Source organism: Roseovarius sp. MMSF_3281 (assembly GCF_030733685.1).
GTDB lineage: Bacteria > Pseudomonadota > Alphaproteobacteria > Rhodobacterales > Rhodobacteraceae > Roseovarius.
The window spans coordinates 56,496-108,808 of sequence record NZ_JASHIM010000015.1 but is presented as its reverse complement, the minus strand read 5'-3'; the positions used below and the strand labels follow the sequence as shown (position 1 = coordinate 108,808).

Below are 52,313 nucleotides of genomic sequence, written 5' to 3'. Positions count from 1 at the left end.
GCTTTCGCCCTGAATGACATCCCCCCGCCGCCATCAGGATGACGCAATCGCAATTCCTCGGAATGCAGCATCAGCCGCTCATACGCCAAATCCGCCCCCGCCGCATAAAGCGGATCGCCCAAAATCACATGCCCCATCGCCAGCATATGCACTCGCAATTGATGGCTCCGTCCGGTCTTGGGAAAAAGCCGCACCCGCGTTTCCCCCTCGCCATAGCGCTGCACCCGCCAATCGGTCTGCGCGGGCTTGCCGGTCTCGTGGCAGACCTTTTGCAAGGGGCGGTTCGGCCAATCCACGATCAGGGGCAGGTCCACCGTACCGGTCTTGGGTTCCAACCGGCCCGCAACCCGCGCCACGTAAATCTTCTTCACCTGTCGCTTCTCAAACTGAAGGCCCAGGTGCCGCTGCGCATGCGGGGTCTGGGCAAAGACCATCACGCCCGAGGTATCGCGATCCAACCGATGCACCAAAAGGGCGGTGGGAAAGACCTCCTGCACCCTTGAAATCAGGCAATCGGCCAGATGCGCGCCCTTGCCCGGCACCGACAACAGCCCCGAGGGCTTGTTGACGATCACGATCTCATGGTCCTCGTGAATCACATCAAGGGGCGTATCGGGGGGCGCATAGTCACTCATGCCCGCCGCTTACACCAAGCCACGGTCAAGGGCCACCTACCCGATGAACCGGGCCGCGACCTCGCCGCTCAGGTAACTGAACCGCCCCGCGCTCATGGTGGCGCAAACCCGCCGCGTTGCGGGCTCCATCACGATCAAATCCGCGCGCTTGCCGGGCTGCAAGGCACCCCGATCTTCAAGCCCCAGAATCTCCGCCGGGCCAGCAGAAATCAGCCCCCATGCCGCGGCCAAATCCAGAACCCCGCCGTCAGACAGCAAAAACGCCGCCCGCCGCATGGACGGATAGTGGTAATCCGAGGCTAGCGCGGTGCAATACCCCATGGCCACCATCTCAAGCGCGCTGACATTGCCCTTGTGCGACCCGCCCCGCACAAGGTTTGGCGCACCAAGGATAACCGGGTCACCGCCCGCATGGGCGGCCTCGCCCGCCTCCAAGGTCTCGGGGAATTCGGCAATCCGCGCGCCGCGCGCCCGCCACGCGGCCCGATCCGCTTGGGTCCGATCATCGTGGCTGCCCATGGCAACGCCCTTGTCCCGAAACGACCGCGCGAGCGCATCAACCGCCGCAGGCACCTGGTCCATCGCCGCGTGCCACGCCTGCAAATCGGCCAGATGCTTTTCCGGGTTCTTGCCGATGCGCAAAGCCTGCCCCGTCAGGCGCGGGGGCCGCTTGCCCTTGGCAAGCTCCTCATGCGGAAGGTGGTCGTTGAACACCACGTAATCCACCCCGTGCCGTGCCGCCAAAGCCTCGAAATCCCCGTAGGAATCCAGCATGCAGATCTCGAACCGAAGCTGCACCCGCAGGTCGGTCATCAAACTGTCGCGCACCTCGTCCAGCCCGGCCAGAACCCGGCCCGCGAACTCCGGCCCGCGCATGCCCCCTTCCCAGCTAAAGAACTGCGCCAGAACCGAGGTGCTGATCCCGTTGCCGGCAATCTCGGCCTCCGCCGCGACCAACCCTTGGTCCAGATCCTTCATCGCGCCACGGCGCGGGGCCAGGTGTTTTTCAAAGGCATCGCCGTGAATATCCACGATCCCCGGCAGCACCATGTAGCCGCGCAAATCCACCTCGCGCCCCACGGGCGTATCGGCGATCTGCCCGCCCGACAGGGCCAAAGGCACCTCGGCCAGGCCGTCGGGCAAAAGCACCTCGGCCCCCTGCAAGGTCAGGTCAATCGCTGTCATCCTGCCCACCCCAAATCAGGTCCCCAAGGTCCATGTCATGGTCAAACTTACCGGTCTCCAGAAACTCGATCACCTGCGCGATGACCAGCGGGTTGTTCATCAGGAAGGTATGTGTCACCGGCAATGTGATATGGTCGTTCATCCCCTCGATCCTGGTCGAGGCGACCGAGACCTTGCCATCATCCGGCCCCTCAATCAGCGATGAAAAATAGGGGTTGAGCGACCGGTTCCCGGCAATCACACCCAGTTCGAAATCCACCTTCGGCAACTGCTCGGGCAGCCCCTCCTGCCCGGTCTCCAACTGCATGCCCGCCGGGCCGTTCATCCATTCGAACAACTCCAGCCCGCCCAGTTCATCCACCAGTTCCGAGCCATGATTCGGCGGCGCCAGCATCACCACCCGGCCCATATCACCGGGCCGGTTGTCGCGCAGCCAATAGCGCAGCAAAATGCCACCCATCGAATGGGTCACGAAATGAACCCGGCTCTTGCCACAGACCCGCACCGCGTAAGGCAATGTATCATATGCCAACTGTTCGATATCCAATTCGGTCGAAGGGTAATCCGGTCGAAAGGTCGTATACCCTTCGAGCTGCAAGGCCTCTTCCATCACGATGAACGAGGCATCGGTACGTGCCAATCCATGCAACAAGACAACGCAATCGGCCAGGGCCGGCAAGGGCAGGATCAGGGCAAGACAGGTCAACAGGGTTTTCATGCGCTTGAGATAGGCCCATTCCGCCCGTTACAACAGGGGAAATCGCAAGGGACCACAGCTTATGCCCATCCGCCTTGCCGCCCGCGCGGTCATCCTGCACGAAAACCGCCTGCTTCTGGTCAATGCCTTTCCCGGGAATACCAGTGATCTTTGGTGCGCGCCCGGCGGCGGTGTGGACCGTGGACAATCCCTGCCCGACACCCTTCGCCGCGAGGTGCACGAGGAATGCGGGCTGACCGTCGCCGTGGAAGCCCCCTGTCTGGTCAACGAGTTTCACAACCCCGACAACGCCTTTCACCAGGTCGAGGTGTTCTTTCGCTGCACCATCACCGACGGCACGTTGTGCGATACATGGCAAGACCCCGAGGCCATCGTCACCCGCCGCCGCTTTGTCACCCGTGATCAAATGGCGGGCCTGCGGTTCAAACCCGATAGCCTGCCAGACGTGGCCTTTGGCAACGGCGGCGCAATCGGTTACGATCCCTTGGAAAGACTGGTGAAATAAGATGAACAAGGCCTTTACAAAGGAAGAGGACGGCAGCAGCCCACAGCGCCTGCCCGATCTGCCGATCAGTACCCACCCCAACCACGTCACGCCACGTGGCCTGCACCTTTTGCAAGAGCGTAAAGCAGCGCTTGAGGCCGAGGTGACCCGCCTGCGCGAAAACCGCGATTACCTGCCCGATCACTACCCTCTCGCCGTGGCCGAACGCGATCTGCGCTATGTCGAGACACGTCTGGCCTCGGCCATTCTGGTCGAGCCACCGCAAGCCCCGCCCGAGCACATCAGCTTTGGTGCAACGGTGTTGGTCGAAGATGAGGATGGCCAGACCGCCCGCTATACCATCGTGGGCGAGGACGAGGCGGAGCCGGGAAAGGGCCTCATTACCCATATCTCGCCGCTGGCCCGCGCCCTGTTGGAGGCCAAGCGCGGCGATATCGTCGAATGGCCAAAGCCCACCGGGATTGTCGAACTCGAAGTGCTGGAAATCAGCTTTGACGCCGCCTGACGCGCGGCAAAACCGCAATCGCCACGCCCCCCAGTACCAGTACCGTGGCCAGCGTGAACCGCCACGTCAGCGCCTCGCCCAAAAGGGCCATGCCACCGGCCATGGCGATCACCGGCACGGTCAGTTGCGCCACCGCAGCGCTTGACGCCATCAGCCGTGGCAAAACCGTGTACCACAGGGCATAGCCCATCCCCGAGGTGACGGCCCCCGCCAAGATGGCCAAGACAACGCCCCGCGTGTCCACCATCAATTCGCCCTGGCTGGCGGGCAGGATCAGGGCCAAGGCCCCAACCGGCACCGCCCAAACGAAATTCGCCGCCGTCGATTGCAGGGCGTCCGACGCGCCACGCCCCGAAAGGGAATAAACGCCCCAGGCAATCCCCGCCACGGCCATCAACCCGCCGTGCAACAGGCTTACCTGCGCCTCGCCCACCGGCCACAAAAGCCACGCCAGCCCCACCATGGCCATCGCCGCCCCGATCCAGCGGCGGGTGCTGACGCCTTCCTTGGCGCGCACCGCCCAAGCGAACATGGTAATCTGCACCATGCCAAACAGGATCAAGGCCCCAAGCCCGGAATCCAGCGCATTATAGGCCCCGGTAAACCCGTACATGTAAACCAGAAGCGCCAGCACCCCGGTCACACGCCCCGGCCCGCCAAGCCGCAGATGCCCGCGCGTCAGAAAACATAGAAAGGCCAACGCCACAGCCCCCGAAATCAGCCGTACCACCCCGAAACTCGCCGCGTCCATCCCGCCGCCGACAAGCCCCGCCCGCGTAAGAACAGAATTCGCCGCGAAGGCCAGCATTGTCAGGGATGTTAGCAGGAAAACGGGCATTATTGATCCCAAGAGTCTCAATTCAACTACCCTTTTGGCACATTCTCCATGCCGCGGCCACGAAAAAGGGCGCCACCCGGGCGCCCTTTCCATTACGATATCCGGACCCGCTTACAGCGCAAGGTTCGGGATGATCTGTTTCTTACGGCTCATGATGCCGGGCAAAACAACCGTGTCGCCCTCGACCGATGCGCCAAAGCTTTTCTCGGCCAAGGTTTTCACAACGTCATTCGGCACCAGAAGCGTGGCTTCCTCGTTCAGGATGTCCACGACGAACAACAAAACCTCGTCCACACCATCCTCGGAGGCCACATCTTTCATCGACGCCATCAGGCTTTCCTTGCGGTCCAGAACCATGCCCGGCGCGGTGGTTTCCAGAACGCTGACCCGGAACTTGGTGCCGCTGACTTCGTATTCCTTGCTGTCCATGCGGATCAGCTCGGCATCGGAAAAGGCGCTGACGTCGGATTTTGCGGCGAACATCTCGGCGGCGTAATCGCCCACGTTCACGCCCAGATCGGCGGCCAGCTTATTGGCGACCTCGCGGTCATGCTCGGTGGTGGTCGGGCTGCGGAACTCAAGCGTGTCCGACAGGATGCAGGTCAGGGCCGCGCCCTTCATGGCATCAGGCATCTTGGCGGCATCGTCGCCCATCAGGTCGACCATGATCGTCGCGGTGCAGGCCAAGGGGCGCACGGTGATGTCGATCGGGCCCTTGGTCTCAAGCCCACCAACCAGTTTGTGGTGGTCGATGATCGCCTGAACGTCGGCGTTATTGATGTTCTCGGGCAGTTCGGCGGGGTTGTTGGTGTCAACGATGACACAGGCCTGCCCCTCGTCCACGTCCGAAATGATGCGCGGCTTGGGCAGGTCCCACTTTTTCAACATAAAGGCCGCTTCGGTGTTGGGTTCGCCCAGCAAAACCGCCTCGGCATCGCCGCCCTTCACGTCGTTCATGTACCATGCCCAAAGGATGGGCGAGCCGGTGGAATCTGTGTCGGGGGATTTATGGCCGAAAACAAGGGTGCTCATTTGACTGTCCTGTGACTTGAATGGGGTTGATTTGCGCGCCTTATAGGCGGGACGGCACGGCTTGTCACCCGTCCCGGATGCGGCCATTTTGCCCAGATGGGAAAACTGGCGGAAACCGAGTTATACGCACCGATCAAGACTTGGCTTGAAGGTTTGGGCTATGATGTCAAATCCGAGGTCGGCCCCGCCGATGTGGTGGCCTGCCAAGAGGGGTGCGAGCCGGTGATCGTCGAACTCAAAACCGGGTTTTCCCTCACCCTGCTGCAACAGGCCGTCGCGCGACAGGCACTGTCCGAACACATCTATGTTGCCGTGCCGCGCTGGAAAGGCCGTGCTGGCTGGCGCGCTTTCAAAGGCAATCTTGGCCTCTGCCGCCGACTTGGCCTGGGGGTACTCAGCGTATCACCGGGGTCTGGCGCGGTCGAAGTCCACTGCGATCCCGGCCCCTTCCAGCCCCGCAAATCCGCCCCCCGCAAGGCGGCCCTCCTCAAGGAGTTCGCCACGCGCGAAGGTGACCCCAACGCCGGCGGCACCCGTGGCAAGGTGATGACGGCCTATAAACAAGACGCCCTAAGATGCGCCGCCTACCTGGCCGAACACGGCCCCTCGAAAGGCTCTGACATCGCCAAGGCAACGGGCGTATCCCGCGCCACAAGGATCATGGCCGATAATCACCACGGCTATTTCTTTCGCGCGGCACGCGGTATCTACGCCGTGACCAAGGCCGGTGAGGCTGCGATCACGGGTCCAGCGAAAGCCGGGTAATCTCGAACCCTTCGTCTTCCAAAAGCCGCAGAACCCCGATCTCACCGGGCAAATGCGCCGCGCCCACGGCGGCAAACACCTTCTGGCCCTGCGCCTCGTCCAACAGGCGCACCACCCAGGCGGCATTTCGATCAATCAGCATTTTTTGCTCGAACAGCGCGAAATCTTCCCTAGCGGCCTCCCCACCAAGGTCCAGCGTCATCTTCTCGGAAAACGCCCAGATCAAGGCGACCTCCTGCGCCAGATACCGCTGCCGCAGGGTATAGGCCATGTCGTCGGGGCTGCCGGACCATGCAAAGAACATGCGGATCATGTCCAACTGATCCTGCATCGGGAAAGAATCCAGCATGGTCAGCAACGCGCGATAATCCTCAAGCGAGTGCGAGGGGTTGCCGATCTCGGCGGCACGATCGCCCACCAGCTTATCAATCCCATCTCCCTCCAGCGCTCCGCTACGCGCTTCACATGGGCCGATCCCCAACATCATCGCCGCCCATGTCGGCTTGAACTTGGCCGCGAAAAACGGCGGAATGGCCCGCGCGCGCATCTCCTCGGCAAATTGCGTCCAATCGGCCTCGCCCAACAAATCCGGCAGGGTCGGCCCCTCGGTGATGAACATAAGCGACGGGTCCTCGGCCATTTCCCGCTCCAACTTGGCCGTGTCGGCATTCGAAACCTCAAGATAGACCCGGTCGGCGGCCTTGATATAGGGCGTGACCGCTTCTAGATGCGCTTGGGTCTGCTCGTGCGGAAAATGGTAGGTGCCGAAAAAACTGATCTCGGTCTCGCCACGTGTGGCCCGCCACAAAAGGCCCTCGGCAAAGGCCTCTTGCCCTGCCTTCGCCTCAAGCGCGGCGCGCTCGGCGGCTGGCATTTCGGCGATCAAATCGCGCCCCTCGCAACGGGCAAATGCCGCCTCGGACGAGAACACGAACAAAACAACAGCAAGATACCGCAACATTTCATACACCCTTCAAGAGATCGCTTTGCACAAGAAGCTAGAGCGCCCCCCGAGAAGGCGCAATTGCCCATACAATTTTTTACGTGGGATATGTTGACTCGGATAAGGCCGCTCCTTAGCTATGCGTCGTTAGCACTCGCTTCGACTGAGTGCTAATGGCCCCACCCGGGGTCATTAGGAGGAAACTTTGAGCCAAGGAGCCAAAGACAATGGCATTTAAACCGCTGCATGACCGTGTACTGGTCCGCCGCGTCGAAAGCGACGAGAAAACCGCTGGTGGTCTCATCATTCCCGAAAGCGCCAAGGAAAAGCCCCAAGAGGGCGAAGTTGTTTCCGTGGGCGACGGTGCCCGCAAAGACAACGGCGAGCTGATCGAGATGGCCGTAAACGCAGGTGACAAGGTTCTGTTCGGCAAATGGTCGGGCACCGAAATCACCCTCGACGGTGAGGAACTTCTGATCATGAAAGAAAGCGACATCCTGGGCGTCATCGCCTGATCGCTTTTTCGCACGCACACAACACCAACAGATAGTCAGGAGAGACAAGCATGTCTGCCAAGGACGTCAAGTTTGACACAGATGCCCGCAACCAAATGATGCGCGGCGTCAACACTCTGGCCAACGCCGTCAAAGTGACGCTCGGCCCCAAAGGCCGGAACGTCGTTCTCGACAAATCCTTCGGTTCGCCCCGCATCACCAAGGACGGTGTGTCGGTCGCCAAGGAAATCGAACTGGAAGACAAGTTCGAGAACATGGGCGCGCAAATGGTCAAAGAAGTGGCCAACCGCACCAACGACGAAGCCGGTGACGGCACCACCACCGCCACCGTGCTGGCACAGGCGATTGCCAAAGAGGGCATGAAATCGGTTGCCGCAGGCATGAACCCGATGGACCTCAAGCGCGGCATCGACCTTGCCACCACCAAGGTTGTCGAAGCCATCAAAAGCGCGGCTCGCCCCGTCGAAAACTCCGACGAGGTTGCCCAGGTCGGCACCATCTCGGCCAACGGCGAAGCGGAAATCGGTCAGCAAATCGCGGACGCGATGCAGAAAGTTGGCAACGACGGTGTGATCACCGTTGAAGAAAACAAAGGCACCGAGACCGAGACCGACGTCGTCGAAGGTATGCAGTTCGACCGCGGTTACCTGTCGCCTTACTTTGTCACCAACTCCGACAAGATGATCGCCGAGCTGGACGACTGCCTGATCCTGCTGCACGAGAAGAAACTCTCGTCGCTGCAGCCGATGGTCCCCCTGCTTGAGCAAGTGATCCAGTCGCAAAAGCCGCTTCTGATCATTGCCGAAGACGTCGAAGGCGAAGCACTGGCAACCCTCGTGGTCAACAAGCTGCGCGGCGGCCTGAAAATCGCGGCCGTCAAGGCACCGGGCTTCGGCGATCGCCGCAAGGCCATGCTGCAGGACATCGCGATCCTGACCGGCGGTCAGGTGATCAGCGAAGACCTCGGCATGAAGCTCGAGTCGGTCACCATGGACATGCTGGGTTCGGCCAAGAAAGTGTCGATCAGCAAGGATGAGACCACCATCGTCGAAGGCGCGGGTGAAAAAGCCGAGATCGAAGCCCGCGTTGGCCAGATTCGCAACCAGATCGAGGAAACCACCTCGGACTACGACCGCGAAAAGCTGCAAGAGCGTGTTGCGAAACTCGCCGGCGGTGTCGCTGTCATCCGCGTTGGCGGCATGACCGAAACCGAGGTGAAAGAGCGTAAAGACCGTGTCGATGACGCCCTGAACGCGACCCGCGCGGCCGTGCAAGAAGGTATCGTTGTCGGTGGTGGCGTTGCCCTGATCCAGGGTGCCAAGGCGCTTGACGGCCTGCAAGGCGTCAACAGCGACCAGAACAACGGCATCAACATCGTGCGCAAAGCTCTGGAAGCACCCCTGCGCCAGATCGCCGAGAACGCCGGTGTTGACGGGTCGGTCGTGGCTGGCAAGATCCGCGAAAGCGACGATCTGAAGTTCGGCTACAACGCGCAAACCGAAGAATATGGCGACATGTTCAAATTCGGTGTCATCGACCCCGCCAAAGTGGTCCGTACCGCGCTGGAAGACGCAGCCTCGATCGCTGGCCTGCTTATCACCACCGAAGCGATGGTGGCTGACAAGCCGCAGTCCGAAGGCGCTGGCGCCGGCGGCGGCGGCATGCCCGACATGGGCGGCATGGGCGGCATGATGTAAGGTTTTTCGCTTCCGCGAAAAACTGTCAGGCAGCAGGCGTTTGGCCAACACGGCCAAACGCCGACCGCCGAAAACATCACCAACCAGCAAATAAAAAAGGGGCGCCACACCGGCGCCCCTTTTTCTATTCCGCAGTGTCGGGAATCACACCGCCCGCTTGGGCCGCACCACGTGGAACGATCCGTGCATATAGGCCAAAGGCGCCTCGCCCGCGTTGGAAATACCCGTTACCGTGCCAATGCAAATATCATGTGTGCCATGACTCACCGTGCGATCCAGCGTACAGGTAAAGGCCGTGGCCCGCGACAGGATCGGCCCGAATTCGGTATCCGACACCTCGACCCCGGCAAAGCGGTCGGGTTCCTTGTCGTCATAGGCCCCGGCGAAACACTGCGCGATTTGCACCGCGTCCTCGGGCAGGACGTTGACGCAGAACACCCCGTTCCCGCGCACCGCCTTGGCAATGCGGCTGTCATCCTTCAGGCACACCAGAACCGAAGGCGGATCGGCGGACAGCGACGAAAAGGCGCTTACCGTCGCCCCTGAACGCCCCGCCGGGCCATCGGTCGTAACAACCGTCACGGTCGAGGCCACCTGCCGCATGGCATTGATAAAGGCATCTCGCGCCGCGCTCATGCCGCGCTCACTTTGTTCTGTCTCATCTGCTCACCGTCAACTTGGTCCGCCCTTGGCGTCACATCGGTCTCTGCCTTGTAGTAGATAGCGAACCACAGGAAAAAGGCCAATCTGGGGCGTTTCGCGCGCCCCCCGCGTCACAGCGTTTCATGGAACGCCGCGCATCGCTGCCTTACGCCCCTGCCTTGGGTATAATGACGAACGCAACAGGGCGCAAATTGGCAACTGGAAATCCCGGCGTCTGCCTGACATACCAAGGCAACATTTACCACAACCGGACAGTCCCGACATGACACAATTGATTTCCGCCCTCTCCGAGATTTCCGACCGCTACGAGGCGCTTTTCGTCGATCTCTGGGGCTGCGTCCATAACGGGGTCAAAGCCCTGCCCGAGGCCGTGACCGCCCTCCTGCAGTACCGCGAACAGGGCGGCGTGGTGATTCTTGTCACCAACTCGCCCCGCGCCCGCCACGGGGTGGAAAAACAGCTTATACCCTTCGGCGTCCCCGAAGAGGCATGGGATTCCATCGCCACCTCCGGCGACAGTGCACGTGCCGCCATGTTCCGGGGCGTGGTCGGCGAAAAGGTCTTTTTCATCGGGGAAGATCGCGACAGCAAGTTTTTCGAACCCCTGCGCCTGATCGAAGACCCCGCCAACATCCAATGCGTCCCGCTCGACGAGGCCGAGGGCATCGTCTGCACCGGCCCCTTCGATCCCACCGCCGACCCCGCCGAGATGCGCCCGCAGTTCCTGTATGCCAAGCAAAAGGGCCTGAAATTCCTCTGCGCCAATCCCGATATCGTCGTCGATCGTGGCGATCACCGCGAGTTTTGCGCCGGGGCCCTGGCGCGGCTTTACACCGAGATGGGCGGCGAAAGCCTTTACTTCGGCAAACCGCATCCGCCGATTTACGACCTTGCCCGCCGTCGCCTTGCCGCGCTTGGCCATGATGTGCCCAATGATGCGATTCTCGCCATCGGCGATGGCATCCATACCGATATCGCCGGGGCCATGGGCGAAGGCATTGATTCCCTTTTCATTTCCGGCGGCCTTGCAGCCAAGGAAACAAAAACGTCGCACCAACCCGATGAAACCGCGCTAAACAGCTATATCGAAAAGGAAAAATCCAACCCGACCTATACCATTGGCCATCTGCGCTAGCAAAAAAGCCCTTGCTTTTCTGCGCCTGCAAAGTAATAAAGTTCCAACATTGGGCACCTTGGTGTCGTAAAATTACCCAATCGATCAGTTCAGGAGGGTCGAATGTTGGATAACATGCCGCGCGGAACCATCACCATCGAAGAGATCGAGATGGGCATGACGCGCCACCTGCGCAAAGTGGTGACCGACGAAGATATCGAGATGTTCGCGCAGGTCTCGACCGACCGGAACCCGGTGCACCTCGATGACGATTACGCCCAGGACACGATCTTCGAGGGCCGTATCGCCCATGGTATGCTCACCGCTGGCCTGATCTCGGCTGTGATCGGCGAACAACTCCCCGGCCATGGCACCGTTTACATGGGCCAGACCTTGAAGTTCCTCGGCCCCGTGCGCCCCGGCGACATGGTCCATGCCGAGGTCGAGGTTGTCGGCATCGAACACGGCAAACGCCGCGTGCAACTCGATTGCCGCTGCCTTGTGAACGGTAAGAAAGTCCTGATCGGCGAAGCCACCGTCCTCGCCCCCTCGGGCAAGTTCGACTAAAGCGTTTCCAGTTATTATTGCATCCCCAATACCCTGCCAGGCCTACGGCCTTCTCGGGACATCGGTGATGCACTTTGTTTCAAGGTAAACTGGAAACGCTCTAACAAACCGGCCAAGGCCTTTCGAAAGGCCTTGGTTCACGCCGTTTCGAAACGGTGTCACAAGCGCCTTTTTCTATTTCCCGAACAGATCGCTCTGGCCCGCCGCTTTCGGCGGGGCCATCCCCAAATGCCGCCAGCCCCCTTGGGCCAGCATCCGGCCCCGTGGCGTGCGTTGGATCAAGCCCTGCTGCAACAGGAAGGGCTCGATCACCTCTTCCAAAGCATCGCGGCTTTCCGAAAGCGCGGCACTGATGGTTTCAATCCCAACCGGCCCGCCTTGATAAGCTTCGGCAATCAGGCGCAAGTACCGCCGGTCGGCCCCGTCCAGCCCAAGGTTATCCACCCCCAGCCGCGTCAGCGCCCCGTCGGCCAGCGCCTTGGTGATCGTGCCATCGCCCTCGACCACGGCGAAATCCACCACCCGGCGCAACAGCCGCCCGGCGATCCGGGGCGTCCCGCGTGAGCGCCGCGCGATCTCGCGCGCACCAGCACTGTCCGCGGGGGCGCCCATCCGAATGGCATTGCGCGTGACGATCTCGTGCAACTCGTCCTCGGCATAGAACTGCAAGCGCGTGGGTATCCCGAACCGATCGCGCAACGGCGTCGTCAAAAGCCCCAGCCGCGTTGTTGCCCCCACCAGCGTAAAGGGCTGCAATTCGATCCGCACCGTCCGCGCCGCCGGCCCCTCGCCGATGACAAGGTCCAGCTCGAAATCCTCCATCGCGGGGTACAGCACCTCTTCCACCGCCGGGTTCAGGCGGTGAATCTCGTCGATGAACAACACGTCGTTGCGTTCAAGGTTGGTCAGGATCGCCGCCAAATCCCCCGCCTTGGCCAGAACCGGCCCCGAGGTCATGCGAAACCCGACCCCCAATTCCTTTGACATGATCTGCGCCAGCGTCGTCTTACCCAAACCGGGCGGGCCGTGAAACAGCGTGTGGTCCATCGCCTCGCCCCGCTGCCGGGCCGATTGAATGAAAACCTTGAGGTTGGCGCGCGCCTCGGCCTGCCCGATGAATTCATCAAGGGCCTGCGGGCGCAGGCTCCGGTCGGCATCCTCTGGTAACGGATCGGGGCGCAGGGTGGGGTCGGGCTGATCCATGGCTTACCCCTTCGGTGCCAACAGCTTGAGCGCGGCACGGATCAATTCCGCCGTGCTGGCCTCGGGCGCGTCGCCTGCGGCCTGCGCCACGGCCCCCGCCGCCTCACCGGGCGCATAGCCCAGATTGCCCAGTGCCGACAGTGCCTCGGCCTGCGCTTGGCCCTTGGGGGCCGCCGCTGCGGGTGCCAGGGCCGCAACCGGTTCGATCACATCATCGGGCTCCGCCGCGGGTGCCTGCGCCGGGGCCGATCCCGCCGCGCCCATCGCCATAACCTCGGGCGCCTTGTCCTTCAATTCATTGACCACCCGCTGCGCCGTCTTGGGGCCAATGCCCTTGGCCGCCTTCACCGCGTTCCAATCGCCCAGCGCAATCGCCCGGCCCACGCCATCCGGCCCCAGAGTGCCCAGAATGGCAAGCGAGGCTTTCGCGCCCACCCCTTGCACGCTCATCAGCAACCTGTGCCATTCCTTCTCGGCCAGCGTCGTGAACCCGTATAACTGCAACAAGTCCTCACGCACCAAAAGGTCGGTATAAAGCGCCACGTGCTCCCCGACCCCCGGCAAGGCCTGCATGGTTCTGTCCGAGCAATAAACGAGATAGCCAACCCCCTTCACGTCGATTAAAACATGGTCCGCCGCGCGGGAATCAATCCGCCCTGCCAAACGCCCGATCATGCCCGCACCTCCTGAAGGGTCTGCGACCGCGCGTGATGCGCATGGCAAATGGCAATCGCCAAGGCATCCGCCGCATCCGGCCCGGCCAAATCGGCCCCGGGCAATTGCACCTTTACCATATGCGCCACCTGGTCCTTGGTGGCATGGCCCACGCCCACCACCGTTTTCTTGACCGTGTTCGGGGCATATTCGCCCACGGCCAAACCGCGCTGCGCCGGAACCAACAGGGCGATCCCCCGCGCCTGGCCCAATTTCAGGGTTCCGGCCCCGTCCTTGTTGACGAACGTCTGCTCCACCGCGGCGGCCTGTGGCGCATAGCTTGCGCAAATCTCGGTCAATTGACCGTAAAGCGACAGCAACCGCTCCGGCAACTCCGCCCCCGACGACCGGCATATGCCATTGGCCACATGGCTCAAACGGCTGCCATCCACGTCGATCACGCCCCAGCCGAGGTTTCGCAATCCGGGGTCAATGCCCAAAACCCGCATATCACTGCCCTGCCTTTTGGTTTTCCAAAGCACTAGCACGAAACAAGAACATAACCCAAGGCAAAAGCGCAGCGCGCCAATAATCGCCCAAGATTTAAGCCATGCAGGAACTGCATAAGGATTATGCAAAAAGACTAACTTGTGGGCAAAAGGCCTTCCCCCTAGATGCCACATCAATGACGGAGGTTACTCCGCCCCCCTTATAAATCACCGGATCAAAGAAGGAGCCACCCCATGGCCGATCTCAGCATTGCACGCCCGCACAACGGCTTCGCCGCCCGCCTTGTCACCCTCTTCGCTGCCGTTTCGGCATGGAACGACGCCCGCGCCACCCGCAAGGCGCTGTCGGCCCTGACCGACCGTGAACTGGAAGACATCGGCCTGAGCCGTGGCGATATCGACCGCGTGGCACGCTCCTGCTAAAGCGCGCCGCGAAACGGACACCCGGGGATATCCGCAGGGTCTCTGCGAAAAGCCTCAGTCGCTCGCATCGCGACACAAAGAAAAACCCTGCGCCGGGACCACCGCGCAGGGTTTTGTCTTGAGAGACGAGAGAGGAACAGATTACTTGTTAAACCTACTGTCAGGCGAAACCCTGATCACTTGAGAAGGGGGCGCAATTGCGTGGCAATCGCACGTGTCACGACATCGGGTTGCATGACGAACCCTCCGACACGCTCCACGATCGTTCCTTCCTGAAGGGTGGCGACACGCTGCGCATAGATCGTGCCGCCGATATGGGCCATGATCATGCCCTTAAGCAAAAAGAACCCGAAGATAAGGTAGAAAATACCGCGCAGGGAAATGCGCCCGCGTGTACGGCGATGGGGACGGAAGATAATAAGGCCGTCCTTCGTGACCTTGCTTTTATACCCGTTTTCAAGGCGCGTTCTGCGCTTCGCAATACCTTTAAGGCGCGCATCAAATGCCTTGTATGACTTGGCAGCGTCATCCATTTGATTATTGATCCCGTTTGAAACGGCCCCCACCGACTTCACGTTCAAATTAGGTTTGAATTGTGGCAGGAATGGGGCACGCCTCACGAAAAGACGTAATTTAACCTTGTTTTTATTCGGTTTTTCGAAGCGTTAGCGTCGTCCACTCACCAATTTCCTCGCGATACACGGTACTGTTTCCATTGCGCGAATAAACCTCGACAACCTCGTCGGCCTGCTCGTTCAGGATTCCCGACAGAATCAAGTACCCCCCCGACATCAGGTTGCCCGTCAGACCCGGAGACAGGTCAATCAGCGGGCCTTTGAGGATATTGGCAAAGATCAGGTCAAAGGGTGCCGCGCCCTGGATTTCCGCATTGTCCAGCCCCGCCGCCTCAAGGCATTTGACCCGGCCTTCAAGGCCATTGGCCACCACGTTGGCGCGGGCCACGTCCACGGCAACCTCGTCGATATCGCTGGCCAGCATCTCACCCGGCCAAATGCGCGCCGCGCCCATCGCCAGAACGGCAGTACCACAGCCCACGTCGATCACCGATTTGCCGGTAAAGCCTTCATTCGCCAAGCGGTCCAGCGCCCGCAGGCACCCCTGCGTCGTGCCATGGTGCCCGGTGCCAAAGGCCATGGCCGCCTCGATAAGCAAAGGCTCGCACCCCTCGGGCACCTTGTCGGCATCGTGGCTGCCATAGACAAAGAAGCGCCCCGCCTCCACTGGCACCAACTCGCGCCGCACCTTGGCCACCCAATCCACTTCGGGCAGCTCCGAGACGGCAAATTCTTTCGCCCCGTGCATCGTGGCCAAAAGGGCAAGCCCCGCCTCGTCCGGGGCCTCGTCGAAATAGCCGCCCACCTCCCACAGGCCCGATCCATCCTCGATCTCGAAAACCCCCACGCCGGTCGGTTCCGGGCTCAGACCTTCCATATCCGTGCCAAGCGCCTCGGCGGCCTCTTTCCCTTTCAGGGTGGTCAGGGCGGTGAATGTGGGCATCTCTGCTCCTTCTCGTTCGGCGTTACTCGGCAGGGGCCGGGGCGGGTGGGCTAAGGATGGTCTCATGCCCCGGCTCGGGGTGGCGCGGGATCAACAGCGCCAGCATCAGCGATGTCATGGCCATCGCCGCCGCCAACAGGAACACCGCGGCGGGCGAAATCAGCCACAAATAGCCAAGCAGCGCGGGCAGGAACACCGCCGCGATATGGTTGATGGTAAAGGCCACCGCCGCGGTCGGCGCAAAATCCCCCGGATCGGCGATCTTCTGGAAATAGGTCTTCAACGCCAGCGCCAGCGCGAACAGCATGTGATCGATCACATAGAGCACCGCCGCCAGCACGACACCCCAGCCGAACCAGTAAATTCCGCCATAGGCCAAGAACACCACCGCCAGACCGGCATATTCGAAAATCAGGGTAAGCCGCTCGCCATAGCGATGCACCGCATGCCCGAGGATCGGGGCAAACACCATGTTGGCGACAAGGTTAATAAGGAACAGCGCCGTGACCTCATGCACCTCGAATCCGAATTTCTCGACCATCATGAAGCCCGCGAAAACGACGAAAATCTGCCGCCGCGCGCCGGCCATGAACTGCAGCGCATAATACAGCCAATAGCGCCGCCGCAGCACCATGCGCTTGACTTGCGGATTGGGCGCCTCGAACTGCGGATAGGCAAACAGGCAAAATACCGCGACCACCGCCGTAAACCCACCGGCCAGCATGTAAACGGTGTTATAAGTCAGGCCCAAGGCATCCCAGGTCATCACGATCAGCACATAGGCCACCAAGGTCGCCGCCGATCCCGCTGCCAGCAACCAGCCCAGAACCTTCGGCGCGCGCAGCTTGTCGATCCACTGCAACTGAAGCGACTGGTTGACCGTCTCGTAATAGTGAAACCCGATCGAACTCAACAGCGTGATGCTCAGGATGCCGCCCAAGGACGGGAACTGCGCCGTCAGCGCGGTCGCCACCCCCAGCATCGCCAGCGACACCAGCCCAAGAACCTGCTCGCGGATAAAGATAATCAGGGCAATCACCCCGATGGCAAGAAACCCCGGAATCTCCCGCACCGTATGAAGCCAGCCGATGTCCGAGCCATCGAACTGTGCCGCCTCGATCACGAAGTTATTAAGCAGCGCCGACCACGTGGCAAAAGCCACCGGCATTGCCGCCGCCATCAGGAACAACAAGGTAACAGGCCGCCGCCAAAGGGGCAGCGTGCGGGCATCGTCAAGGGGCATGGTCTTGCTCATGTCTCCCCCTTTACGCCCATCCGCTCCGCTTGGCGAGAGGCAAGAGGCCCGCAAACTGATCTGGATCAATGACATTCAAATTCCGGCATGCAAAACCCCGCCCAATGATCGAAAGGTATACGTGATGGACCTTCTGACCCTCGTGGAAAGCATCGGCGAAGCCCCCGCCGCCGCCCTTCTGGGCCTGCTGACCGGCGTCATCTTCGGCGTCGCGGCGCAACGCTCGCGGTTCTGCCTGCGCGCGGCCACGGTGGAGTTCGCCCGCGGGCGGATGGGCGACAAGGTCGCCGTCTGGCTTCTGACCTTCTCGACGGCGGTGATCTGGGTGCAGGGCGCGCAGATGCTGGGCCTCTTTAGGGCCGAGGATTCGCGCATCATGGCCATCCCCGGCAGTTGGTCGGGCGCGGTCATCGGCGGGCTTCTCTTTGGCGTCGGCATGGTTCTGGCGCGCGGCTGTTCTGGCCGCCTTCTGGTGCTGGCGGCTACCGGCAACCTGCGCTCGGTGATCTCGGGCCTCGTTTTCGCCGTGGTGGCACAGATGACCCTCTCGGGCTGGCTCGCCCCCGCCCGCGACACGCTCGCCGCCCTCTCCATCACATCGGGCGGCCATAACATGGACCTGCTGGCCACCTTGGGCCTGCCGCAAATCAGCGGCCTGATTTTCGGCATCCTCGTGGCCCTCATCGCCTTTGCCGTGTCGATCCACAACAAGATCGGCCTGTCGCGCCTCGTCTTTGCCTCGGGCGTCGGCTTTGCCGTGGCGGTGGGTTGGGTCTCGACCTTCTCGCTGGCGCAAATCGCTTTTGACCCCGTGCCGATCGAAAGCGCCACGTTTACCGGCCCCTCGGCCAACACGCTGATGTTCTTCCTCAACAACACCGCCGTGCTGGAGTTCGACATCGGCCTCGTGCCGGGTGTCTTTCTCGGTTCCTTCCTCGCCTCGTGGCTGACCAAGGAATTCAAGTTCCAAGGCTTCGAGGACGAGGCCAACATGCGCCGCGCCATCACCGGCGCGGCCTTCATGGGCTTCGGCGGGATGCTGGCGGGCGGCTGCGCCATCGGCAACGGCGTCACCGGCAGCTCGGTCTTTGCCGGGACTGCATGGCTGGCCCTTCTGTGCATGTGGATCGGCGCGATGATCACCGATGTCCTCGTCGATCAACGCGGTGTCCGGCAACCCGCCTAACCTTAAGCCGCGCCACCGATCCGCCGAAATCCTGAACGGGGTGTCCGAATCCAAGCGGGTTCCGGTCCATCCCGGTGAACGCCTTCAGGACGGGGCATTTATTGCTTTACGGAATGCAGAGTGATGGGAAAGCGCCTGTTCGGGGCACGAAGCAGCCCCGCCGCACGGATGGGGCGCGGCGGGACATGATGAGCCGAAAAGCCTTTCCTGGGCCTTGTGCCTTAATCCTCAAGCCGTTCCACGACTTCCTCGGCGTAGGCTTCGGTCAGAACTTCGTAGAAGTCATCCTGTGACGGGGGGACAACGATCCAGTTGTCGGGAACGTCGATCTCGCCCGAGGTCGCACTGACCTTGAGGGCGTAACTGCCCGTGGCCGTCGGGGTATTTTCTGCTTCGGTATTGGCCGCTACGTTGGCGGGGAACATGGTGACCGTACCTTCAAGCTGGTTGAATTCACCCGATTCGGGCAAAGTGGTTTCACCATTGATCGCCACCTTGTTGATCGACACCACGACGCGCGGCTCCTCGGACTGGTTGTCGATCGTCAGTTTCGACGCAATGGCCTTGCTGATATCTCCGGGCAGGCTCGGCCAGAATTCAAGCGCATTACTGTTCTCGAAGGCACTCAGGTCAGTTTTGACCTCGACACCGGACAGTGTTTTTTCCTCGGCGGCAAGCGGGGCAGCAATGGTTGTCAGGGCCAGCCCTGCGCAGAATGTAGTACTCAAAAGACGTTTCATGACGGTCTCCTTCTGTATACCCTGCGGAAGCGCTGATTGGGCGCGATGCCCGGCCCTTCCGCCTATGAGGCAACAACGCCCCCTGCCACCTTTGGTTCCCGAAAGCGGCAGGAAAACAAATGGAGAGGCGATTTTCCTGTTTCTTATCAATATTTTATATTTGGCATGACCGCTCATCGGGTTTCCGGCACCCGTGACGATGGCTAAACAGTTAAATGCTTGTCAGAGACCTCTGCGAAAGAAACCGGTCTGAAACTCAATAAAACGTCTGCGGGTCAATATCCACGGCCAGCCGCAGGTTACCGGGCGCTTTCAACTGCCCCACCCATTGCGCCACCGCCCCTTGCAGGGCCACGCCCTTGGGCGCCTTGACCAGCAACCGCACCCGATGCCGCCCGCGTATTCGCGCAATCGGCGCGGGCGCTGGTCCGAAAACCTGCGCGCCAATCGCCCGCACCGGCCCATCCCGCCGTGCCAGTTCGGCGGCGAAATCGAACACCTCCTGCGCATCGGTCGAGGACAATATAATTCCTGCCATGCGCCCATAGGGCGGCACCCCGGCCTCCCGCCGTCCCGCCGCCTCGGCCTGCCAAAACCCGTCTTCATCGCCCGACAGGATGGCCCGGATCACCGGATGCTCCGGCTGGAACGTCTGCAACAGGGCCGTACCCCGCGCCTGCGCGCGCCCCGCGCGCCCCGCCACCTGCCGCATCAACTGAAACGTCCGTTCGGCGGCGCGCAGGTCCGAGCCTTGCAAGCCCAGATCGGCATCAATCACCCCCACCAGCGTTAGCCGTGGAAAGTTATGCCCCTTGGCCACCAGTTGCGTACCGATCACGATATCGGTGTCGCCCTCGGCAATCTCGGCGATCTGCGCCTTCAGCGCCCGGGCCGAGCCAAACATATCCGAACTCAGCGTCGCGATCTTCGCGTCGGGGAACAGCGCCTGCGCCTCCTCGCTCAACCGCTCCACCCCGGGGCCCACAGCCGCCAGCCGATCCTCGGCCCCGCACTCGGGGCACACGTCCGGCACCGGCTTGGTCTCGCCGCATTGATGGCAGACCAGCCGCTTTTGAAACCGATGCTCCACCATCCGCGCGTCACAATGGTCACAGCCGATCTGATGCCCACAGGCCCGGCAAATCGTCACCGGCGCATAGCCGCGCCTGTTGATGAACAAAAGCGCCTGTTCCCCCTTGGCAATCCGCGCATTCACTGCCGCCTGAAGGCTGGGCGATATCCACCGGTTCGAGGGCAGGCTTTCGGCTCGCATATCAATGGCCCGCATCTCGGGCATCACCGCCTCACCGAACCGCGCGGTCAAATCCAGCCGCCGGTATTTCCCGGCCTCCGCATTGGCCCATGTCTCAAGCGAGGGCGTCGCACTGGCAAGAATCACCTGCGCACTGCACAGACTCGCGCGCAGCACGGCCATATCCCGCGCATTATAAAGCACGCCGTCCTCTTGCTTGTACGACGTGTCGTGCTCCTCATCGACCACGATCAGCCCCAAGTCGCGATACGGCAAAAACAAAGCCGACCGCGCGCCCACCACCACCTCGCAGCCACCTTGGCCCACCATCTTCCAGATGCGCCGCCGCTCGGTCATCGTGGCGCCCGAATGCCATTCGGCGGGCTTGGCGCCAAACCGCGCCTCGACGCGTGTGATGAACTCGGCAGTCAGGGCAATCTCGGGCAACAGCACCAAGGCCTGCCGCCCCTGCCGCAGGCATTCGGCCACCGCCTCAAGGTAAACTTCGGTTTTGCCCGAGCCTGTCACCCCGCGCAAAAGCGTCGTGCCATAGCACCGGCTTTGAATGGCCTCGCGCAGCACACCCACCGCCGCCGCCTGACCTTCGGTCAGGGCCTTGCCGCCATGTGCAGGGTCCAGCGGCGCAAAAGGCACGTCGCGCGGCGCTTCCTCCTCGGCCACCGCGCCTTGGCCCACCAACCCCTTGACCACGCTGGTCGACACCCCGGCCAACTCGGCCAGCTCCTTGAGGGTGAAGGACAGCCCGCCATATTCCTCCAAGACATCCAGAACCCGCCGCCGCGCATCGGTCATCCGGTCCGGCGTGCCATGGCCCAACCGGTAAATCTTCTGCATCGACGGCGGATTGCTCAGCCCCGGCGCCCGGCTCGCCAACCGCAGCATCGCGGGCATCGGCGTCAGGGTATAATCCCCCGCGCGGCGCAAGAACTCCTGCATCTCGCCGCGCATCGGGGCCACGTCCAAAACCCGGATCACATGCCGAACCTTGGAAATATCGAAATCCCCGCGCCCTGCGCCCCAGACCACGCCCAACACCTTGCGCGGCCCAAGCGGCACCTCGACAAAGGCCCCGACATGACAGCCCCCCTCGGGCGCGCGATAATCCAACAGCCGGTCCAGCGGCTGGGTCGTCAACACGCCCACCAGTTCGCCTTCGACAAAGTAGGATTTACCGGGCGCGGACACGTACACTCTCCATGACAGGGGTTTCGGCAGGTCACTCTATGGGGTAAATGCGGGGATGAAAAACCCCAACCCGCGCAAAGGGACCTCCACAGATGAAATTTTTCGTTGATACCGCCGACGTCGACGCCATTGCCGAACTCAATGAACTAGGCATGGTCGACGGGGTCACCACCAACCCCTCGCTGATCATGAAATCCGGCCGCGACATCCTCGAAGTGACCAAGGAAATCGCCGGTATGGTCGATGGCCCCGTCAGCGCCGAGGTGATCGCAACCGACGCCGACGCCATGATCGCCGAAGGCCGCAAGCTGGCCAAGATCGCCGACAACATCGCCGTCAAGGTGCCGCTCACATGGGATGGCCTCAAGGCCTGCAAGGTCTTGTCGGGCGAGGGCAACATGGTCAACGTCACGCTGTGTTTCTCGGCCAATCAGGCCCTGCTGGCCGCCAAGGCCGGGGGCACCTTCATCTCGCCCTTCATCGGGCGTCTTGATGACATCAACCTCGACGGTATGGAGCTGATCGCCGACATCCGGCAGATCTACGACAACTACGGCTATGAAACCCAGATTCTCGCCGCCTCCATCCGCACCGTGAACCACGCCTTCCAATCCGCCCAGATCGGCGCCGACGTGATGACCGCCCCGCCCGCCGTGATCAAGGCGATGGCCAAGCACGTGCTCACCGACAAGGGGCTTGAGGCTTTCCTCAAGGATGCCGAAACCGCGGGTATCAAGATCGTCTGACCACCACAGGCCAGACCCGACCCCACCCCAAGAGCCACCTCAAAGGCCCGCCCCGCCGCAACAGGACGGACGAGCGGGCCTTGCTTTTCGGCATTTTGGGCTAAAAAATTTCTCCATCCATGTTATAACCCCGCAAAACAAGACCGAGGGATAAATGAGCAGCACCCCCCAAATCGACGATGCCCTGCGTGAGCGCATCATCGCGCAGCCCGACGTTATCCTTGAAGATCAAGACCTTATGCGCGCCCTCATCGCCGCGAACGAACGCGCCATGGGCGGCAATATCGTCGATCTGCGCGGCATCGCCATGGAACGGCTCGAGGCGCGTCTGGACCGGCTCGAAGACACCCACCGCTCGGTCATCGCCGCGGCCTATGAAAACCTTGCCGGCACCAACCAGGTGCATCGCGCCATCCTGCGCATGCTCGACCCGGTGGAATTCGAGGCCTTCATCAAGGATCTGGGCGGCGAAGTCGCCGATATCCTGCGCGTCGATAGCGTCAAACTGGTGCTGGAAACCGTGCAGGACGACAATGACCCGGCCATCAAACGTCTGGGCGATGTCCTCTCGGTCGCCGAACCGGGGTTCATCCAATCCTACCTGACCGGCAGCCGCAATGCCGAGCCCCGGCAAGTCACCCTGCGCCAGGTCCACGAAGGCGACGCCCGGATTTACGGTCGGGACGCCACTTTCGTACGGTCCGAGGCCTGCCTGCTGCTGGATTTCGGCGAAGGCCGCCTTCCGGGCATGCTTGCCATGGGGGCCGAAGACCCGCACCAGTTCACCCCGCAACAGGGCACCGATCTGCTGACCTTCTTCGGGGGTGTCTTCGAACGGGCCATGCGCCGCTGGCTGTCATGATCTCGCCCGCCGCCCGCGACGCCCTGCAAGGCTGGCTGGAGGCGCAAAAGGCCCTGCACGGGGCCTCGGAAAACACGCTCGATGCCTATGCCCGTGACCTCGCGGGCTTTCTGGCCTTCATGACCGAACACAAGGGCGCGGCCCAGGGCATCGGCCCGCTGACCAAACTCACCACCTCCGACATGCGCAGCTGGATGGCCTTCACCCGCGGGCAGGATGTCGGCCCGCGCAGCCTTGCGCGCAAGCTTTCGGCGGTCAAAAGCTTCTACCGCTGGCTTTCGGAACGCGAGGGGTTCGACCCCACCGCCGTCCTTTCGGCCCGATCGCCCAAATACCAGCGCAAGCTGCCCCGCCCCCTGGCCCCCGAGGCGGCCCAAGACGTGCTCGACACCATAGATCAACAATCGCTCACCCCATGGATCGCCGCCCGCGATCAGGCGGTCGTCACCCTGCTTTACGGCTGCGGATTGCGCATCTCCGAGGCACTGGGCCTCACCAACGATGTGCTGCCCATGGGCGAGGCGCTGCGCATCACCGGCAAGGGCGGCAAGGAACGGATGGTTCCCGTCATCGCGCCCGCGCGCGATGCCGTGGCCCGCTACACGCGCCTTTGCCCTTTCCCGCCCGATCCCGGCACGCCTCTTTTTCGCGGCGCGCGGGGCGGCGCGCTCAACCCGCGCATCGTGCAAAAGCTTCTGGAAAACGTGCGCAACCAACTGGGCCTGCCCGCCAGCGCCACACCGCATGCCATGCGCCACAGCTTTGCAACCCACCTTCTGAATGCCGGTGGTGACCTGCGCGCGATCCAGGAACTTCTGGGGCATGCCTCGCTCAGCACCACACAGGCCTACACGGCGGTCGATACCGCGCGCCTGATGGAGGTTTACAACAAGGCCCATCCCAAGGCATGAGTGCAGGTTCCATCCACAGGTGCGGAGACCCGAAATGACACTCCAATTCAAGGCACTGTTCGTGCACCTTCTGACGGCCACCGGGGCGGTCTTCGCCATGCTCGCCATGCTGGCCGCCGTGGATGAAAAATGGGACCTGATGTTTCTTTGGCTGGTCGTGGCCTTCGCCGTGGACGGCATCGACGGCCCGCTGGCCCGGCGCTATCTGGTCTGGCACAACGCACCGCGCTTTGACGGGGTGCTGCTGGACCTGATCATTGATTACCTGACCTATGTCTTCATCCCCGCCTTCGCGCTGTTCAAATCCGATCTTTTGCCGGGGTGGACGGGATGGATGGCGATCATCATCATCACCTACGCCAGCGCGCTGTACTTCGCCGACACCAACATGAAAACCGATGACAAATCCTTTTCGGGCTTTCCCGGCTGTTGGCAAATGGCGGTGATCGTGATGTTCGCGGTGGAACCGCCCATCTGGTTGATGCTTGTTCTGGTCACGGCACTCTCGGTCGCAATGTTCCTGCCGCTGCGCTTCATCCACCCGGTGCGCACCAAGCGTTGGCGCGCGATCTCGCTTCCCATGGCCTTTGCCTGGACTTTCTTTGCCGGTTGGGCGGCCTGGGTCGATTTCCACCCCGAAAGCTGGGCGCACTGGGGCCTTGTGATCACCAGCCTCTATTTGCTTTTCGCCGGGATCATACAGCAGGTCATGCCCGAACGCAGGGCCTGACCGCCGGGGCACGCATTTCAACGGGCCATGCCCTTATCTCGTGAACTGCATTCCAAGGGTAAAACTGTAACGCGATTGGCCCAAACCGTTCGGCGCGGCGGGGAAGCGCCCTGCCGCCTTCACCGCGCGCAACGCCGCCGCGTCCAGTGCCCGATGCCCCGAGGACCGGGCCACCGAAACACCCTGCAAACCACCCCCGCGACTGACCGTGATACGCAATGTCACCGTCCCCGCAGCCCCGCGCGCCGCCGAAGGATAGCGTTTGCGGCGCTCGATCTTGCGCCGGATTTTCGCACCCCATTGCGCCACAAGGCTTTGGATCTGTCCCTGGCTCAAGGTCGCGGCGCGCGGGGTGTCGGCATTGCCCGCATTGGCACCGCCACCCGCCCCACTGGCCCGCGTGGCCTTGCGCGCCGGGGCCTTGGGCTTCGGCGTGGCCGTCTTGCGCTCTGGCCGGGCCTTGGGGCGCGCCTTGGGCAGGCGAAGTTTCGGCTCGGCCTTGGGCGGTGGCGGCGGGGTCGCACTGATGCTGGCATCCGGCGCGGCATCCACCTGCGGCAAGGCCAGCCCCGCCCCCATGACAGGGCGCTCGGGCGCGGCCATGGTTTCTCGGGGGCGCTGCAGGGCCGTATCGGGCACCGGCGGGGCAACCTCGGGGGGCGCAACCTCTTCGACCGCCTCGGGGGGCCGCTCCCACTGCTCGACCATCTCGGCCAGTGCCGGGGTCGATGCCTTTACCGATGCGGTGGCCTGCCCCGCCTGCCCGGCGGCTTGCGATCCTTCAGGGGCGGGTAACTGCGCGAACCCGGCCAGATGCAAGCCCCCGGCCACGCCCAGAAACAGGATGAATTCCACCGCCCGCTTCATCGCGGCACCGTCACAAGCTGCACCTCGGCAAAGCCCAAAGCCCCAAGCTTGGGCAAAAGGGCGGCCAACCGCGCCCCCGGCACCGCCGCATCGGCGCGGAAGACCAGCGGCGGATCACAGGTTTCAACCGCGCAATACGCTGCCTTGGCCGCTTTCAACGCCGCCAAGACCGCCTCGTCACCAAGGGCCGCGCCCCGATAAGCCAAGCCACCCTCCGCCCCAAGGTAAAGCGTAAACACCCCCTCGGGCGGCGCGCCATCCGGCGCCGCCACCGGCGGGGCAACCTCGAAAGGCTCGGGCGGGGCGATCTGCGCTGTCGTCAGGAAAAACACCAGCAACAGGAAAACCACGTTGATCATCGGCACGATGCTTTCGGGCGGCTTGCGGCGGGGCGGATCGGTAAACTGCATCGGCTACTCCACCAGCGCAAGCGCCGTGAACCCAGAGGCCCGCAACCCCTGCATCACACCGACCACCCGCTGCAAGTCCGCCCCCTCCCGCGCGCGCAGAATGATCGTGTCACCGGGGCTGTCCATCAGCTCCGACAGGGCCGTGGCAAGCGCGGTTTGCGCCACCGCCTGCCCATTCAGGCGCAGGGCATCGGGGGCGATATCCACCAAGCGCGGCGGCCCCGAATAGGGCGCCTGCCCCGCCCCTCCGGCCACCTGCATCGGCAGATGCGCCTCGATACCGAACCGCGAGGCCAGCATGAAAAACACCAGCAGCAAAAAGACCACGTCGATCATCGGGGTCAGGCTGGGCCGCCGTCGCGGCCTTGGGGTGCCGAACGACAGCATTTACTCCGCCGCCCGCGCCCGCGTGTCTTCGGGCCCGGTACTGACAGGCCGCAGGAAAATCCGCGTCGCGGCATCCTCCATCTCAAGGCGCAAACGATCCGCCACGCTTTCAAACCACGTCAGCGCCATCGAGGCCGGGATTGCCACCGCCATCCCCGCCGCCGTGGTCAAAAGCGCCTCCCAGATCCCCCCGGCAAGGATGGCCGGATCGGCGCGGCTGCCCGCCTCCTGCAAGGCCTGAAAGGCCGCGATCATCCCCAGAACCGTGCCCAGCAGGCCCAGCAACGGCGCAATCGTCGCGATCAGCTCCAAGGGCCGCAGCCCGCCGCGCGCCTGCGCCAGAAGGTTGCGCGCCACGCGTTCGGTTTCGGCCTGCGCGCCCGCATCGTCCAGCGAAGGGTCGACCCGGGCCGCCATGGCCGCCCGGATCAACCGGGCACGGCAACTCCGCCGCCCGTCCAGCATGGCCATCGCCGGGGCCTCCCGCCCCTCGGCCCACAGATCGACAGCGGCGCGCGCCACGCGCCCGCCATTCCACGCGCCCAGCATCATCAACCGCCACGCCTTCCACAGGATCAGGGCCAAGGCCACCACCGAAAGCGCCGCAATCGCCCAGATCGCAGGCCCGCCCAGACGGACAAACTCAACCCCGCGTTCAAGGGCCGAAGGCGCCGCCATGGCGCTTGGCGCGGCGGTGGCCACTTCCGCCGCCGCCCCGCCGAACCCGGCCTCCTGCGCCATGACCCCGGTCAGCGGCAGCACCGCCAACCCAAGGCCAAGGCCCAAAACGGCCCTAGAACCGCGCATCAAGTGAGACATAGATCGTCCTCCCCGGTTCATTCACCTGCGCCAGCGCCGGATCAAACAGGTTGGTACGGCTCAAGTGGTTGGCATAGGTTTCATCGGTCACGTTGTTCACCCCCGCCCGTAGCGTGGCAAATTCGCTTACCTCATAGCTGCCGAACAAGTCCAGCGTGGCAAAACCCGACGTGGTGCCGGGGTCGCGGGCCGGATCAATCCGGTCCTGCTCACTCGCCCAGTTCACCCGCGCCCCCGCGCGCCACAAGTCCTGCCCATAGGCCAACGAGATCTGCCCCTGCAGCGGCGGAATCTGCGCCAGGGCCCGGTTGTCGGTGGTGTTTTCGCCATGGGTATAGGTGGCATCGCCCCAGATTTCCCAACCGTCACGCGCCCATCCGGCGGCAATCTCGACCCCGGCCAGTTGCGCGTTCACGTTGCGATAGGTGGTCGTACCAGCAACGGTGAACTGATCGCGCAGGATGTAATCATCCACCCAATCCACATAGGCATTGGCATTCAGATACCACGCCCCCCGGTCCATCTGCACCCCCACGTCTAGCTGGTGGTGCTTTTCGGGGTCGATGTCGGGGTTGCCGACCCACCCCATGCGCGCAATCGCCCGCTCGGTGGCATCCGCCGTGCGCACCGACCGCGACAGGCCCGCGAAAATCAGGGTATCGGCATCCAGTTCATGCTCAAGCCGCAGCAAGCCGCCAAGGTTGTGCTCTTCCCGCGCGGTATTGAAGGTCGTGCCGTATTGCGCGGTATAAAGCGCATTGGGCGCAGCGCCCAGCGCGGGTGTCACAGCGGCCTTATCCGCCTCGGCCCGCACATAGTCATAGCGCACCCCATACTTCAGGCGCGTGGCCTCACTCATCTCGGTCTCGGCCTCGAAATAAAGGCCGGTCTGGGCAATCGTCACATCCGGCCAGATCAGGAACCGCGCCCGCGCCGGATTTTCGGCCTCCAGCATCGGGATCATCCCCGGCATCCCGGCAAAAACCGTCGCATCGCGGGTATTGGCCTGATAATCCAATCCAAGTTTCGCCTCGGTCGCACCAAGGCTCAGATGCGCCTCAAGCTTGCCGCCCAGGGTGTCCGAGGTCGCGGGCGTGCGCATCACCATGGCCCCAACGGGCCGCAGGCTGTAGTTGTCCATCACGTGATCGACGGCGCTATGATACAGCACCCCTTCGATCCGCCTCAGCGCCCCGGCATCCATATCCACACCGCCGCGCAAACGGTAAGTGATCGTCTCGTCAAACGGGCTGTCCATGCCTGCGCCGGGATACAGCAAATCCTCGGCCAGGTCATATTCCGCGTCAAAGGCCAGATCCACACCGTTGCCCACATAGCCAAGGGTCACCCCGGCGCTTCTCTGGTCAAAGGAACTGCGCACCGTCTGCCCCGAACCGTCCTTGTAGTTCTCCGCCGTTTTCAACGCGCCAGCGGCTTGCATATAGAACCCGCGCCCCAGATCGACGGTCATGCGCCCACCCAGATCAAAATCGTCGCCATTGCTGGACAACCCGGTGTTGATCTCTCCGGAAAACGGCCCCTCGGCCTCAAGCTCGGGGGCCTTCCGTTCCAAGATCACCGTGCCGCCCGAACCGCCGGGCCCATGGGTCACACTGGCATAGCCCTTTTCAATGACAATCGAGTCGGCCCGGTTGAACGCGGCCATGGCCGTCGGCGGGTCCATCCGGTTTGGACAGGCCCCATAAGTGAAAGACCCCGCATCAATCACGTTAAGCTGGTTCTGCTGCTGGCCACGAATAACAAGTTCCAGCCCGTGGCCCCCCATACGCCCCGCCGTCACACCGGGCACATTGCGCAGGGCCTCGGCCCCGTCCTGCGCCGGGGCGGTGCCAAGGTCGGCGGGGTCATGGGCGGTGGACATCGGGCCATCGGCCACGATCACGGTCGCCCCTTCCACCAGGATCGGGTCAAGCGCGATAGTGATCGGCGCATCCTCCTGCGCCAAAGCGGCATGCGAGATCGAGGACAGCAACAAGGCACTCGTGCCAAGGCACGTCTGTTTACGAATAGTCATTATTGGATACCGTCTGATAAGTCTGATTGGATACGTGCAGCCACCCGCCAAAGGGCATCGTGCCCCTGGGCCGGACTGTCACAATGGATTGTGGAAATCAGACGGTTCGCGGCGGCGCGCGGATGGCATCGGCCCGCAGACGGGGCAGCCCCTTGACCTGCGGGGCGTTGACAGGGGCATAGCGCAGGATCGAAAACGCGCTTGCGGCCTCAAGCCCTTCAAAGGCGCAATTCGTCACATCTGCTGACACGATACACAGCGGGCAGTGCCCATTCATCGACGGCGGCGTCGGGCGCTCATCGGCTGTGCCATCCGCCGACAGGGTGATTGTCCGCGTGCCATCTGCTGAACACAGAACAAGCGTGAGGTCACCATTGTCGCCAACCGCCGCCATGCTGGCCGATGGCAAGAAGGCCACGGCCACCTGCACCGCAAGCAAGACAGACAGGCAAAGGGCCAGCACCCCTTCAAGACGGGCTTTTATGCGCGGTCGCGACAACATGGCGGGTGTTCTCTACACGAAATCGTGACTTGGCAAGTTGGTTTTTGGTCGCGGGGGCGAAACAGGGCCGCACCGGCCCTCTCGCTCACCCGGCGCTGTGGGATCACCCGCTATTTGGGATACAGGAAAAACTCCTCGCGCACGATCTTGCCATCCTCGACCGAATAGATCGCGATCTCGCGCAGGGTCATCTTCTTGCCGGTCTCTTTCTGCGTTACCTCGGCCTCGAAGCGCACCCCGAACTGGTGCGGCGGGTGAACATAGGGGCCATCCGCATCGAGACTGTGAATCTCATGCGTGGCGGCCCAGGATTCGCGTTTCGCCTTGATCGCATCCCGCCCCTTCGCAATACGCACATCCCGGCCCGGCGGCACCACCGCCTCGACCGACTGTGCATTTTCCGCGTAAAGGTCATCGACATGCCCGATGCCGCGCCCCTCTCGCATGGCCTCTACGAACTCTCGTCCCAAGGTGATCAACTCTTCCATGATCGCCTCCTTTCTCCTGTATCGGAGACTAGCAAACACCCCCTTTGCCCGAGTTGATCAGGATCAAGCTTTGGATCGGGGGCGAGGGCGCGCGAAGGGGCACAGGCGCGAAAGTGCCAAAACGTACAAAACTCGCGTACGTTCCGTACAAAACGTACAAAAATTTTGGGCCTAACTCATTTCAACCCGCTGCCCCAAAACCACCCCCTCCGGCGTGATCTTGGTGTCATAGGCCAGCACCTCCACCCCCGCGGTAACGGCCTCTGAAAAACCCGCTGCATAGGTCGGGTCAATATCCTCGGCCAACCTGAAAACCTGCGCATCGGTGCGTTGGATAAGGTAGAACATCACCGCGCGATGCCCTACTTTCGCCATCTCTGAAAGTTCCATCAAATGCTTGGCCCCGCGCGCCGTGACACTATCGGGAAACTCTGCCACGCCGGGGGCGCGCGACAGGGTCACCGATTTCACCTCGACATAGGCGTCGGGCAGGCCAAGTTCTTGAAGTAAAAAGTCAATTCTACTGTTCTGGCCGTATTTCACCTCGGCCCGAACGCCGCTGTAACTGGCAAATTCCGCCACCTCGCGCGCCTCGAAGGCAGCCCGCAGCGCCCGGTTGGGAAGCGATGTATCGACGCCCGTGAAATGGCCGTTTTCATGCTCGACCAGCCGCCAGCCGAACTTCAGTTTCTTCTTGGGGTCGTCATTGGGCTCCACCCAGATCCGCATCCCCGGCTCGGCCAACCCCATCATGGAACCGGGGTTGGCACAATGCGCCGTCACCTCGCGCCCGTCCTCCAGCCGTATATCGGCCAGGAAGCGTTTATAACGCCGGATCAACGTCGCAGACACAAGAGGGGTTTGAAAGCGCATGACAGCAGGCCTATACCCATGTCACGCGCCATTCAAGGAGGCCACAATGCCAAACCCAACCGCCGCCATGCTGGTCATCGGGGATGAAATTCTTTCGGGTCGCACCCGTGATGCCAACATGCACCACCTGGCCAATGAGTTGACCAATTTTGGCATTGATCTCAAGGAGGTACGCGTTGTCTCGGATGATGCTGAGGCCATTGCAGACGCGGTCAAATCGCTCAGCTTTGCCTACGATCACCTCTTTACCTCCGGCGGTATCGGCCCCACCCACGACGATATCACCGCCGATAATGTCGCCCGCGCCTTTGGCCGGTCCATCGACGTGCGCGACGATGCACGCGCCATCCTTCAGGCGCATTACGACCGCCAAGGGATCGAGTTGAACGAGGCCCGGCTGCGCATGGCCCGCATCCCCGACGGCGCCACCCTGATCGACAACCCGGTCAGCGCCGCCCCCGGCTTCACCCTTGAAAACGTCCATGTCATGGCCGGTGTGCCCAAGATATTCGAGACCATGCTCGCCTCCATCCTGCCCACCCTGACGGGCGGCGCGCCCGTACTCTCGCAAAGCTTGGTAATCATGCGCGGCGAAGGCGATATCGCCGGCCCCCTGCGCGACCTTTCGGAACGCTACGATGACCTCTCCTTCGGCTCCTATCCCTTTCAACGCAATGGGGTTTTCGGCGCCCAAGTGGTGATCCGCGGCAGCGACGGCACCCGCGTCGATGCCGCCATGTCCGAACTATCAAAGGCTTTCCCCGAATGACCCCCGATGCCCGAACCCTCTATGCCGTGACCGAGGCCACATGGCCCCCCGCCAAAGTCTGGCGCGAAGGCCCCTGGACCCTCCGCGACGGTGCAGGCGGCGGCAAACGGGTCTCGGCGGCCACTGCCGAAGCGCCCGTCACCGCAAGCGACCTTACTCAAGCCGAAGCCGCCATGCAGGCCATGGGCCAAACCCCGCTTTTCATGATCCGCGAGGGCGAGCAGGCGCTCGACTCCCTGCTGGCCGAAAACGGATACAGCATCATCGACGCGGTCAACCTCTACGTCGGCCCTCTGGCCCCGCTGACGCAAGATCCCCCGGCCCGCGCCACCGCCTATGCCATCTGGGAACCCCTTGAAATTCAAAAGGATATCTGGGCCGAAGGCGGCATCGGCCCGGCCCGCGTGGCGGTGATGCAGCGGGCGCAATGCCCCAAAACCGCGATCCTAACCCGCAACGGCCAACACCCTGCGGGCACTGCTTATACGGCCATTCATGACGGCATCGCCATGATGCACGCCCTTGAGGTCCGCGAAGTGGACCGCCTCACCGGCCAAGGCCGCAACGCCACAAAACAGGCCGCACTTTGGGCCGCCCAACACGGTGCAACCCACCTCGCCACCCTCTGCACCCAAGAGAACACGGGCGCCAACGCCCTCTACACTTCCCTTGGGATGGCCTGTGTGGGACAGTACCACTACCGCATTAAACAAGAAGGCCCGACGCATGAGCACCCCTGACCGCCCCACCGCCTTGAACCTGCCTATGGTCGACCCGCTACCGGAACCGACTCGGAAGTACTTTGATGTCTGTCAGGACAAGCTCGGCATAATCCCCAATGTCCTCAAGGCCTATGCCTTCGATATTGATAAGCTCAACGCATTTACCGCGATGTATAACGACCTGATGCTGGCCGATAGCGGGCTGAGCAAGCTTGAGCGCGAGATGATCGCCGTTGTCGTCAGCTCCATCAACCGCTGCTGGTATTGCCAAGTGGCCCACGGCGCAGCGGTGCGCGAATTGTCCGGCACCCCCGAACTGGGTGAGGCCATGGTGATGAACTGGCGCGCGGCCGATCTCGACAGCCGCCAAACCGCCATGCTGACCTTTGCCGAGAAGATCACCAAGTCCAGCGCCGAAACCACCGAGTCCGACCGCCAGGCCCTGCGCGACGCGGGCTTTTCCGACCGTGATATCTGGGACATCGCCAATGTCGTGGGTTTTTTCAACATGACCAATCGGGTGGCCAGCGCCACGGGCATGCAGCCCAACGCCGATTACCACGCACAAGCCCGCTGACCCCTTGCGCCTCGCGGCCCGGATAGCCCTTTTTGCCCTCGGCCTGCCTTGGGCCACCGGCCTTGTCGCGCTTGAGCTGGATATGCCCGGCGGCGCCACGATAACGCGCGAAAAAATCGAAGAGGCCGGCACTTACCGCCTGCCCCTCGGGCCTTACGACGATGGCCGCCTTCCGGTCCTCGAAGTCGAAGGCCGCATCACCCAACAGGCGTGGCGCCTCGAAGCACAGGGCATGACCACGCTGCAAGTCATGGCCCCATTGCGTTCCGCGCTCTCCCGGCAGGGCTATGAAATCCTGCTGGATTGCAGCGGCTCGGAATGTGGCGGATTTGATTTTCGCTTCAATACGCGTGTTTTGCCCGCGCCTGACATGTTCGTGGACCTCTTCGATTTCCGGTTTCTTTCGGCGCGCAAGGCTGAAACCACTTCCAAGCCCGATTACCTCAGCTTGATGGTCTCCCGCTCTGGCGCAAGTGGATACGTTCAGCTCCTGCATGTCCAACCCAACGGTGGCGCGGGGCTGGCCATCGGCACCGCCTCCAAAACATCGCGCAGCCAACCCAACACACCGCTGGCGCAATCCCTCGAGTCACAAGGCCATATCGCCCTGTCGGATCTTGATTTCACGACCGGCTCGTCCGAACTTGGGCCGGGTCCCTTCGCTTCGCTGGCCTCGCTTGCCACCTACCTCAAGGCGGATACCTCGCGCCAGGTGGTGCTGGTGGGCCATACCGATACCGTCGGCGGCCTTGAGCCCAATATCGCGCTGTCCAAACGCCGCGCGGCCTCTGTCTTGGAGCGGCTTGTCGCCCGACACGATGTCCCACGCACACAATTGGCCGCCGAGGGCATGGGCTACCTCGCGCCCATTGCCTCCAACCGTACGCCCGAAGGCCGCGAAGCCAACCGCCGGGTCGAGGCTGTGCTCCTCAACACCAACTAACCCCCTTCTTCTGGCCCGAAATATCCTGGGGGAGGTTGAAAATCCTCGATTTTCAGCCGGGGGCAACGCCCCCACCGGCGCGCAACGCGCGTTTATCCCGTGCGGCGTAGCCGCGCCTTTCGGTCAAACCACGGCCACCTCTGGCCACTTGCCCCGAAACCCATTACATAACCCTCGAAATGATCAGATTACCGAGGTTCAAAAAGCCCATGAGCGACCATAAAGGACGCATCACGCGCGACGGCATTCGCATCCACGACGCAGCCGATTTCGCCGGTATGCACAAAGCCGGTGCGCTGGCCGCGCAAATCCTCGATGACGTGGCTGAACATGTTTACCCGGGCCAGACCACCGGGGCCATTGACGCCTTTATTGAGGATCAGGTGAACAAGGCCGGTGCGAAATCCGCCACTATCGGCTACAAGGGTTACAAGCACGCCTCCTGCATCAGCGTCAATCACGTGGTCTGCCACGGCATCCCCGGCGACAAGAAGCTGAAAGATGGCGATATCCTGAATATCGACGTCACCGTGATCGTCGATGGCTGGTTCGGCGACACCAGCCGCATGTATGTGGCCGGAAAGCTTTCGCGCAAGACCGAACGCCTGATCCAGATCACCCATGACAGCCTGATGAAAGGCATCGAAGCGGTCAAACCCGGCAATACCTTCGGCGATATCGGCCATGCGATTCAGAGTTTCGTCGAAGGTCAGAGAATGAGCGTGGTGCGCGATTTCTGCGGCCACGGCCTTGGCACTGTTTTCCACGCACCGCCCAACGTACTGCACTATGGCCGCGCGGGTAGCGGCCCGATGCTGGAAGAGGGGATGTTCTTCACCATCGAACCCATGGTGAACCTCGGCCGCCCGGAAACCAAGATTCTCGCGGACGACTGGACAGCCGTGACTCGCGACAAATCCCTTTCGGCACAGTTCGAACACTCCATAGGCGTCACCGCGGATGGCTGCGAGATTTTCACGCTTTCGCCGGGCGGCAAGTTTCACCCGACTTATTGATCTGCGCAGGGGCCTATGGCCATTTACTTTGCGCGGAATCAAGGCGCGTAGCGCCGCCGCGCATCGTCATGCTGGAAGCATGCCTTTGGCATGACGCCGCCCCTACGGCACGGCGATTGGTTTGCTCTTTGCGCATAGATCAAAGGTTGCGCGCCAGTCCTGCGATAAAGTGCATCAACTCAACGGGTGGGTCGCCGCACCGCGGCCCGTCAATGCGCGGCTCAGTTCAGTAACGCTTTGACCGACAAACCCGATGCTGACGGCAATGGCCCTCCGCCCAGAACTTTTCGACCTGCCTTTGCCTCCTCACTTCAAACGCGGCGGCTTATCCGGATCGCGCCCCGGGGCCGATCCCGGCACCTGTGCCGGGGCCTCGGGCTTGGGCAAATCAAACCGCAGCCCCACCCGCGCCAGCCGTGCCGCCACCGGGTCTGAGCTATGGAAAAACCCCACGTCCAGCGCCGCCGCCTCCAGCCCGGAAAACCGCAGCACCTCGGACACGGACCGCGCCAGCGACCCTTCCGCCCCCGGCACCGCATCGACCACGCCCAACAAATGGCCCTTGGCCCCGCTGTCGTATGTGGTCTCCACCAGATAGGCCATGTCGGCCAGCCCGGCCGCCGCTGCCAGCCGCGCGTCCAAGGCGGTAAGCAACCCCTCGGGCAAACCACGCGGCGGCGCGAACTCCTGCGCCCGCGCCTCCACCTCTGCCGGGGCTTCGCCCACGGTTTCAACCAGCCACGCCATGGCCTCGGGCGGCAACAGGATGGACGAGGGCGCCACGTCAAGGTTCACGCCCATGCCAAGGCCCTGACCCGCCAGCATGCCGGCCACAACCCGGCCCGACAGCGCGGCATAGGGTGCGCTGCGCCCGACGAACTGCGCCAGCCGCTCCTCGCGATCAAAGACCAGAACGAACCCCGCGTCGCCCACCTCGAACAACTCCGGCGTGACATTGTCGCCCTCCGGTTGCGCCGCCAGAAGCAAGTAAAGCTCACTGGCCGCCAGAACCTCGTAAAACCGCAGGCGCGCGGCCTCGTCCTCGGGCGCGGCCTCCATCGCCGCATGGGCCTGGTCCAAAAGCGTCTGTTCAGTCATCCATAACCTCGCGCACCCGCGCCTTCAGAACCGGCAAAAGGTCCGCCTCGAACCACGGGTTTTTCTTCAGCCATGCGGTATTGCGCCACGACGGGTGCGGCAAGGGAAAACGCCGCGGCGCATGGGCGCGCCAATCCTTGACGGTCTCGGTCACACCGGTCGTCACCCCCATGTGGTATTTCTGCGAATAGCCGCCGACGATGATGGATAACTCAACGCTCTCAAGGTTTTCCATCACCCGGTCATGCCACGTCTGCCCGCATACCTTGGGTGGCGGCAGGTCACTGCCCTTGGCGTCATAGCCCGGAAAACAAAAGGCCATCGGCACAATCGCCACGCGGCTTGTATCGTAAAACTCCGCCTCGCTCAGGCCCAGCCAATCGCGCAACCGATCCCCCGACGGGTCATCAAATGGCTTGCCCGACTTATGCACCCGCATCCCCGGTGCCTGCCCCGCAATCAACAGCCGCGCGCCGGGTTTGAACCAAACCACCGGGCGCGGTTCATGGGCCGTATGTGTCGCGGCAAATCGCTCGGCGCATATCCGGCAGGCGGAAATTTCTTGCGGCAGATCGCCCATGGATCAGGCCAGCGTTACCCCGGCCTGCGCCATCCCCTCAAGCGAGGCAGCCAAGGAGCCCTCCAGATCAATCGCCCGGCACAGCGCCTGATCAACGGTCACGTCATAGCCCAGCTTCGCCGCATCCACGGCCGAGAAGTTCACGCAGAAATCCGTTGCCAGCCCCACCATGGTCAGCCGGTCAATCCCGCGCTCCTGCAACATCCCGTGCAGTCCCGTGGGTGTCTCGTGGTCATTCTCGAAAAACGCCGAATAACTGTCGATCGCCGGGTTATACCCCTTGCGAATGATCGCATCGGCGCGGGTGGTCTCAAGCTCCGCGTGAAAACCCGCCCCCTCACTGCCCTGCACACAATGGTCCGGCCACAGAACCTGCGTTCCATAGGGCATTTCCGTGGTCTCGAACGGCGCTTTACCATCATGGCTGCTGGCGAAAGAGGAATGCCCCGCCGGGTGCCAATCCTGCGTCAGGATCACCGCCGAAAAATCGGCCATCAAGGCGTTGATCCCCGGCACGATTTCATCGCCGCCCGCCACCGCCAAGGCCCCGCCGGGACAAAAATCATTCTGCACGTCGATCACGATCAGGGCATGGGTCATGGGGCGGTCTCCTAAAGCTTTGCCATCAAGGGGTAAGGCCCAGGCCCAGCCCCGTCAATGGCGCCACTTTGTCCCCTTGCCTAAAGCCGCATCTGGGCGTAATCCCCCGCCCCATGTATACCATCGCCGCCCTTTACCACTTCACCCGCTTCGACGATCCCGCCGCCATTCGCGGCCCGCTTTACGACCTGTGCTTGGCGCAGGGCATCTCGGGCTCGCTCCTTTTGGCAAACGAAGGGATCAACGGCACCATTGCCGGCCCCCGTGCGGGCATCGACGCGGTGCTGGCGCATATCCGCGCCCTGCCCGGCTGTGCCGACCTGGAGTGGAAGGAAAGCAGCAGCGCCGAACAACCCTTCCGCCGCCTCAAGGTGCGCCTCAAGCGCGAGATCGTCACCATGGGCCAGCCCGATGTCGACCCCAAGGCCCGCGTCGGCCACTACGTCGACCCCGCCGAATGGAACGATCTGATCCGCTCGCCCGACGTGGCGGTGATCGACACCCGCAACGATTACGAGGTCGCCATCGGCACGTTTGAAGGCGCCATCGACCCTGAAACCGACAGCTTCCGCGACTTCCCCGCATGGTGGGAAGAAAACAAAGACCGCTTCCACAACAAGCGCATCGCCATGTTCTGCACCGGCGGCATCCGCTGTGAGAAATCCACCAACTACCTGCTGGGCCAAGGGGTGGACGAGGTCTATCACCTCAAGGGCGGTATCCTGAAATACCTTGAAGAGGTGCCTGCCGAGGACAGTACTTGGCAAGGCGAGTGTTTCGTCTTCGACGGGCGGGTTTCGGTGGGCCATGGGCTCAAGGAAGGCCCGCATAAGCTGTGTTTTGCCTGTCGTCGTCCGATCCTGCCCGAGGACATGAACCGCCCCGAATACGAACACGGGGTCTCCTGCCACCAGTGCTTTGAAGAAACCGACGACGAGGCCAAAGACCGCTTCCGCGAACGCCAAAAGCAAATGGCCCTAGCCGAAGCGCGCGGCGAAAAGCACATCAAGGTGGTGCACGAGGAATAAGCGCGGCCAAGCGTAGGTGATGGGGCTATGCACCGGCGCGGCATCAAGGGCCGCAGGCCCGCCGCGCCAAAGCCGACGCGCGCGTCGCCATTGGCGCGGCTAACCGCGGATGTTGACGCACCTCACGCCGCCACCGCCGCCCTCCGCCGGGGCCGCGTCCGCAGCAGGATCACCACCATGATCCCGATGTTCAGGAAGTTCCAGACGATCCCGTTGACAAAGGCCATCTGGTAGCTGCCGGTCACGTCGAAAATATACCCCGACAGCCACCCACCAAGGGCCATCCCGCCAATCGTCGCCATCATCACGAAACCAACCCGCCGCCCGGCCTCGGCACTCGGCATGTATTCGCGCACCACCAAGGCATAAGAGGGCACGATCCCGCCCTGTGCGAGGCCGAAGACCAAACTCACCATGTAAAGCGAAACAAGCCCCCCGGCGGGCAAGTACAAGAACAGCGCCAAACACTGCAACACCGAGCCCAGCAAAAGCGTTTTCACGCCGCCCAGCTTATCGGCCAAAAGCCCCGACACCAGGCGCGAGCCGACACCCCCCAACAACATCAGCGATAGCATCTGGCCGCCCACGGCGGGGCCATAACCCATGTCCACGCAAAGGCTGACGATATGCACCTGCGGCATCGACATCGCCACGCAACAGCCGACCCCGGCAATCCCCAGCAACAGCATCAAGGCGCGCGGCGAAAACCCCGCCGCCTGCGCCCTTAGGTTCGAGACCCCGTCAGCATGGTCCCGCGCCGCCAAAGGCACCCGCCGCCGCAACATCAATGACAAGGGCACCATCACGACCAGGGTCACCACAGCCAGCACAAGGTACACCGCGCGCCAGCCCTCCTCGGCCAGGATACCGGCCAGAACCACGGGCCAGAACGCGCCCGAGATGTAGTTGCCGCTGGCCGTGATCGCCACGGCAATGCCGCGCCGTTTCAGGAACCAAAGCGAGACATCGGCGATCAATGGCCCGAAACTCGCCGCCGTGCCAAAGCCGATCACCACCTGCAAAATCGAAACGATGACCACCGAGGGGCTGATCGCCGCCAAACCCGTCGCCCCCGATATCATCACCGCCGCGCCAATAAGGGCGGTCGTCACGCCGAACCGGTCCACGATCCGCCCGATCCCGAAATTGCCCAAGGCAAAACCCACCATCGTCATGGTATAGGGCAATGACGCCTCGGCCCGGTCGATCCCGAATTCCGACTGCATCGTCGGCATCACCACGATGATCGACCACATGCCGACATTGCCCACCGTCGCAATCAGCAACGACACGGCAAGGCGCATCCACGCGTAACGGCTATCCAGAATTTCAGGCCCTGTCATACCCGCGACGTTAGCCGCAGCCCAAGGCAAGGACCAGCCCGATTTGCGGCAGGGCTTGGCGCGAAAGCGCGGGCGGGGTATGCCTTCGGGCAAATCCAATTCGAACCCCGAGTCTCATGCCCGACAAACCAAGCCCAAGCACCATCGCCCGCGACGTCCTTGAAACCGAAGGGCAGGCCCTGATCACCATGCGCGATGATCTGCCCCCCGCCTTCGATAAGGTGGTGAACGACCTGCTTGGCGTGCCGGGCCGGGTCATCGTATCGGGCATGGGCAAATCCGGCCATGTCGCGGCAAAAATCGCCGCCACCATGGCCAGCACGGGAACGCCCGCGCAATACGTCCATCCGGGCGAGGCCAGCCACGGCGATCTTGGCATGATCACCGGGCAGGATGCCGTGATCCTGATTTCCAATTCGGGCGAGACCCGCGAACTGGCCGATATCATCGCCCATACCCGCCGTTTCGCGATCCCGCTCATCGCCATTACCAAGAAGGCGCAAAGCACGCTGGCCACACAAGCCGACCACCTGCTGCAACTGCCCAACGCCCCCGAGGCCTGCGCGATTGGCATGGCGCCGACCACCTCGACCACCTGCACCATGGCACTGGGCGATGCGCTTGCCGTGGCGCTCATGCGCCTGCGCGGGTTCGAACGGGAAAACTTCCTCGCTTTTCACCCCGGCGGCACCTTGGGCGCGCAACTGCTCAAGGTCTCCTCGGTAATGCACACCGGCACCGACCTGCCCGTAGTGGCCGAGGACACCCCCATGGGTGACACGCTGCTGGAAATGACCGCCAAGGGCTTCGGCGTCGCCGCGCTCGTCACAGACGGCCGCCTGACGGGCGTCATCACCGATGGCGACTTGCGCCGCAACCTCGATGCGCTGATGTCCCGCACGGCAGGTGAGGTCGCCACCCGCGGCCCCCGCACCATCGTCCCCGAAGCACTGCTCTCAGAAGCCCTCGGCGTGATGAACGCCAATAAGATCAGCGCGCTTTTCGCGGTGGACGATGACGGCACCCTTCGCGGCCTCGTCCATATCCACGACGCCCTGCGCGCCGGGGTGGCCTGAAACGCCCCCTTCTTCATCTTTCCCAAAATACTCCCGCCGGAGGCATCCAACACCTGCCACCGGCGCAGCGGCCCGGTCAAATGCACCGCCCGCCGTCTACCTCCATGCAGACGCCGGTGATCATGCCTGCCTCATCGCTGCAAAGGTAGGCTGCGGCATTGCCCATATCCTCGGACGTCGAAAAGCGCCCCAAGGGGATGGTCGACAGGAACTTGGCGCGCATCTCGGGGGTATCCTCGCCCATGAAACTGGCCAGAAGCGGGGTCTCTCCCGCTACCGGGTTCAACGCGTTGACCCGAATGCCCTCGGGCGCCAGTTCCACCGCCATGGCCTTGGTCGCCGTGTTCACCCACCCCTTCGAGGCATTATACCAGTTAAGCTTCGGGCGCGGGCTCACCCCGGCCGTGGAGGCGACATTCAGGATCACGCCGCTGCCGCGCGCCTTCATCCCCGGCACCAAGGCACGTGCCACAAGGTAAATTGATTTGCAGTTCACCGTGAAAACCCGGTCGAAATCCTCTTCGGTGACATATTCCATCATCTGCGGCAGGTGCGTGACACCCGCATTATTCACCACGATATCGGGCAGGCCAAAAGCGCCCTGCGCGACGTCGGCCATGGCCTGAACACTGGCCCCGTCCGAGACATCGACGGTCGCGGCCACCGCGCCCAGTTCCTCGGCCAACGCCTGTGCCGCGTCGCCGTTGATATCGGCGATTATCACCTGCGCGCCTTCCGCCAGAAACTTGCGTACGATCCCTTCGCCAAAGCCGCTGGCACCGCCCGTCACGATGGCCGTCTTCCCTTTCAGCCGCATCTCTCTCCTCCTCGCATTTTATCGCGCTTCTTGAATGTCTCTCGCTGAATCTTGTTGGACCCGGGCACAAGGCCAATGGAATGCGCCCATGACTCCCGCAATTTCTAAACCGCGTTCTGCGCCGCTGTTTCGGCCAATCTGCCCAGCCTTACCTCACGCAGCCCCGCCAGGCGCGCAAATCTCTGCAATTCCCGGTGCAATTTCTCAACTCGCGTGTCGGGCCACTTTACGCCCGGTTCCGGCCAAAACCCGCTCACTCTTAGCCAGCCTTTGGTGCGATCGGCCTTCAATTCCACCCGCCCGACAAAGCGGTCCCCCTCAAGCAAAGGATAAACGTAATACCCCCACCGCCGCTTGGCCTGTGGTACGAACATCTCGTTGCGGTATTCAAAGCCAAACAGGCGCTCAAGGCGCATACGGTCACGTATGGCCGGGTCAAAAGGATTAAGCAACCTCAGGCGCTTCCCGGGCTGTGACAGGCGCGCCAACCGAGCCTCTATATCCCAAGCGCCCCATGCCTCGCGCCATGTGCCGTCTGCCGACTGCACGCGAACGGGGACCATGTTCGCCGCTGATACCCACTCTCGCACCTCGGCGGCTGAACTTGCATCCCAAAATCGCTGCACCTCGCCCGGTGTGGCAATCGCCAATCGGTCCACGGCGGATTCGTGCAATTTATCAAGGGCCTGCCCGTCCTCTTCCGCTGCATCGAACCGCGTGGGAAACACCCGCTCGCCCAGATCGTAAAACTTGACAAAGTTCTGGCGATGGCTGGTGGCCAATTCCCCGGCATACCACATCTGATCCAAAGCCTTCTTATGCGGTGGCCGCGCCCACATCTCCTTGCCCCGCGCGCCGCTCTCGAAAGCATGGGTCGAAAGCGGGCCTTCCAGCTCAATACGCTTGCGTATATTCTCAAGTTCCGCCCGGCCCAGTCCCGATTGCAACCACGCGCCCCGCGCTGCCTTTTCGCCCAAGCGCTGAAACTGCCGTCGCCAAAGCGGCAAGACATGCACGGGAATAAGCGAGGCGTCATGTGTGAAATGCTCGAATAACTGGCGGTTCTCCAACAGCACCCAAAGCATCCCCTCGCGGTAGTTTTGATTGCGCGACCACAGGATATGATTATGCGCGCGAGTGACGTTGCGCACTGTATCAATGTGCACGAATCCCAGATCGCGGATGATCTGCAAAACGTCCAACGGGCCGGTGGGCGGTTGCGAAAGGCCATTTGCACGTAACCACAACCAACGCGCCTGGCGGTTCGGTATCTCAAGCGATGCCACTACAATCTCCCAAGATACAAAAGCGCTTGGCGAAGGTCTTTACCCTCCATTTCAAGAATCACATCGGCAAAAAGCTTCCCGGCCGCACAGGCCGCTGCCGGTCTTGCACCCGCCAGATTATCCAAGGTGCGCGTCAATCCCCGTGAATTCTCCTGCGACTGCACGCGCTCTCGTAGGGCTTGGGCGATTCTGCGCTCCGTGCGGGCGTGATCCCTTGGGCTCAACTGTCTGGGCGCGCGCGTCACGCCCAGCCGCACCGCCTTGCGCTGAATGCGGTAATAGGTGCGCAGGGTCTTGAGGCTAAACCGTGTTTCCGCACGCCCCAAAGTATCCTCCATGCGCTGGGGCCGCATTTGCCCCTTGACGATAAGGCCGCAGTTTCGCTGGCTCATAGCGTCCAGCAAGGCCCGCTGCATTTGATGGAAAAACCGCATCTCGGGCAGGCTCAGATGAGTGACCCCGCTATCATAAAGCGGCGCAACAAGGCCCTCCGTGGCGACACCCGCGGACAAATCCCCGTCGTAAAGCGCGATCAGCCTGTCGGCGATATATCCCGCGACCACCCTGTCGTTCATCATCAGGCGGGTGTGTTCCTCGACCAGCGCAAGTTTTTCACCACGAAACCCCTGTTCGATCAGTTGATCGCGCAGCGGCGCGATATCGGGCAGACGGCCAAGAAGATCAATGATTTCCTCACGGCTTTCCCGGGCGGTTTGGGCCATACCCACGCCAGCCATGGTGACGAGCCCCAGGAAGACGGCGGCGATCAATGGCTTCAACGGCATGTGGTACGATCCTTCCGGCACAAGGCGATTGCTGGCGTCCAGCATCCCGCACCCCCCGCCCCGGCGCAACACAAAGCTGCGTGTTACGCGGTTTTCGGCAACCGTGGCGCCGCCTCGATCAACTGCCGGGTATAGGGGTGCCGAGGCGCGACAAAGACCGCCTCGGTCTCGCCTTCCTCCACGATCTTGCCCCCCTGCATGACCAAGACCCTGTCGGTCACATTGCGCACCACGCTCAGGTCATGACTGATAAAAAGATAGGTAAGCGACAGGCGGTCACTCAGATCCGCCAAAAGGTCCAGCATCCGGGCGCGCACCTGCACATCCAAGGCACTCACCGCCTCGTCCAGGATAATCAAATCGGGCCGGATAATGAGGGCGCGGGCCAGCGCGATGCGCTGCCGCTGACCGCCGGAAAACTCGTGGATATACTTCTGCCTGTCCTTGCCGGACAACCCGACATTTTCAAGCGCCTCTACCACCGCCGCCTCGCGCGCCGCGCCCTTGGGCGGGTCATCCAAAAGGTGGAAAGGTTCCGCCACCGACCGCCCGACGGTCCATCGCGGGTTGAAGCTGCCGTATGGGTCTTGGAACACCACTTGCATGCGCCGCCGCACCGCACGGTTGGCTTGGTGGCCGTCGAACACCGGCTGCCCATCCAAGGTGATCGCCCCTGCCTGCACTTCCTCCAAGCCCAGGATGGCGCGGGCCAAGGTGGATTTTCCGCAGCCGGATTCGCCCACCAGCCCAAGGTTTTCGCCGCGCTGAATGTCGAAACTGATATGATCCACCGCACGAAACAGGCCCGGCTTGCCAAGCCACCCTTGCCGCGGCGTGGGATAGTCGCGCACCACCTCGCGCACCGACAAAACCGGGGTCTCGCCGGCGTGCCCCGCGCGGTCGGGCTTGTGGTCCGAGGCCTCCATCAAGGCCAGCGAATAGGGGTCTCGCAGGTCACTGAACCGCCCGGTCTCAACAACCCGGCCATGCTGCATGATGGCGATCTTGTCGGCCATATCCGCCACCACGCCCAGATCGTGGCTGATCAGCAAAAGGCCCATGCCATCCTCGGCAACCAGACGCTTCAAAAGGCGCAACACCTCGGCCTGCGTGGTCACATCCAAGGCCGTCGTCGGCTCATCGGCAATAAGCAGCCTGGGCCGCAAGGCGATGGCCATGGCGATGCACACCCTTTGCCGCTGCCCGCCGGACAATTCATGCGGATAGCGTGACGGCGCCACGCGCCCGGGCGGCAGATCGACCCGGCGCAGGACCTCGTGCGCGCGCTCCATCGCCTCGGCGCGGCTTGCGTCCTCGTGGATCAGGATGGTCTCGGCCACCTGGTCGCCGATGGTTTGCAGCGGGTTCAAGGCCGTCATTGGCTCTTGGAACACCATGCCCACCTCTTGACCACGCAGGCCGCACATCTCGGCCTCGCGCATCGCAAGAACATCGTGACCATTCAAAGTGATACGCCCCGAACATCCCGCCCCGCGCGGCAATAGCTGCATGACCGACAGCGCTGTCATAGACTTGCCGCTGCCCGACTCGCCGATGACACCAAGGATTTCCCCTGCCGTCACCGCAAGGCTGACATCGTTCAGGATCTCGACCGCACCGATACCAAGCCTCAGGTTCTCGATTTCCAGAAGGCTCATCGCGCATCCCTCGCCAGTCGCGGGTCCAACCAATCGCGCAAGCCATCCCCCATCAGGTTCAGCCCCAGCACTGTCAGCAGGATCGCCAGCCCCGGAAACAGCGCCATATGCGGCGCGAACGAGATCATCGTCTGGCTATCGGCCAGCATCCGGCCCCAGCTTGGCACAGGCGGCTGCGCCCCAAGGCCGACATAGCTCAGCGCCGCCTCGGCCAGGATACCAAGGCTGAACTGAATGGTGCCCTGCACGATCAACAGGTTGGCCAGATTGGGCAGGATATGCTCGGCACTGATCCGCAGGCGCCCCTTGCCCGCCACCCGTGCCGCAAGCACGTAATCGCGTGTCCAGAGCGACAGGGCCGCACCGCGCGAAAGCCTTGCAAAGACCGGAATATTGAAAATACCGATGGCAATGATGGCATTCACCGCGCCTGCCCCGAAGACGGCGGTGATCATGATCGCAATCAGCAGGCTGGGAAAGGCAAAGATCAAATCATTGCCGCGCATGATCACCTCGTCCATCCAGCCCCCCTGCCGCGCGGCAGCGGCCAGCCCAAGTGGCACGCCAAAGCCCATCCCGATCACAACCGCGACAATCGCCACGGCAATCGAGGTGCGCGCGCCCACCATCAGCATCGAAAGGATATCGCGCCCGAAATGATCGGTGCCCAGAAGATGCGCGCCCGAGGGCGGCTTGATTTTATTGGCGATATCAAGCGCCTCGATATCATGCGGCACCCAAAGGAACGACAAAAGCGCCGCCCCGGTGACAAGCGCGGAAATCAAGGCCCCGATCCAAAGGCTTGCCTTCATCTGCGCCCCCTTAGCCGTGGATCGACCCAGGCATAGGCGATGTCGACCGCGAAATTCACCATGATGACGGCAAAGACCAGAAGCATCACGACCGACTCCACCACGATCAAGTCCCGCGCGCTGATCGCTTGGAACACCAAGCGGCCAAGACCGGGCAGGTAAAAGACATTCTCGATGATGATCGCGCCCGCCAGCAGGAAGGAAAACTGCAACCCGATGATCGTCAGCACCGGAATAAGCGCATTGCGCAGGGCATGACGGCGCAGGGCCTGTCCCTGTGTAAGGCCCTTGGCGCGGGCGGTGCGGATGTAATCCTCGCCCAAGGTATCCAACAGGGCCGAGCGCATGACCCGCGCCAAGATACTGGCCTGTGGCAAGGCAAGCGCAATGGCGGGCAGGGTCAGCGCCTTCAGGGCCGGGCCAATCCCCTCGCTCCATCCCGGAAAGCCCCCGGCGCTGAACCAGCGCAGGTTGATGGCAAAGACAAGCACCATCAACATCGCGAACCAGAAATTCGGAATCGCCACGCCCAATTGCGTGCCGCCCATGATCGCCACATCAACAACCGAACCCCGGTTGCGCGCGGCCAAAATACCCGCCGGAAAGGCAATCAGCGTCGACAGCGCCAAGGCAAAAAGCGCCAAGGGCAAGCTTACCCAAAGCCTGTCGGCAATCATCTCGGACACCGGTGTGCGATAGGTATAGGAGGTGCCGAAATCCCCCTGAAACATCCCGCCGATCCACGCAAGATAGCGCTCCATTGGGCTGCCATTCAGGCCCAGTTCCTCGCGCAGCGCCGCAAGCGTATCCTCCTGCGCATTGATCCCCAGCATATAGGCCGCCGGATCGCCCGGCACGATCTCCAGTGCAAGGAAGATCACAAGGCTTGCCACCCACAGCGACACCGCCAAAGAAAAAAGCCGCCGCCCGGCATAGCGCAGCATCAGCCTTGGCCTTTCAACATTGCGTCATCCACGCGCCCCGGTTCCATTGCCCCCTTTATGGCGCTGCATGAAGAACTTGTTAAGGGGGGCGCAGGCAAAAGGCCCCGCCACATGTCATGGCGGGGCCTTCAAAATGCGTCACGAAACGCTTGGATCACGCGGCTTTACGTGCCTCGGGCGCAACCTCCGGCGTTTCCCCCTCTTGGAAAAAAGCCCCGTGCAACGCGCTGATCGATTGCGACAAATCCTTGCGCGGCACGACGAATTGCACATCGACGGCGCGGGTTGTGTGATGCGCCGAAATGACATCCACATCCGCCTGCGCAAGCGCCTTCAAACCATTGGCCAGGGCCTTGAGGCCCGACAGATCCCGCCCGATGACCGATGCAATTGCCAGCGGCTGGATCGTCAATTCGGCGCTAGGATACACGGCATTCAGATCGCGTTCCACCTTGCGAATATCGCGCAAAGGCGCATCCACATAGTGCGTGATCGTGTTGGCGTTCGAGGTCTTCGAGACAATCCGCAAGCCATGCCGCGTGAGCAGTTCAAGGATCTTGGCATCATAGCCTTTGACGCCCACCATGTCCTGCTCAAAAAGTTCAAGCGCATGCACATCAAGGCCGGTCACGATCTCGGCGCTCGCTGTTTCGGCGGGCTGATCGTCGATCAAGGTGCCCGGGTCATGCGGCTCAAAGGCGTTGGTGACGCGCAGCGGCACGTCGGCCTGACGCAGGGTCTTGGCCGCCTTGGGGTGAATCGCCTCCATCCCCATGTTCGAAAGCTGATCGGCCACGTCGTAATTCGTATGGCCCAGCTTGTGCACCTCTCCTTCCACAAGGTTGGGATCCGCCGAAGACAGGTGGAACTCCTTGTGAATGATCGCCTCGCGCGCGGCTGTCAGGGCCGCGATCCGGCTAAAGGTCACCTCGGAATAACCCCGGTCGAATTCGGCCATCAGGCCCTCTTTGCACTGGGCATAACCGGTGACGATGGGCAATTCCCTGGCCGGGTCCACATCGGCGAAACCGTCGCGGATACGTTCATCCAGCGTCATCTCGCGCTCGTCGCGCCAGCCGCTGAGGTCAACAAACCGCGCATCGATTCCTTCACGGCGCAGGGCCAGCGTGGTCACGTAAGCCGAATGCGCCTCGCCCAGACCCGACAGCAATTCACGCGTCAGCATCATGTGCTCGCTCAGACGGAAATGACCGTAGGAACACAGGCGCTGCAGGTCGATCAGGCAACTGCGCGCGCCTTCAACCCGGTCGCGGACAAAATCATCGGCATCGCTGATATCCGCGGCATTCGACAGAACCGCGGCATGGGCTTGGCGCATTCCCGTTGCCACCTTGGACAGCGCATCAAGCCAGCCGTGATCGTCCTCGTCATTGGCAAAACAGGCGTAAACCCCCGCCTCGCCCGATTTCTTGTGCTCCAACAACAGGTTGGTGATGCCGCCAAAGGCCGACACCACGAAAACGCGGTTGTAAATCTTCGAGGGTTCATCGCGCTTGAACAAGGTGTCGACAAGCTCATTAAGCCGCGACATGGATGTACCACCGATCTTTTCGACGGTGTGATTCTCAAAAGTCATAAAAGTTCATTCCGGGGCTTGCGCCCCAGAAAGCCTCTGTGTGTTCAGGAAACCTCTTCCGGCGCGGCATAGGATCCATCTTCGCGATGAACCTCCTTGCCGGTCACGGGCGGGTTGAAAACGCAGGCCATGACAAGTTCCTCTTCGGCCCGCAGGACGTGGCGATCATGTTCATTCAGGGCATACATGGTGCCCGGCTTGATCTGGTGGGTTTCCCCGGTCGCCAGATCGGTGATCGAGCCTTTACCCTGAATGCAATAGACGCTTTCGAAGTGGTTCTTATACTCGAAAGTATGCTCGCTGCCTTCGTGCAGGAAAGTGATATGGAACGAAAACCCCATTCCATCGTCGGCAAGCAGCATCCGGACAGATGTCCAATCTGCGTCCGAGACCGAATTACCGGCTTTCACCACGTCGTCGAAATCTCTGACAATCATTGCGTTACTCCGCTGCAATCTTCGTGTTCACAGTCGCATCGCGGGTTGCATCCAGCAGGATGTTCAGACCCTTGCGCAGTGTCTCTTCCTCAATGGTCAGCGGTGCCAGGACCTTGACCACCTCGTCATGCGCCCCCGATGTCTCGATGATCAGACCCTTGTCGAAGGCACGACCACAGATATCACCGGCCAATTCGCCCGAGCCCACATCGACACCCTGCATCATGCCACGCCCCTTGAGGCGTGCCTCGGGCAAGACATCGGCGATCGCCTGCAACCCGGCGGTCAGAATGGCCGACTTGTGCTGCACTTCGTTCTGGAAGCTGTCGTCGCTCCAGAATTTCTCAAGCGCAACGCGGCCCGTCACGAAGGCATGGGTATTGCCCCGGAAGGTACCGTTGTGCTCGGCGGGCTTCCAGATATCGTGCTCGGGCTTGATCAACAGCGCGGCAAACGGCAGGCCGAAGCCCGACAGCGATTTTGCCTGCGTGATCATGTCGGGCTCAATCCCGGCCTCTTCGAAGCCGAAATAGGCGCCGGTCCGGCCACAGCCCGATTGGATATCGTCCACGATCAGCAGCGCACCCAGCTTCTTGGCCAGACGGGCCACGCCCTGCATCCATTCGTTCGATGCGGCATTCAGCCCGCCCTCGCCCTGCACGGGCTCAAAGATGAAGGCGGCGGGCGCGTCCACGCCGGACGAGGGATTATCGAACATCCACTCGATCTGCGAAAGTGTATCCACGCCCTCGCCAAGCGCGCCATCAAAGGGCAAATGCGTCACATCGGCCAGCGATCCGCCACCGGCCCCGGCGCGCTTCCCGGCGTTCCCGGTCAGCGACAGAGCCCCCATGGTCATGCCGTGGAACCCGTTGGTGAATGCCACCACGTTGCGGCGGCCGGTGACCTTCCGGGCCAGCTTCATCGCCGCCTCTACGGCGTTCGTGCCAGTCGGGCCGGTCATCATCACCTTGTAGTCCATGCCACGGGGCTTGAGGACGTTCTCCTCGTAGGCCTTCAGAAAGCTGGCCTTTTCGCTGGTATACATATCCAGGCCATGGGCAATGCCATCGCCAGCGATATGCTCGACAAGCGCCTGCTTCATATCCGTGTCGTTGTGCCCATAGTTGAGCGATGAACACCCGGCGAGAAAGTCGATATAGGTCCGGCCTTCGGCGTCGGTCAGTTCCGCGCCCTTGGCTTTCGTGAACACCGCCTCGAAGCTGCGGCAATAGCTGCGCGCCTCGGATTCCCGGCGGGTGAAAATAGAAGTTTCGGCTGACGTGTCAGTCGACATGATAGATCCTTTGGTTAGGAGAGTTGAGGGCTGGCGCAGGCGATTAGGCGGCGCGCTTCAGCTCCTCGGCGAATTCGATTGTAACCATGTGTTCCGTCGCGTGACGTCCGTCAAAATGGTCTTCACGGGTATAATGCGGCTCACTGCGCAGTTTGCCGTTCTGCGACTTCGAAAAGCGGCCGAACAGCGCCCAGGACGCATCGTTGTTCAGGGTGATCGTGGTTTGAAGGCGATTCACCTCCTTGCACTCTTCCCGATCAACAAGCTCGGTCAGCATGCGCGACCCAAGGCCCTTGCCACGCGCCTTCGAAGATACGGCCACCTGCCAGACAAACAGCGTCTCGGGGTCGCTCGGCATGATGTAGGCCGAGATCCAGCCAACCATGTCTCCGTCCATTTCCGCCACGATACAGGTATCGCCGAAATGATCACACTGGATCAGGTTGCAGTACATCGAGTTTTCATCAAGCGGATGGCAGGACGAGATCAAATCCCAAATCGCTGCCCCGTCCTCACGCAATGGTTTGCGAAAGGTCAGTTCCTTGTTCGGTTTCGATCCTTGAATACTATGCACGGCGCTAGATCCCTTTTTGTTAGATAGGCTAATAATACGTCTCGCACGCGAAATTTCAAGAGGCTAAGTAAATTAACTCATCAATGGCGTAATCGGCCGAAATTTGCACATTATAGCCTTAATACCTATATACTCCGCATGAGAAACTTAGTTAGTAAAACCAACGTACCAAATGGCCGGATTGCGGAAACGGGAAAATCGGGTAAGTTTACAAGGCCTTATCTGGAGCTTGACGTGGACCGCACAGACATCAGCCTCATCGCCCTGCGCCGCATCCTGCGCGCCACCGAAATGTATGCCAAGAACCTGGCGCGCGACGCCGGTTTGACGGCCGTACAGCTTCGGGTGTTGCAAATTGTCGCGGAAAAGGGCCACGCGACGCCAACCGAATTGTCCAACCGCATGGGCGTGACGATGGCGACGGTCTCATCGCTGATCAAGAAACTCGAAGCAAAAGACCTGCTCTCGCGCCACAGGTCCGAAACCGACCGCCGGCAAACCGATCTTGAAATCACCAAATTGGGGCTTTCCAAGGTCCAGACGGCACCCGACGCCCTGCAACAGAAATACGTAAAGCAATTCGAAGGCTTGGAAGAGTGGGAACAGGCGATGATCGTCGCCGTGCTTGAACGCGTGGCCAGCATGCTGGACGCCGAGGAAATCGACGCCTCGCCGGTCCTTGCCGTGGGCGACATCCACCACACCCACTAAAGCCGCTCCTCACGCTCCGAAGACAGCCGCACAGCTAGCCGCATATGCGCCCGCGGCTGGCCCCGATCGAAACCAAATGCATTTTTTCCGGCGGGGCATAAAAATGCCCAGATTTATTGGCATATTGCACGCCAATCCGGCATAATATGCAAAATCGGGCTAACCATCCCTTAACGGAGCCTCGGCAAGAGGTCAGGCAGAGCGGCATCGGAGCAACAGGATGCTCGAATTCAATAGTGTCAGCAAGTCCTTCTGGACGGGCAAGCAGCGCAAGGTAATCCTTGACCGCGTCAGTTTTCGTGTCGAACTGGGCCGCTCACTTGGTATTCTCGCCCCCAACGGCACCGGCAAAACCACATTGATCAACATGATGGCCGGACTGGAA

The 52,313-nt window shown here is 62.1% G+C and carries 59 protein-coding genes (1 of these 59 only partly in view); 22 read left to right on the top strand and 37 right to left on the bottom strand.

All coding sequences use genetic code 11. From position 1 onward, the window contains the following. From RBB32_RS14485 to RBB32_RS14475, 3 genes are all read right to left on the bottom strand, one after another. A partial coding sequence (locus RBB32_RS14485) for an RluA family pseudouridine synthase (RefSeq protein ID WP_306153699.1) occupies positions 1-635 on the bottom strand: 635 nt, incomplete at its 3' end. Positions 636-671: 36 nt separating this feature from the next. Then, positions 672-1,820, bottom strand: a complete 1,149-nt coding sequence (locus RBB32_RS14480) for an alpha-D-ribose 1-methylphosphonate 5-triphosphate diphosphatase (protein WP_306153697.1) — start codon at positions 1,818-1,820, stop codon at positions 672-674. After that, entirely contained in the window at positions 1,807-2,538 is a 732-nt protein-coding gene (locus tag RBB32_RS14475) for an alpha/beta fold hydrolase (RefSeq protein WP_306153695.1), read from the bottom strand. The genes RBB32_RS14480 and RBB32_RS14475 overlap by 14 nt, the downstream gene beginning before the upstream one ends. Before the next feature lie 61 nt (positions 2,539-2,599). Here RBB32_RS14475 and RBB32_RS14470 point away from each other — a divergent pair, with 61 nt between their 5' ends. Both RBB32_RS14470 and RBB32_RS14465 read left to right on the top strand, forming a co-directional pair. Then, positions 2,600-3,043, top strand: coding sequence for an NUDIX hydrolase (locus RBB32_RS14470; RefSeq protein WP_306153693.1), 444 nt, complete (start codon positions 2,600-2,602; stop codon positions 3,041-3,043). Between the two features lies 1 nt (position 3,044). Further along, the gene (locus RBB32_RS14465) at positions 3,045-3,548 is read left to right on the top strand and encodes a GreA/GreB family elongation factor (RefSeq protein ID WP_306153691.1); all 504 of its coding nucleotides are present in this window, start codon (positions 3,045-3,047) and stop codon (positions 3,546-3,548) included. Here the strand turns inward: RBB32_RS14465 and RBB32_RS14460 are convergent. Together RBB32_RS14460 and RBB32_RS14455 are read right to left on the bottom strand one after the other, a co-directional pair. Then, on the bottom strand, positions 3,529-4,386 hold the full coding sequence (locus tag RBB32_RS14460) for a DMT family transporter (protein WP_306153690.1): 858 nt from the start codon (positions 4,384-4,386) through the stop codon (positions 3,529-3,531). The genes RBB32_RS14465 and RBB32_RS14460 overlap by 20 nt on opposite strands. A 111-nt stretch (positions 4,387-4,497) precedes the next feature. Continuing rightward, complete coding sequence (locus RBB32_RS14455; protein WP_306153689.1) at positions 4,498-5,418, bottom strand: manganese-dependent inorganic pyrophosphatase; 921 nt, start codon at positions 5,416-5,418, stop codon at positions 4,498-4,500. A gap of 96 nt (positions 5,419-5,514) precedes the next feature. Between RBB32_RS14455 and RBB32_RS14450 the strand changes: the two genes are divergently transcribed. After that, positions 5,515-6,183: a DUF2161 domain-containing phosphodiesterase gene (locus RBB32_RS14450; protein ID WP_306153688.1), complete on the top strand. Its 669-nt coding sequence runs from the start codon at positions 5,515-5,517 to the stop codon at positions 6,181-6,183. Here RBB32_RS14450 and RBB32_RS14445 read toward each other — a convergent pair. Further along, entirely contained in the window at positions 6,158-7,144 is a 987-nt protein-coding gene (locus tag RBB32_RS14445) for a TraB/GumN family protein (protein WP_371931066.1), read from the bottom strand. The two genes, RBB32_RS14450 and RBB32_RS14445, sit on opposite strands and share 26 nt — an antisense overlap. A gap of 209 nt (positions 7,145-7,353) precedes the next feature. Here RBB32_RS14445 and groES point away from each other — a divergent pair, with 209 nt between their 5' ends. Next, positions 7,354-7,641 carry a co-chaperone GroES gene (groES, locus tag RBB32_RS14440; protein WP_306153684.1) on the top strand — a complete coding sequence of 96 codons (288 nt, stop codon included), beginning with the start codon at positions 7,354-7,356 and terminating at the stop codon, positions 7,639-7,641. A gap of 50 nt (positions 7,642-7,691) precedes the next feature. Continuing rightward, positions 7,692-9,338, top strand: coding sequence for a chaperonin GroEL (groL, locus tag RBB32_RS14435; protein ID WP_306153682.1), 1,647 nt, complete (start codon positions 7,692-7,694; stop codon positions 9,336-9,338). A 144-nt stretch (positions 9,339-9,482) separates the two neighbouring features. Here the strand turns inward: groL and RBB32_RS14430 are convergent, their stop codons facing one another. Then, a complete protein-coding gene (locus RBB32_RS14430; protein WP_306153680.1) occupies positions 9,483-9,974 on the bottom strand; it encodes a flavin reductase family protein in 492 nt (163 codons plus the stop codon). A 289-nt stretch (positions 9,975-10,263) separates the two neighbouring features. Between RBB32_RS14430 and RBB32_RS14425 the strand changes: the two genes are divergently transcribed. After that, entirely contained in the window at positions 10,264-11,136 is an 873-nt protein-coding gene (locus RBB32_RS14425) for a TIGR01459 family HAD-type hydrolase (protein ID WP_306153678.1), read from the top strand. A 102-nt stretch (positions 11,137-11,238) separates the two neighbouring features. Beyond that, positions 11,239-11,682 (top strand): MaoC family dehydratase, encoded by a 444-nt coding sequence (locus RBB32_RS14420; protein ID WP_306153676.1) that lies wholly within the window; start codon positions 11,239-11,241, stop codon positions 11,680-11,682. A 174-nt stretch (positions 11,683-11,856) separates the two neighbouring features. Here RBB32_RS14420 and ruvB read toward each other — a convergent pair whose 3' ends face one another. Genes ruvB through ruvC form a run of 3 tightly spaced genes read right to left on the bottom strand, consistent with a single transcriptional unit; the run spans position 11,857 to position 14,048 of the window. Next, positions 11,857-12,885, bottom strand: coding sequence for a Holliday junction branch migration DNA helicase RuvB (gene ruvB, locus RBB32_RS14415; protein WP_306153675.1), 1,029 nt, complete (start codon positions 12,883-12,885; stop codon positions 11,857-11,859). A gap of 3 nt (positions 12,886-12,888) precedes the next feature. Continuing rightward, the gene (gene ruvA, locus RBB32_RS14410; RefSeq protein WP_306153672.1) at positions 12,889-13,560 is read right to left on the bottom strand and encodes a Holliday junction branch migration protein RuvA; all 672 of its coding nucleotides are present in this window, start codon (positions 13,558-13,560) and stop codon (positions 12,889-12,891) included. Then, on the bottom strand, positions 13,557-14,048 hold the full coding sequence (gene ruvC / locus RBB32_RS14405; protein ID WP_306153670.1) for a crossover junction endodeoxyribonuclease RuvC: 492 nt from the start codon (positions 14,046-14,048) through the stop codon (positions 13,557-13,559). The genes ruvA and ruvC overlap by 4 nt, the downstream gene beginning before the upstream one ends. A gap of 234 nt (positions 14,049-14,282) precedes the next feature. Between ruvC and RBB32_RS14400 the strand changes: the two genes are divergently transcribed. Continuing rightward, positions 14,283-14,471 (top strand): DUF1127 domain-containing protein, encoded by a 189-nt coding sequence (locus RBB32_RS14400; protein ID WP_306153667.1) that lies wholly within the window; start codon positions 14,283-14,285, stop codon positions 14,469-14,471. Between the two features lie 176 nt (positions 14,472-14,647). Here RBB32_RS14400 and RBB32_RS14395 read toward each other — a convergent pair whose 3' ends face one another. The 3 genes from RBB32_RS14395 to RBB32_RS14385 all read right to left on the bottom strand — a co-directional run bounded on the left by RBB32_RS14395 (position 14,648) and on the right by RBB32_RS14385 (position 17,244). Beyond that, on the bottom strand, positions 14,648-14,794 hold the full coding sequence (locus RBB32_RS14395; RefSeq protein ID WP_306153665.1) for a hypothetical protein: 147 nt from the start codon (positions 14,792-14,794) through the stop codon (positions 14,648-14,650). A 322-nt stretch (positions 14,795-15,116) separates the two neighbouring features. Beyond that, positions 15,117-15,989 (bottom strand): 50S ribosomal protein L11 methyltransferase, encoded by an 873-nt coding sequence (locus tag RBB32_RS14390; RefSeq protein WP_306153663.1) that lies wholly within the window; start codon positions 15,987-15,989, stop codon positions 15,117-15,119. Between the two features lie 22 nt (positions 15,990-16,011). Then, on the bottom strand, positions 16,012-17,244 hold the full coding sequence (locus tag RBB32_RS14385; RefSeq protein WP_306153661.1) for an MFS transporter: 1,233 nt from the start codon (positions 17,242-17,244) through the stop codon (positions 16,012-16,014). Positions 17,245-17,368: 124 nt separating this feature from the next. On the opposite strand from RBB32_RS14385, the gene RBB32_RS14380 reads away from it, so the two are divergent. Next, a complete protein-coding gene (locus RBB32_RS14380; protein ID WP_306153659.1) occupies positions 17,369-18,430 on the top strand; it encodes a YeeE/YedE family protein in 1,062 nt (353 codons plus the stop codon). 221 nt (positions 18,431-18,651) lie between these two features. Here RBB32_RS14380 and RBB32_RS14375 read toward each other — a convergent pair whose 3' ends face one another. Continuing rightward, positions 18,652-19,170 carry a hypothetical protein gene (locus RBB32_RS14375; protein ID WP_306153657.1) on the bottom strand — a complete coding sequence of 173 codons (519 nt, stop codon included), beginning with the start codon at positions 19,168-19,170 and terminating at the stop codon, positions 18,652-18,654. A 256-nt stretch (positions 19,171-19,426) separates the two neighbouring features. Next, positions 19,427-21,628: a primosomal protein N' gene (locus RBB32_RS14370; RefSeq protein ID WP_306153655.1), complete on the bottom strand. Its 2,202-nt coding sequence runs from the start codon at positions 21,626-21,628 to the stop codon at positions 19,427-19,429. Positions 21,629-21,720: 92 nt separating this feature from the next. On the opposite strand from RBB32_RS14370, the gene fsa reads away from it, so the two are divergent. The 4 genes from fsa to RBB32_RS14350 all read left to right on the top strand — a co-directional run bounded on the left by fsa (position 21,721) and on the right by RBB32_RS14350 (position 24,877). Beyond that, positions 21,721-22,374, top strand: coding sequence for a fructose-6-phosphate aldolase (gene fsa, locus RBB32_RS14365; RefSeq protein ID WP_306153653.1), 654 nt, complete (start codon positions 21,721-21,723; stop codon positions 22,372-22,374). Between the two features lie 154 nt (positions 22,375-22,528). Further along, complete coding sequence (locus tag RBB32_RS14360) at positions 22,529-23,236, top strand: DUF484 family protein (protein WP_306153651.1); 708 nt, start codon at positions 22,529-22,531, stop codon at positions 23,234-23,236. After that, entirely contained in the window at positions 23,233-24,147 is a 915-nt protein-coding gene (locus RBB32_RS14355) for a tyrosine recombinase XerC (RefSeq protein ID WP_306153649.1), read from the top strand. The genes RBB32_RS14360 and RBB32_RS14355 overlap by 4 nt, the downstream gene beginning before the upstream one ends. A gap of 34 nt (positions 24,148-24,181) precedes the next feature. Continuing rightward, positions 24,182-24,877, top strand: coding sequence for a phosphatidylcholine/phosphatidylserine synthase (locus tag RBB32_RS14350; protein ID WP_306153647.1), 696 nt, complete (start codon positions 24,182-24,184; stop codon positions 24,875-24,877). Between the two features lie 33 nt (positions 24,878-24,910). On the opposite strand, the gene RBB32_RS14345 is transcribed toward RBB32_RS14350, so the two are convergent. The 8 genes from RBB32_RS14345 to sfsA all read right to left on the bottom strand — a co-directional run bounded on the left by RBB32_RS14345 (position 24,911) and on the right by sfsA (position 31,258). Further along, positions 24,911-25,744, bottom strand: a complete 834-nt coding sequence (locus RBB32_RS14345; protein ID WP_306153645.1) for an energy transducer TonB — start codon at positions 25,742-25,744, stop codon at positions 24,911-24,913. Beyond that, positions 25,741-26,154, bottom strand: coding sequence for a biopolymer transporter ExbD (locus RBB32_RS14340; RefSeq protein ID WP_306153643.1), 414 nt, complete (start codon positions 26,152-26,154; stop codon positions 25,741-25,743). Before RBB32_RS14340 ends, RBB32_RS14345 begins: the two co-directional genes overlap by 4 nt. Before the next feature lie 3 nt (positions 26,155-26,157). After that, positions 26,158-26,541, bottom strand: a complete 384-nt coding sequence (locus tag RBB32_RS14335) for a biopolymer transporter ExbD (RefSeq protein ID WP_306153641.1) — start codon at positions 26,539-26,541, stop codon at positions 26,158-26,160. Further along, entirely contained in the window at positions 26,542-27,360 is an 819-nt protein-coding gene (locus tag RBB32_RS14330; RefSeq protein ID WP_306153639.1) for a MotA/TolQ/ExbB proton channel family protein, read from the bottom strand. Beyond that, positions 27,335-29,395, bottom strand: a complete 2,061-nt coding sequence (locus tag RBB32_RS14325; protein ID WP_306153637.1) for a TonB-dependent receptor domain-containing protein — start codon at positions 29,393-29,395, stop codon at positions 27,335-27,337. Before RBB32_RS14325 ends, RBB32_RS14330 begins: the two co-directional genes overlap by 26 nt. Before the next feature lie 97 nt (positions 29,396-29,492). Continuing rightward, entirely contained in the window at positions 29,493-29,897 is a 405-nt protein-coding gene (locus RBB32_RS14320; RefSeq protein WP_306153635.1) for a DUF2946 family protein, read from the bottom strand. Positions 29,898-30,007: 110 nt separating this feature from the next. Then, positions 30,008-30,385: a nuclear transport factor 2 family protein gene (locus tag RBB32_RS14315; protein ID WP_306153633.1), complete on the bottom strand. Its 378-nt coding sequence runs from the start codon at positions 30,383-30,385 to the stop codon at positions 30,008-30,010. 171 nt (positions 30,386-30,556) lie between these two features. Further along, entirely contained in the window at positions 30,557-31,258 is a 702-nt protein-coding gene (gene sfsA, locus RBB32_RS14310) for a DNA/RNA nuclease SfsA (protein ID WP_306153631.1), read from the bottom strand. 46 nt (positions 31,259-31,304) lie between these two features. Between sfsA and RBB32_RS14305 the strand changes: the two genes are divergently transcribed. The 5 genes from RBB32_RS14305 (at position 31,305) to map (ending at position 35,285) form a co-directional block, all read left to right on the top strand. Continuing rightward, positions 31,305-32,027 (top strand): molybdopterin-binding protein, encoded by a 723-nt coding sequence (locus RBB32_RS14305; RefSeq protein ID WP_306153629.1) that lies wholly within the window; start codon positions 31,305-31,307, stop codon positions 32,025-32,027. Continuing rightward, on the top strand, positions 32,024-32,767 hold the full coding sequence (locus tag RBB32_RS14300) for a GNAT family N-acetyltransferase (RefSeq protein ID WP_306153627.1): 744 nt from the start codon (positions 32,024-32,026) through the stop codon (positions 32,765-32,767). The genes RBB32_RS14305 and RBB32_RS14300 overlap by 4 nt, the downstream gene beginning before the upstream one ends. Further along, a complete protein-coding gene (locus RBB32_RS14295; RefSeq protein WP_306153625.1) occupies positions 32,754-33,326 on the top strand; it encodes a peroxidase-related enzyme in 573 nt (190 codons plus the stop codon). The genes RBB32_RS14300 and RBB32_RS14295 overlap by 14 nt, the downstream gene beginning before the upstream one ends. Before the next feature lie 4 nt (positions 33,327-33,330). Continuing rightward, positions 33,331-34,269 carry an OmpA family protein gene (locus RBB32_RS14290; protein WP_306153624.1) on the top strand — a complete coding sequence of 313 codons (939 nt, stop codon included), beginning with the start codon at positions 33,331-33,333 and terminating at the stop codon, positions 34,267-34,269. Positions 34,270-34,478: 209 nt separating this feature from the next. After that, positions 34,479-35,285, top strand: coding sequence for a type I methionyl aminopeptidase (gene map / locus RBB32_RS14285; protein WP_306153622.1), 807 nt, complete (start codon positions 34,479-34,481; stop codon positions 35,283-35,285). A gap of 306 nt (positions 35,286-35,591) precedes the next feature. Here the strand turns inward: map and RBB32_RS14280 are convergent, their stop codons facing one another. From RBB32_RS14280 to pncA, 3 genes are read right to left on the bottom strand one after another with little or no spacing between them, the layout of a single operon-like run. Beyond that, positions 35,592-36,383, bottom strand: coding sequence for an SseB family protein (locus RBB32_RS14280; RefSeq protein WP_306153620.1), 792 nt, complete (start codon positions 36,381-36,383; stop codon positions 35,592-35,594). After that, the gene (locus tag RBB32_RS14275) at positions 36,376-36,963 is read right to left on the bottom strand and encodes a uracil-DNA glycosylase family protein (RefSeq protein ID WP_306153618.1); all 588 of its coding nucleotides are present in this window, start codon (positions 36,961-36,963) and stop codon (positions 36,376-36,378) included. Before RBB32_RS14275 ends, RBB32_RS14280 begins: the two co-directional genes overlap by 8 nt. A 3-nt stretch (positions 36,964-36,966) precedes the next feature. Further along, positions 36,967-37,563, bottom strand: coding sequence for a bifunctional nicotinamidase/pyrazinamidase (gene pncA, locus RBB32_RS14270; RefSeq protein ID WP_306153616.1), 597 nt, complete (start codon positions 37,561-37,563; stop codon positions 36,967-36,969). Between the two features lie 113 nt (positions 37,564-37,676). Between pncA and RBB32_RS14265 the strand changes: the two genes are divergently transcribed. Further along, complete coding sequence (locus RBB32_RS14265) at positions 37,677-38,591, top strand: rhodanese-related sulfurtransferase (RefSeq protein ID WP_306153614.1); 915 nt, start codon at positions 37,677-37,679, stop codon at positions 38,589-38,591. Between the two features lie 122 nt (positions 38,592-38,713). Here the strand turns inward: RBB32_RS14265 and RBB32_RS14260 are convergent, their stop codons facing one another. Then, on the bottom strand, positions 38,714-39,934 hold the full coding sequence (locus tag RBB32_RS14260; protein WP_306153609.1) for a CynX/NimT family MFS transporter: 1,221 nt from the start codon (positions 39,932-39,934) through the stop codon (positions 38,714-38,716). Between the two features lie 116 nt (positions 39,935-40,050). Between RBB32_RS14260 and RBB32_RS14255 the strand changes: the two genes are divergently transcribed. Then, positions 40,051-41,010 (top strand): SIS domain-containing protein, encoded by a 960-nt coding sequence (locus RBB32_RS14255; protein WP_306153607.1) that lies wholly within the window; start codon positions 40,051-40,053, stop codon positions 41,008-41,010. 76 nt (positions 41,011-41,086) lie between these two features. On the opposite strand, the gene RBB32_RS14250 is transcribed toward RBB32_RS14255, so the two are convergent. The 10 genes from RBB32_RS14250 to ectA form a co-directional block, all read right to left on the bottom strand. Then, a complete protein-coding gene (locus RBB32_RS14250) occupies positions 41,087-41,827 on the bottom strand; it encodes an SDR family oxidoreductase (RefSeq protein WP_306153605.1) in 741 nt (246 codons plus the stop codon). A 104-nt stretch (positions 41,828-41,931) separates the two neighbouring features. Then, complete coding sequence (locus RBB32_RS14245) at positions 41,932-43,113, bottom strand: winged helix-turn-helix domain-containing protein (RefSeq protein ID WP_306153602.1); 1,182 nt, start codon at positions 43,111-43,113, stop codon at positions 41,932-41,934. Beyond that, positions 43,113-43,943: a hypothetical protein gene (locus RBB32_RS14240; RefSeq protein ID WP_306153600.1), complete on the bottom strand. Its 831-nt coding sequence runs from the start codon at positions 43,941-43,943 to the stop codon at positions 43,113-43,115. Before RBB32_RS14240 ends, RBB32_RS14245 begins: the two co-directional genes overlap by 1 nt. Before the next feature lie 38 nt (positions 43,944-43,981). Beyond that, positions 43,982-45,556, bottom strand: a complete 1,575-nt coding sequence (locus RBB32_RS14235) for an ABC transporter ATP-binding protein (protein WP_306153598.1) — start codon at positions 45,554-45,556, stop codon at positions 43,982-43,984. Then, positions 45,553-46,368, bottom strand: a complete 816-nt coding sequence (locus RBB32_RS14230; RefSeq protein WP_306153596.1) for an ABC transporter permease — start codon at positions 46,366-46,368, stop codon at positions 45,553-45,555. Before RBB32_RS14230 ends, RBB32_RS14235 begins: the two co-directional genes overlap by 4 nt. Continuing rightward, positions 46,365-47,312 (bottom strand): ABC transporter permease, encoded by a 948-nt coding sequence (locus RBB32_RS14225; RefSeq protein ID WP_306153594.1) that lies wholly within the window; start codon positions 47,310-47,312, stop codon positions 46,365-46,367. The genes RBB32_RS14230 and RBB32_RS14225 overlap by 4 nt, the downstream gene beginning before the upstream one ends. Positions 47,313-47,466: 154 nt before the next feature. Continuing rightward, on the bottom strand, positions 47,467-48,909 hold the full coding sequence (locus RBB32_RS14220; RefSeq protein WP_306153592.1) for an aspartate kinase: 1,443 nt from the start codon (positions 48,907-48,909) through the stop codon (positions 47,467-47,469). Between the two features lie 44 nt (positions 48,910-48,953). Next, positions 48,954-49,346: an ectoine synthase gene (locus tag RBB32_RS14215; RefSeq protein ID WP_306153590.1), complete on the bottom strand. Its 393-nt coding sequence runs from the start codon at positions 49,344-49,346 to the stop codon at positions 48,954-48,956. Positions 49,347-49,350: 4 nt separating this feature from the next. Beyond that, positions 49,351-50,643 (bottom strand): diaminobutyrate--2-oxoglutarate transaminase, encoded by a 1,293-nt coding sequence (gene ectB, locus RBB32_RS14210; RefSeq protein ID WP_306153588.1) that lies wholly within the window; start codon positions 50,641-50,643, stop codon positions 49,351-49,353. Positions 50,644-50,686: 43 nt separating this feature from the next. After that, entirely contained in the window at positions 50,687-51,217 is a 531-nt protein-coding gene (ectA, locus tag RBB32_RS14205; protein ID WP_306153586.1) for a diaminobutyrate acetyltransferase, read from the bottom strand. Positions 51,218-51,451: 234 nt separating this feature from the next. Between ectA and RBB32_RS14200 the strand changes: the two genes are divergently transcribed. Then, on the top strand, positions 51,452-51,928 hold the full coding sequence (locus RBB32_RS14200) for a MarR family winged helix-turn-helix transcriptional regulator (RefSeq protein WP_306153584.1): 477 nt from the start codon (positions 51,452-51,454) through the stop codon (positions 51,926-51,928). 220 nt (positions 51,929-52,148) lie between these two features. Then, positions 52,149-52,313: the start of an ABC transporter ATP-binding protein gene (locus RBB32_RS14195; protein WP_306153582.1), read on the top strand. The gene runs 495 nt beyond the window's last position; the window shows 165 of its 660 coding nt (coding positions 1-165); its start codon is at positions 52,149-52,151; the stop codon falls past the right edge of the window.

What these genes read in the sequence shown, in the direction of transcription:
- RBB32_RS14480 (WP_306153697.1), bottom strand. Translation starts at nt 1,820, where the DNA reads ATGACAGCGATTGACCTGACCTTGCAGGGGGCCGAGGTGCTTTTGCCC.
- RBB32_RS14475 (WP_306153695.1), bottom strand. Translation starts at nt 2,538, where the DNA reads ATGAAAACCCTGTTGACCTGTCTTGCCCTGATCCTGCCCTTGCCGGCC.
- RBB32_RS14470 (WP_306153693.1), top strand. Translation starts at nt 2,600, where the DNA reads ATGCCCATCCGCCTTGCCGCCCGCGCGGTCATCCTGCACGAAAACCGC.
- RBB32_RS14465 (WP_306153691.1), top strand. Translation starts at nt 3,045, where the DNA reads ATGAACAAGGCCTTTACAAAGGAAGAGGACGGCAGCAGCCCACAGCGC.
- RBB32_RS14460 (WP_306153690.1), bottom strand. Translation starts at nt 4,386, where the DNA reads ATGCCCGTTTTCCTGCTAACATCCCTGACAATGCTGGCCTTCGCGGCG.
- RBB32_RS14455 (WP_306153689.1), bottom strand. Translation starts at nt 5,418, where the DNA reads ATGAGCACCCTTGTTTTCGGCCATAAATCCCCCGACACAGATTCCACC.
- RBB32_RS14450 (WP_306153688.1), top strand. Translation starts at nt 5,515, where the DNA reads ATGGGAAAACTGGCGGAAACCGAGTTATACGCACCGATCAAGACTTGG.
- RBB32_RS14445 (WP_371931066.1), bottom strand. Translation starts at nt 7,144, where the DNA reads ATGTTGCGGTATCTTGCTGTTGTTTTGTTCGTGTTCTCGTCCGAGGCG.
- groES (WP_306153684.1), top strand. Translation starts at nt 7,354, where the DNA reads ATGGCATTTAAACCGCTGCATGACCGTGTACTGGTCCGCCGCGTCGAA.
- groL (WP_306153682.1), top strand. Translation starts at nt 7,692, where the DNA reads ATGTCTGCCAAGGACGTCAAGTTTGACACAGATGCCCGCAACCAAATG.
- RBB32_RS14430 (WP_306153680.1), bottom strand. Translation starts at nt 9,974, where the DNA reads ATGAGCGCGGCGCGAGATGCCTTTATCAATGCCATGCGGCAGGTGGCC.
- RBB32_RS14425 (WP_306153678.1), top strand. Translation starts at nt 10,264, where the DNA reads ATGACACAATTGATTTCCGCCCTCTCCGAGATTTCCGACCGCTACGAG.
- RBB32_RS14420 (WP_306153676.1), top strand. Translation starts at nt 11,239, where the DNA reads ATGTTGGATAACATGCCGCGCGGAACCATCACCATCGAAGAGATCGAG.
- ruvB (WP_306153675.1), bottom strand. Translation starts at nt 12,885, where the DNA reads ATGGATCAGCCCGACCCCACCCTGCGCCCCGATCCGTTACCAGAGGAT.
- ruvA (WP_306153672.1), bottom strand. Translation starts at nt 13,560, where the DNA reads ATGATCGGGCGTTTGGCAGGGCGGATTGATTCCCGCGCGGCGGACCAT.
- ruvC (WP_306153670.1), bottom strand. Translation starts at nt 14,048, where the DNA reads ATGCGGGTTTTGGGCATTGACCCCGGATTGCGAAACCTCGGCTGGGGC.
- RBB32_RS14400 (WP_306153667.1), top strand. Translation starts at nt 14,283, where the DNA reads ATGGCCGATCTCAGCATTGCACGCCCGCACAACGGCTTCGCCGCCCGC.
- RBB32_RS14395 (WP_306153665.1), bottom strand. Translation starts at nt 14,794, where the DNA reads ATGGCCCATATCGGCGGCACGATCTATGCGCAGCGTGTCGCCACCCTT.
- RBB32_RS14390 (WP_306153663.1), bottom strand. Translation starts at nt 15,989, where the DNA reads ATGCCCACATTCACCGCCCTGACCACCCTGAAAGGGAAAGAGGCCGCC.
- RBB32_RS14385 (WP_306153661.1), bottom strand. Translation starts at nt 17,244, where the DNA reads ATGAGCAAGACCATGCCCCTTGACGATGCCCGCACGCTGCCCCTTTGG.
- RBB32_RS14380 (WP_306153659.1), top strand. Translation starts at nt 17,369, where the DNA reads ATGGACCTTCTGACCCTCGTGGAAAGCATCGGCGAAGCCCCCGCCGCC.
- RBB32_RS14375 (WP_306153657.1), bottom strand. Translation starts at nt 19,170, where the DNA reads ATGAAACGTCTTTTGAGTACTACATTCTGCGCAGGGCTGGCCCTGACA.
- fsa (WP_306153653.1), top strand. Translation starts at nt 21,721, where the DNA reads ATGAAATTTTTCGTTGATACCGCCGACGTCGACGCCATTGCCGAACTC.
- RBB32_RS14360 (WP_306153651.1), top strand. Translation starts at nt 22,529, where the DNA reads ATGAGCAGCACCCCCCAAATCGACGATGCCCTGCGTGAGCGCATCATC.
- RBB32_RS14355 (WP_306153649.1), top strand. Translation starts at nt 23,233, where the DNA reads ATGATCTCGCCCGCCGCCCGCGACGCCCTGCAAGGCTGGCTGGAGGCG.
- RBB32_RS14350 (WP_306153647.1), top strand. Translation starts at nt 24,182, where the DNA reads ATGACACTCCAATTCAAGGCACTGTTCGTGCACCTTCTGACGGCCACC.
- RBB32_RS14345 (WP_306153645.1), bottom strand. Translation starts at nt 25,744, where the DNA reads ATGAAGCGGGCGGTGGAATTCATCCTGTTTCTGGGCGTGGCCGGGGGC.
- RBB32_RS14340 (WP_306153643.1), bottom strand. Translation starts at nt 26,154, where the DNA reads ATGCAGTTTACCGATCCGCCCCGCCGCAAGCCGCCCGAAAGCATCGTG.
- RBB32_RS14335 (WP_306153641.1), bottom strand. Translation starts at nt 26,541, where the DNA reads ATGCTGTCGTTCGGCACCCCAAGGCCGCGACGGCGGCCCAGCCTGACC.
- RBB32_RS14330 (WP_306153639.1), bottom strand. Translation starts at nt 27,360, where the DNA reads ATGTCTCACTTGATGCGCGGTTCTAGGGCCGTTTTGGGCCTTGGCCTT.
- RBB32_RS14325 (WP_306153637.1), bottom strand. Translation starts at nt 29,395, where the DNA reads ATGACTATTCGTAAACAGACGTGCCTTGGCACGAGTGCCTTGTTGCTG.
- RBB32_RS14320 (WP_306153635.1), bottom strand. Translation starts at nt 29,897, where the DNA reads ATGTTGTCGCGACCGCGCATAAAAGCCCGTCTTGAAGGGGTGCTGGCC.
- RBB32_RS14315 (WP_306153633.1), bottom strand. Translation starts at nt 30,385, where the DNA reads ATGGAAGAGTTGATCACCTTGGGACGAGAGTTCGTAGAGGCCATGCGA.
- sfsA (WP_306153631.1), bottom strand. Translation starts at nt 31,258, where the DNA reads ATGCGCTTTCAAACCCCTCTTGTGTCTGCGACGTTGATCCGGCGTTAT.
- RBB32_RS14305 (WP_306153629.1), top strand. Translation starts at nt 31,305, where the DNA reads ATGCCAAACCCAACCGCCGCCATGCTGGTCATCGGGGATGAAATTCTT.
- RBB32_RS14300 (WP_306153627.1), top strand. Translation starts at nt 32,024, where the DNA reads ATGACCCCCGATGCCCGAACCCTCTATGCCGTGACCGAGGCCACATGG.
- RBB32_RS14295 (WP_306153625.1), top strand. Translation starts at nt 32,754, where the DNA reads ATGAGCACCCCTGACCGCCCCACCGCCTTGAACCTGCCTATGGTCGAC.
- map (WP_306153622.1), top strand. Translation starts at nt 34,479, where the DNA reads ATGAGCGACCATAAAGGACGCATCACGCGCGACGGCATTCGCATCCAC.
- RBB32_RS14280 (WP_306153620.1), bottom strand. Translation starts at nt 36,383, where the DNA reads ATGACTGAACAGACGCTTTTGGACCAGGCCCATGCGGCGATGGAGGCC.
- RBB32_RS14275 (WP_306153618.1), bottom strand. Translation starts at nt 36,963, where the DNA reads ATGGGCGATCTGCCGCAAGAAATTTCCGCCTGCCGGATATGCGCCGAG.
- pncA (WP_306153616.1), bottom strand. Translation starts at nt 37,563, where the DNA reads ATGACCCATGCCCTGATCGTGATCGACGTGCAGAATGATTTTTGTCCC.
- RBB32_RS14265 (WP_306153614.1), top strand. Translation starts at nt 37,677, where the DNA reads ATGTATACCATCGCCGCCCTTTACCACTTCACCCGCTTCGACGATCCC.
- RBB32_RS14260 (WP_306153609.1), bottom strand. Translation starts at nt 39,934, where the DNA reads ATGACAGGGCCTGAAATTCTGGATAGCCGTTACGCGTGGATGCGCCTT.
- RBB32_RS14255 (WP_306153607.1), top strand. Translation starts at nt 40,051, where the DNA reads ATGCCCGACAAACCAAGCCCAAGCACCATCGCCCGCGACGTCCTTGAA.
- RBB32_RS14250 (WP_306153605.1), bottom strand. Translation starts at nt 41,827, where the DNA reads ATGCGGCTGAAAGGGAAGACGGCCATCGTGACGGGCGGTGCCAGCGGC.
- RBB32_RS14240 (WP_306153600.1), bottom strand. Translation starts at nt 43,943, where the DNA reads ATGCTGGACGCCAGCAATCGCCTTGTGCCGGAAGGATCGTACCACATG.
- RBB32_RS14235 (WP_306153598.1), bottom strand. Translation starts at nt 45,556, where the DNA reads ATGAGCCTTCTGGAAATCGAGAACCTGAGGCTTGGTATCGGTGCGGTC.
- RBB32_RS14230 (WP_306153596.1), bottom strand. Translation starts at nt 46,368, where the DNA reads ATGAAGGCAAGCCTTTGGATCGGGGCCTTGATTTCCGCGCTTGTCACC.
- RBB32_RS14225 (WP_306153594.1), bottom strand. Translation starts at nt 47,312, where the DNA reads ATGCTGCGCTATGCCGGGCGGCGGCTTTTTTCTTTGGCGGTGTCGCTG.
- RBB32_RS14220 (WP_306153592.1), bottom strand. Translation starts at nt 48,909, where the DNA reads ATGACTTTTGAGAATCACACCGTCGAAAAGATCGGTGGTACATCCATG.
- RBB32_RS14215 (WP_306153590.1), bottom strand. Translation starts at nt 49,346, where the DNA reads ATGATTGTCAGAGATTTCGACGACGTGGTGAAAGCCGGTAATTCGGTC.
- ectB (WP_306153588.1), bottom strand. Translation starts at nt 50,643, where the DNA reads ATGTCGACTGACACGTCAGCCGAAACTTCTATTTTCACCCGCCGGGAA.